The sequence below is a fragment of the Mycobacterium sp. FW102-FHT13B02 genome, assembly GCF_058790275.1.
Genome location: NZ_JBYTCM010000016.1, coordinates 57,672 through 115,342, shown reverse-complemented (window position 1 = coordinate 115,342; position 57,671 = coordinate 57,672). Strand labels below are relative to the sequence as shown.

General features: G+C 66.1%; 50 protein-coding genes and 1 pseudogene (2 of these 51 cut by a window edge). 19 read left to right on the top strand and 32 right to left on the bottom strand.

What is annotated here, in order from left to right; all coding sequences use genetic code 11:
• Positions 1-97 carry the 5' end (the start) of an Rv1363c family protein gene (locus AC3WTE_RS23400; RefSeq protein ID WP_492441358.1) on the bottom strand. 758 nt of this gene lie to the left of the window's left edge, so the window shows 97 of its 855 coding nt (coding positions 1-97); its start codon is at positions 95-97; its stop codon lies off the left edge, out of view.
• Between the two features lie 374 nt (positions 98-471).
• Here AC3WTE_RS23400 and AC3WTE_RS23395 point away from each other — a divergent pair, with 374 nt between their 5' ends.
• Entirely contained in the window at positions 472-939 is a 468-nt protein-coding gene (locus AC3WTE_RS23395) for a hypothetical protein (RefSeq protein ID WP_492441356.1), read from the top strand.
• 2 nt (positions 940-941) lie between these two features.
• Positions 942-1,376, top strand: coding sequence for an Rv2576c family protein (locus AC3WTE_RS23390; RefSeq protein ID WP_459368980.1), 435 nt, complete (start codon positions 942-944; stop codon positions 1,374-1,376).
• A 68-nt stretch (positions 1,377-1,444) separates the two neighbouring features.
• On the opposite strand, the gene AC3WTE_RS23385 is transcribed toward AC3WTE_RS23390, so the two are convergent.
• A complete protein-coding gene (locus AC3WTE_RS23385; RefSeq protein ID WP_492441354.1) occupies positions 1,445-1,846 on the bottom strand; it encodes a hypothetical protein in 402 nt (133 codons plus the stop codon).
• A gap of 151 nt (positions 1,847-1,997) precedes the next feature.
• On the opposite strand from AC3WTE_RS23385, the gene AC3WTE_RS23380 reads away from it, so the two are divergent.
• Both AC3WTE_RS23380 and AC3WTE_RS23375 read left to right on the top strand, forming a co-directional pair.
• Positions 1,998-2,669: an Rv1363c family protein gene (locus tag AC3WTE_RS23380; RefSeq protein ID WP_492441352.1), complete on the top strand. Its 672-nt coding sequence runs from the start codon at positions 1,998-2,000 to the stop codon at positions 2,667-2,669.
• 96 nt (positions 2,670-2,765) lie between these two features.
• On the top strand, positions 2,766-3,293 hold the full coding sequence (locus tag AC3WTE_RS23375; RefSeq protein ID WP_492441350.1) for an Rv2253/PknI dimerization domain-containing protein: 528 nt from the start codon (positions 2,766-2,768) through the stop codon (positions 3,291-3,293).
• A 49-nt stretch (positions 3,294-3,342) separates the two neighbouring features.
• Here AC3WTE_RS23375 and AC3WTE_RS23370 read toward each other — a convergent pair whose 3' ends face one another.
• The 16 genes from AC3WTE_RS23370 to AC3WTE_RS23295 form a co-directional block, all read right to left on the bottom strand.
• A complete protein-coding gene (locus AC3WTE_RS23370) occupies positions 3,343-5,085 on the bottom strand; it encodes an MCE family protein (protein WP_492441348.1) in 1,743 nt (580 codons plus the stop codon).
• A complete protein-coding gene (locus tag AC3WTE_RS23365) occupies positions 5,085-6,443 on the bottom strand; it encodes an MCE family protein (RefSeq protein ID WP_492441346.1) in 1,359 nt (452 codons plus the stop codon). Before AC3WTE_RS23365 ends, AC3WTE_RS23370 begins: the two co-directional genes overlap by 1 nt.
• Positions 6,440-7,969: an MCE family protein gene (locus tag AC3WTE_RS23360; RefSeq protein WP_492441344.1), complete on the bottom strand. Its 1,530-nt coding sequence runs from the start codon at positions 7,967-7,969 to the stop codon at positions 6,440-6,442. Before AC3WTE_RS23360 ends, AC3WTE_RS23365 begins: the two co-directional genes overlap by 4 nt.
• The gene (locus AC3WTE_RS23355; protein ID WP_492441343.1) at positions 7,969-9,051 is read right to left on the bottom strand and encodes an MCE family protein; all 1,083 of its coding nucleotides are present in this window, start codon (positions 9,049-9,051) and stop codon (positions 7,969-7,971) included. Before AC3WTE_RS23355 ends, AC3WTE_RS23360 begins: the two co-directional genes overlap by 1 nt.
• Entirely contained in the window at positions 9,051-10,076 is a 1,026-nt protein-coding gene (locus AC3WTE_RS23350) for an MCE family protein (protein WP_492441341.1), read from the bottom strand. The genes AC3WTE_RS23355 and AC3WTE_RS23350 overlap by 1 nt, the downstream gene beginning before the upstream one ends.
• The gene (locus AC3WTE_RS23345) at positions 10,073-11,350 is read right to left on the bottom strand and encodes an MCE family protein (RefSeq protein ID WP_492441339.1); all 1,278 of its coding nucleotides are present in this window, start codon (positions 11,348-11,350) and stop codon (positions 10,073-10,075) included. The genes AC3WTE_RS23350 and AC3WTE_RS23345 overlap by 4 nt, the downstream gene beginning before the upstream one ends.
• 7 nt (positions 11,351-11,357) lie before the next feature.
• Positions 11,358-12,212 (bottom strand): MlaE family ABC transporter permease, encoded by an 855-nt coding sequence (locus AC3WTE_RS23340; RefSeq protein WP_492441337.1) that lies wholly within the window; start codon positions 12,210-12,212, stop codon positions 11,358-11,360.
• An 11-nt stretch (positions 12,213-12,223) separates the two neighbouring features.
• The gene (locus AC3WTE_RS23335; protein ID WP_492441335.1) at positions 12,224-13,033 is read right to left on the bottom strand and encodes an MlaE family ABC transporter permease; all 810 of its coding nucleotides are present in this window, start codon (positions 13,031-13,033) and stop codon (positions 12,224-12,226) included.
• Positions 13,023-13,250: a hypothetical protein gene (locus AC3WTE_RS23330; RefSeq protein ID WP_492441333.1), complete on the bottom strand. Its 228-nt coding sequence runs from the start codon at positions 13,248-13,250 to the stop codon at positions 13,023-13,025. The genes AC3WTE_RS23335 and AC3WTE_RS23330 overlap by 11 nt, the downstream gene beginning before the upstream one ends.
• Positions 13,251-13,258: 8 nt before the next feature.
• On the bottom strand, positions 13,259-14,755 hold the full coding sequence (locus AC3WTE_RS23325; protein ID WP_492441331.1) for an aldehyde dehydrogenase family protein: 1,497 nt from the start codon (positions 14,753-14,755) through the stop codon (positions 13,259-13,261).
• Positions 14,756-15,038: 283 nt separating this feature from the next.
• Positions 15,039-15,632 (bottom strand): 2-C-methyl-D-erythritol 4-phosphate cytidylyltransferase, encoded by a 594-nt coding sequence (locus AC3WTE_RS23320; RefSeq protein ID WP_459368967.1) that lies wholly within the window; start codon positions 15,630-15,632, stop codon positions 15,039-15,041.
• 9 nt (positions 15,633-15,641) lie between these two features.
• Positions 15,642-16,448 (bottom strand): ABC transporter permease, encoded by an 807-nt coding sequence (locus tag AC3WTE_RS23315; RefSeq protein ID WP_492441329.1) that lies wholly within the window; start codon positions 16,446-16,448, stop codon positions 15,642-15,644.
• Entirely contained in the window at positions 16,445-17,599 is a 1,155-nt protein-coding gene (locus AC3WTE_RS23310; RefSeq protein WP_492441327.1) for an ABC transporter substrate-binding protein, read from the bottom strand. The genes AC3WTE_RS23315 and AC3WTE_RS23310 overlap by 4 nt, the downstream gene beginning before the upstream one ends.
• A complete protein-coding gene (locus tag AC3WTE_RS23305; protein ID WP_492441325.1) occupies positions 17,596-18,315 on the bottom strand; it encodes an ABC transporter ATP-binding protein in 720 nt (239 codons plus the stop codon). Before AC3WTE_RS23305 ends, AC3WTE_RS23310 begins: the two co-directional genes overlap by 4 nt.
• Positions 18,291-19,313 carry an acyl-CoA dehydrogenase family protein gene (locus AC3WTE_RS23300; protein WP_492441323.1) on the bottom strand — a complete coding sequence of 341 codons (1,023 nt, stop codon included), beginning with the start codon at positions 19,311-19,313 and terminating at the stop codon, positions 18,291-18,293. The genes AC3WTE_RS23305 and AC3WTE_RS23300 overlap by 25 nt, the downstream gene beginning before the upstream one ends.
• Positions 19,310-19,831 carry a DUF4242 domain-containing protein gene (locus AC3WTE_RS23295; RefSeq protein ID WP_492441321.1) on the bottom strand — a complete coding sequence of 174 codons (522 nt, stop codon included), beginning with the start codon at positions 19,829-19,831 and terminating at the stop codon, positions 19,310-19,312. The genes AC3WTE_RS23300 and AC3WTE_RS23295 overlap by 4 nt, the downstream gene beginning before the upstream one ends.
• A 92-nt stretch (positions 19,832-19,923) precedes the next feature.
• Here AC3WTE_RS23295 and AC3WTE_RS23290 point away from each other — a divergent pair, with 92 nt between their 5' ends.
• On the top strand, positions 19,924-20,535 hold the full coding sequence (locus AC3WTE_RS23290) for a TetR/AcrR family transcriptional regulator (RefSeq protein WP_492441319.1): 612 nt from the start codon (positions 19,924-19,926) through the stop codon (positions 20,533-20,535).
• Here AC3WTE_RS23290 and AC3WTE_RS23285 read toward each other — a convergent pair.
• On the bottom strand, positions 20,528-23,380 hold the full coding sequence (locus tag AC3WTE_RS23285) for an MMPL/RND family transporter (RefSeq protein ID WP_492441317.1): 2,853 nt from the start codon (positions 23,378-23,380) through the stop codon (positions 20,528-20,530). The two genes, AC3WTE_RS23290 and AC3WTE_RS23285, sit on opposite strands and share 8 nt — an antisense overlap.
• A 195-nt stretch (positions 23,381-23,575) precedes the next feature.
• On the opposite strand from AC3WTE_RS23285, the gene AC3WTE_RS23280 reads away from it, so the two are divergent.
• Positions 23,576-24,202 (top strand): hypothetical protein, encoded by a 627-nt coding sequence (locus AC3WTE_RS23280; protein WP_492441315.1) that lies wholly within the window; start codon positions 23,576-23,578, stop codon positions 24,200-24,202.
• Between the two features lie 82 nt (positions 24,203-24,284).
• Positions 24,285-25,586, top strand: coding sequence for an acyl-CoA dehydrogenase family protein (locus AC3WTE_RS23275; RefSeq protein WP_492441313.1), 1,302 nt, complete (start codon positions 24,285-24,287; stop codon positions 25,584-25,586).
• A 124-nt stretch (positions 25,587-25,710) separates the two neighbouring features.
• On the opposite strand, the gene AC3WTE_RS23270 is transcribed toward AC3WTE_RS23275, so the two are convergent.
• Genes AC3WTE_RS23270 through AC3WTE_RS23255 form a run of 4 tightly spaced genes read right to left on the bottom strand, consistent with a single transcriptional unit; the run spans position 25,711 to position 30,118 of the window.
• A complete protein-coding gene (locus AC3WTE_RS23270; protein WP_492441311.1) occupies positions 25,711-26,739 on the bottom strand; it encodes an amidohydrolase family protein in 1,029 nt (342 codons plus the stop codon).
• Positions 26,740-26,757: 18 nt separating this feature from the next.
• On the bottom strand, positions 26,758-27,741 hold the full coding sequence (locus tag AC3WTE_RS23265; RefSeq protein ID WP_492441309.1) for a VOC family protein: 984 nt from the start codon (positions 27,739-27,741) through the stop codon (positions 26,758-26,760).
• The gene (locus tag AC3WTE_RS23260; protein ID WP_492441307.1) at positions 27,738-28,607 is read right to left on the bottom strand and encodes an alpha/beta fold hydrolase; all 870 of its coding nucleotides are present in this window, start codon (positions 28,605-28,607) and stop codon (positions 27,738-27,740) included. The genes AC3WTE_RS23265 and AC3WTE_RS23260 overlap by 4 nt, the downstream gene beginning before the upstream one ends.
• Positions 28,604-30,118: a bifunctional 3-(3-hydroxy-phenyl)propionate/3-hydroxycinnamic acid hydroxylase gene (locus AC3WTE_RS23255; RefSeq protein ID WP_492441306.1), complete on the bottom strand. Its 1,515-nt coding sequence runs from the start codon at positions 30,116-30,118 to the stop codon at positions 28,604-28,606. The genes AC3WTE_RS23260 and AC3WTE_RS23255 overlap by 4 nt, the downstream gene beginning before the upstream one ends.
• A gap of 76 nt (positions 30,119-30,194) precedes the next feature.
• Between AC3WTE_RS23255 and AC3WTE_RS23250 the strand changes: the two genes are divergently transcribed.
• The 4 genes from AC3WTE_RS23250 to dmpG are packed head-to-tail and all read left to right on the top strand — an operon-like array spanning position 30,195 to position 33,593.
• Positions 30,195-30,821, top strand: coding sequence for a TetR/AcrR family transcriptional regulator (locus tag AC3WTE_RS23250; RefSeq protein WP_492441304.1), 627 nt, complete (start codon positions 30,195-30,197; stop codon positions 30,819-30,821).
• Positions 30,821-31,609: a 2-keto-4-pentenoate hydratase gene (locus AC3WTE_RS23245; protein ID WP_492441302.1), complete on the top strand. Its 789-nt coding sequence runs from the start codon at positions 30,821-30,823 to the stop codon at positions 31,607-31,609. The genes AC3WTE_RS23250 and AC3WTE_RS23245 overlap by 1 nt, the downstream gene beginning before the upstream one ends.
• A 14-nt stretch (positions 31,610-31,623) precedes the next feature.
• A complete protein-coding gene (locus AC3WTE_RS23240; protein ID WP_492441301.1) occupies positions 31,624-32,580 on the top strand; it encodes an acetaldehyde dehydrogenase (acetylating) in 957 nt (318 codons plus the stop codon).
• The gene (gene dmpG / locus AC3WTE_RS23235; protein WP_492441299.1) at positions 32,577-33,593 is read left to right on the top strand and encodes a 4-hydroxy-2-oxovalerate aldolase; all 1,017 of its coding nucleotides are present in this window, start codon (positions 32,577-32,579) and stop codon (positions 33,591-33,593) included. Before AC3WTE_RS23240 ends, dmpG begins: the two co-directional genes overlap by 4 nt.
• On the opposite strand, the gene AC3WTE_RS23230 is transcribed toward dmpG, so the two are convergent.
• From AC3WTE_RS23230 to AC3WTE_RS23220, 3 genes are read right to left on the bottom strand one after another with little or no spacing between them, the layout of a single operon-like run.
• Entirely contained in the window at positions 33,590-34,738 is a 1,149-nt protein-coding gene (locus AC3WTE_RS23230) for a thiolase family protein (RefSeq protein WP_492441297.1), read from the bottom strand. The two genes, dmpG and AC3WTE_RS23230, sit on opposite strands and share 4 nt — an antisense overlap.
• Positions 34,731-35,966, bottom strand: a complete 1,236-nt coding sequence (locus AC3WTE_RS23225) for a CaiB/BaiF CoA transferase family protein (protein WP_492441295.1) — start codon at positions 35,964-35,966, stop codon at positions 34,731-34,733. Before AC3WTE_RS23225 ends, AC3WTE_RS23230 begins: the two co-directional genes overlap by 8 nt.
• A 47-nt stretch (positions 35,967-36,013) precedes the next feature.
• A complete protein-coding gene (locus AC3WTE_RS23220; RefSeq protein ID WP_492441293.1) occupies positions 36,014-36,313 on the bottom strand; it encodes a hypothetical protein in 300 nt (99 codons plus the stop codon).
• A gap of 138 nt (positions 36,314-36,451) precedes the next feature.
• Here AC3WTE_RS23220 and AC3WTE_RS23215 point away from each other — a divergent pair, with 138 nt between their 5' ends.
• Entirely contained in the window at positions 36,452-37,180 is a 729-nt protein-coding gene (locus AC3WTE_RS23215) for a response regulator (protein ID WP_492441291.1), read from the top strand.
• The gene (locus tag AC3WTE_RS23210; protein WP_492441289.1) at positions 37,180-38,304 is read left to right on the top strand and encodes a HAMP domain-containing sensor histidine kinase; all 1,125 of its coding nucleotides are present in this window, start codon (positions 37,180-37,182) and stop codon (positions 38,302-38,304) included. The genes AC3WTE_RS23215 and AC3WTE_RS23210 overlap by 1 nt, the downstream gene beginning before the upstream one ends.
• Positions 38,305-38,306: 2 nt before the next feature.
• On the opposite strand, the gene AC3WTE_RS23205 is transcribed toward AC3WTE_RS23210, so the two are convergent.
• A complete protein-coding gene (locus tag AC3WTE_RS23205) occupies positions 38,307-39,554 on the bottom strand; it encodes a threonine/serine exporter family protein (protein WP_492441287.1) in 1,248 nt (415 codons plus the stop codon).
• Positions 39,555-39,777: 223 nt separating this feature from the next.
• Positions 39,778-40,437 carry a hypothetical protein gene (locus AC3WTE_RS23200; protein ID WP_492441286.1) on the bottom strand — a complete coding sequence of 220 codons (660 nt, stop codon included), beginning with the start codon at positions 40,435-40,437 and terminating at the stop codon, positions 39,778-39,780.
• A 145-nt stretch (positions 40,438-40,582) separates the two neighbouring features.
• Between AC3WTE_RS23200 and AC3WTE_RS23195 the strand changes: the two genes are divergently transcribed.
• On the top strand, positions 40,583-42,436 hold the full coding sequence (locus AC3WTE_RS23195; protein ID WP_492441284.1) for a hypothetical protein: 1,854 nt from the start codon (positions 40,583-40,585) through the stop codon (positions 42,434-42,436).
• 174 nt (positions 42,437-42,610) lie between these two features.
• Here the strand turns inward: AC3WTE_RS23195 and AC3WTE_RS23190 are convergent, their stop codons facing one another.
• Together AC3WTE_RS23190 and eccE are read right to left on the bottom strand one after the other, a co-directional pair.
• Positions 42,611-43,261 (bottom strand): DUF5336 domain-containing protein, encoded by a 651-nt coding sequence (locus tag AC3WTE_RS23190; protein WP_492441282.1) that lies wholly within the window; start codon positions 43,259-43,261, stop codon positions 42,611-42,613.
• A gap of 123 nt (positions 43,262-43,384) precedes the next feature.
• Positions 43,385-45,082, bottom strand: a complete 1,698-nt coding sequence (eccE, locus tag AC3WTE_RS23185) for a type VII secretion protein EccE (RefSeq protein WP_492441281.1) — start codon at positions 45,080-45,082, stop codon at positions 43,385-43,387.
• A gap of 118 nt (positions 45,083-45,200) precedes the next feature.
• Here eccE and eccB point away from each other — a divergent pair, with 118 nt between their 5' ends.
• The gene (gene eccB / locus AC3WTE_RS23180) at positions 45,201-46,709 is read left to right on the top strand and encodes a type VII secretion protein EccB (RefSeq protein ID WP_492441279.1); all 1,509 of its coding nucleotides are present in this window, start codon (positions 45,201-45,203) and stop codon (positions 46,707-46,709) included.
• A gap of 3 nt (positions 46,710-46,712) precedes the next feature.
• Here the strand turns inward: eccB and eccD (AC3WTE_RS23175) are convergent, their stop codons facing one another.
• Positions 46,713-48,176: a type VII secretion integral membrane protein EccD gene (gene eccD / locus AC3WTE_RS23175; RefSeq protein WP_492441277.1), complete on the bottom strand. Its 1,464-nt coding sequence runs from the start codon at positions 48,174-48,176 to the stop codon at positions 46,713-46,715.
• 142 nt (positions 48,177-48,318) lie between these two features.
• Here eccD (AC3WTE_RS23175) and eccCa point away from each other — a divergent pair, with 142 nt between their 5' ends.
• The 4 genes and pseudogenes from eccCa to AC3WTE_RS23155 all read left to right on the top strand — a co-directional run.
• On the top strand, positions 48,319-52,332 hold the full coding sequence (gene eccCa / locus AC3WTE_RS23170; protein WP_492441392.1) for a type VII secretion protein EccCa: 4,014 nt from the start codon (positions 48,319-48,321) through the stop codon (positions 52,330-52,332).
• Positions 52,329-53,822: a type VII secretion integral membrane protein EccD gene (eccD, locus tag AC3WTE_RS23165; protein ID WP_492441275.1), complete on the top strand. Its 1,494-nt coding sequence runs from the start codon at positions 52,329-52,331 to the stop codon at positions 53,820-53,822. Before eccCa ends, eccD (AC3WTE_RS23165) begins: the two co-directional genes overlap by 4 nt.
• The gene (mycP, locus tag AC3WTE_RS23160; protein ID WP_492441273.1) at positions 53,822-55,177 is read left to right on the top strand and encodes a type VII secretion-associated serine protease mycosin; all 1,356 of its coding nucleotides are present in this window, start codon (positions 53,822-53,824) and stop codon (positions 55,175-55,177) included. The genes eccD (AC3WTE_RS23165) and mycP overlap by 1 nt, the downstream gene beginning before the upstream one ends.
• A 121-nt stretch (positions 55,178-55,298) precedes the next feature.
• Positions 55,299-56,588: pseudogene (locus AC3WTE_RS23155) on the top strand (MinD/ParA family ATP-binding protein); the annotation flags it as partial.
• A gap of 133 nt (positions 56,589-56,721) precedes the next feature.
• Here the strand turns inward: AC3WTE_RS23155 and AC3WTE_RS23150 are convergent.
• On the bottom strand, positions 56,722-57,671 hold the 3' portion of the coding sequence (locus tag AC3WTE_RS23150) for a WXG100 family type VII secretion target (protein ID WP_492441271.1). The gene runs 19 nt beyond the window's last position; only the last 950 of its 969 coding nucleotides appear in the window; the start codon falls outside the window, past its right edge — the gene reads right to left on this strand; it ends in the stop codon at positions 56,722-56,724.

The window sequence follows — 57,671 nt, the reverse complement described above, 5'->3', positions numbered from 1 at the left end:
CCTCGGCTGCGAGCGACAGCGTGTCGGGCGAATCCGGTTTGCCAATGCGCGGGTTGTCCATATCGATCAATACTGACGCCTCATCGAGGGACGGCATCGAACCTCCTATCCGCACAGCAAGGCAACGAGCGAGAATGTCATTATCAAAATTGCTATACCAATAAGACTGTACACCCTGACGAAACGCAGCTATAGCAGTATTTTCCTGCGGAAATGCGATTTACGCGGCGTGTTGTCAAGCCGAGCACACCGCCTGCCGTCAGCAAGCCTATCGTCGCGCGCTAGGCGGTGTCCCGATCTTTGCCCGTCCGCGCCGCGCAGCATCCAACCCGAGCGCCGGTTTCGCGATGCCAATCCGGCGGAGATGTTATTCTCCGCCACGGAGAATAACAGTCTCGCCGATGCCCGGTTCGGCGTTCACCCGCCTCGGGTCCACGATCGACCGGCTCCGCAAAGCGGTGGAGGAATGTGATGAAGTTGCTCGCGATCGGCGCTGCTGCGCTGTCTGCGGCGTCGATCGCGCTGGCGCCGCCCGCGTCGGCGACCATGTGGCTGGGCAACTACAACTTGAACATGCCGGACCGTCGCGACTTCCACACGTGGATCTGGTCGGCGTTGGTACCGTGTTACAACCCGGATGGCAGCCAGATCAGCCTCGACAGGTGCATCCATGTGCTCACCATCCCGCAGCCGGTCGCGAAGGCGGACAGCTCCGCAGTGGACGCGCAGCTGGTCAACGGCCAATACACGCTGACCATCAACGAGGACATCGGATTGCGTTGCGGTGACGTCTATTACGGGCCGACCGTCCCCACACACGATGTATACGTCTGGGATGCGAACACCCTCACCGGGACCATGACCTCATCGTTCGACGTCGGCTGCGACGGCGCGCCCGGCGGTACGCTGACCTATCCATTCAGCCTGAGCAGGACGTGACGATGCGTACTTCGGTGCCCCTTGCCGCAGCAGTGCTGTTCTCGATGTCGCTGTCGACTGCACCCGCTTTCGCGGACGACGACGCGCCACCACCACCGCCACCCGCGGCACATCACGTCCGCTACATCGTGAGCGCGGCCGCCCCCATCTTCAGCAATATCTATTACCGCGATACCGATCCGCCGACATGGTCGGACTACAGCCACAATCCGTACGAGTTCAGCCCGCGCGCCGATGTCACGGTCGGCCCCGATCAACCGTGGATCTTCGACACCGCGCTGAATGACCCCAATCTCTGGGCGACCGTCATGGTGCAGTCCGGCGAATCCCCGAACTTCAAGACCCCGGCGTTCAACTGCCGCCTCGAGGTCGACGGCGTCGTGGTCAAACAGAACAGCGGCCCGCACGGCGCTCTCTGTTCGATCCGAAACTGGTAGACCGCCGCGAAAATGCCGGGGCCCCAGCAGAATTCACCCGGGGCCCCGGCGTTGCACGGGTCGTCGACTCAGGTGTCGCCGCGCAACCAGCGGCTGACGCCGTTCATCGGAACGCAGGTCAGGAACAGACCGTCCGGAGCCTGCGCAACCATGTTCTGCTCGGTGATGCAGTCCGAGTTCTCGTCGCGGATACCGGCCATCGGAGGCGAGCGGAACCAGCGCGGTTCATAGCGCCGGGGCGAACCGCAGAACATCAGCCGGCCCCAGTCGGTGGTGGCGAACACGTAATAGGTGGTGTTGTCGCACGGTGCGCCCAACACCCGGTGCGGGATGATGCCCGGCACGCAGAATGCGTCGTTGCAGGTCTGCGGGTCCCCATACGCGGTCGGCACGGCGTCTCGAAATCCGGGCGCAGCGATGAACATCCCAGCCGCCAGGACCGAAGCGGCGACCTTCACCCTCACGCGCACGCCATCAACTCTCGCACACGCGGAAACGAAATTCTCTATTTTAGAGAAGATAATTACGATGCAGGCGGGGCCACCGCGACCAGCCGATCGACTCGGCTAGCGTGGGCCACGCCACTCGACACAGGCAGCCCAACGCAAGGAAGTCTCCACCATGACGCCACCGGCCGTCGACAGTTCCGCGGATGCCGCGGCGGCCGACGACGTGACAGCGGCCGAAGCCGAAGCCGCACTCGCGGAGGAACGCGCCCGCCAGGCCCGTGCCCGGGCTACCGAGCTCCGTCGGCAGGCCGCCGAGTCGCGGTCCGCAGCGGCGCCCGCAGCCGCGATCACACCGCGCCGCCTGCCGCGTTGGCGCCCGGTCGCGGTCTTCCTCGCCGGGCTCGCCTTCTGCATCGCGCTCGGCATCAGTGGAGCCCTGACCTGGCACCACCAGGCGGCCCAGACGCGCCTGCAGCAGCAACACCGCGCGGCGGCCGCAGCCCGCCAGGGCGTCATCGACGTCATGTCACTGAACTTCGTGAATGCCGAAGACGACGTGTCGCGCATCCTCGACAACAGCACCGGCAAGTTCCGGCAGGATTTCCAGGGCCAGCAGTACATCCTGGTCAGGCAGCTCATCGACGCCAAGGTGGTCACGCATGTCGACGTGACCGGAGTCGGGGTCCAATCGGCAACCGACGACTCGGCCGTGGTGCTCGTCGCGGCGACATCCCAGGCCGCCAACATCAAGGATCCGCATCCGGCGCCGAAGCGATTCCGAGTGGTGGTCACCCTCGCAAAGGATCAAGGCCGCCTGAAGATTTCGCAGCTCGACTACGCCTAGGCGCCCGCCGGGGAATACTGCAGATGGCGTCTGCCCCCCCGGAGGTACTGATATTCTCCCAGAGCGAGAATGTTCCTATCACGCGAGGAGCGCAACATGCCGGGCATCACGTCGAGCCTGAAGGTGACGGTGAGCGCGCTCCTCGCCACCACGACAGCGCTTTCGGGTGCGGCCCCGGCACTCGCCGACGAAGACCCCAGCCTCTGGGGCATCAACGGCACGTACGCAACCTCGTCCAACGGGGTATTCGCCAAACTCAACGAACGCTATGAGCCGCAACCCAGCAATCGGTCGACCTGGGTCGTCTCGACCACGTGCGTGGGTCCGTGGGACTGCACCGGCACCGTCAAGAGCAGCGACGGCTGGTCCGCGCCGATCTACACGACCGACGGCCTCTTCTACGTCAAACGGTCGGTGCCCAATTGGCGGTTCTGCGACGACGGCACACCCATCCAGGGCTTCCAGGAATACAAGCTCTATCCCGTCGGCCCGGACGCCCACGTTGCCGACGTGTCGGACGAGTTCACCGGCGAAGATCACACCACCGGCCCCAGCGGGTCCTGCGGCCGCAACCAGTGGCCGGTCGTCCGCATGCCGTTCTACATGAAGAAAATCTCCGGCTAGCGGGTCCCGCGATTCATCGCGACCGCCGAGTCCGCGCCGCGGGTCGGCGTCATGACGCCATCATCTGCTGCCACGATGCCGCCGGCTTGACCAGATCGGACTGCGCATACAGCTTGCCGTCACTGCCGAGGTACTGACCACTGCGCGGGTCGTAGCGAGCGATCATTACCGACGGACCGGAGGCCGAGCCCTTGAACGCGCTCGGCGCGGCCTGGGGCGCCGAAGCACCCTGCGGCACAGGACTATTGGCGTCGACATCAGGCGGTCCGGGCGCCGCGGTGGGCACGTTCGTCGCGCGCGGCTGCAGGTCCGGACGGTCCGGGACCATCGGCCCCTGCGGCAAACCACCGTCCGCAGGCGCCGGAGCGGGCGCGTCCACATGCAGCGGTGGGTACGGCATCAGCGGCCCCGGCGGCATACCGGGGTAGCTCGCCGGTGGCGGGGCGGGCCCCGGCGGCGCCAGCGGCCGGTCCGCCACACCTGCCGGCAGCGGCGAGCCCTCGATCGGGCCGTAGATGTTGTCGTCGGGCCGCGCCCGTGAATCCGGACGCACGCCTTGGGCGATCAGGTTGGGATCGAGCGGGTACGGCCCGAGCGCGTGCTGACGCTGGGCCAGGGGCTGGAAACCGTTGGGGTCGTTGCACAATTCCACCGTGGGTGCTCGTTTTCCCGGGTTATCCATACACGGGTAGTTTCGCGCACCGCGCACGGCGATCGGTGAGTCCTGGGGCAACTTGCAGTACAGGTTGTCAGGTGTATCGGCGGGGCTCAGGTCAGACGGAGACCGCCAAGCCGAAGGCGGCAGGAAGCCGACCGTGCAGGATGGCGGATCACCGAGGCCGAGCGAGAAATCACCATTGGGCAAGCCGGTCGGACTGTTGACCGGAGCATAGGTTTCGACCTGCGCGACGAACGGCGGCAACAACACCAGCAGCTGTTCGAGCGAGGCGTGCCAGGTGACACCGATCTGGCCAATCGTGCTCAGGTTCGCCAGCAGGATCGGGAGCGTCGGTTTGATCTGCTGCAACAACATCGACGTCTCCTGCGCGAAGCCGGGTCCGGTGTGCAGGATCGAACGGAACTGCGAATCGTCCTTGGCCATCGTGCCCGTGATCCCGGCCAGATTGGCTGCCCAGGAGCGGATGCCGTCGGTGTTCTGCGCCTGAGCGTCGAGGAACGGCCCCGCGTCGTCGACCAGCCGGCGCATCTGGTCGGAGACTCCGTTCGCATCTTTGGTCAGCTTCGACGCCGAGTCCAGCAGTGACCCGAAGTCGTAGCCCGTGCCGTTGAACGCCGTGTAGGACTCGTCGAGCAGCTTGGCCAATTTGTCGCCGGGAATCGTGTCGACCATGGCGCCGAGTTTGTCCAGCATGGGACCCACCGGCTGCGGGATGGAGGTGTCCGCAAGCGGAATCGTGGCGCCGTCCTCCAGATACGGCCCAGAGTTTTTCTTGGGCAACAGCTCCACGTACTGCTCACCGACTGCCGACATACTGCGGACCTGCGCCTGCAGAGTGGCCGGAATCTTTGGTGTGGTGTCCAGTGACAATGTTGCCTCGGCACCGGTCGGCGTCAGTTTCACGTCCGTGACGCGACCGATCTGAGATCCGCGATAGGTGACATTGCTGAAGCGGTACAGCCCGCCGGTGGCCGGCAGCTGCAGCTTCACCGTCAGCCGGTCGATCCCCAGCAGCGTGGGCATCTGCATGTAGGCGAACAGCATCACCGCCACGCCGACGACCGATGCGATGGCGAACAGGATCAGCTGTATCCGGACGAATCGGGTGAGCATCAGTTGCCTCCGTTCGGCGCGGCCGCAGCCGCCGGGGGCGGCGCGCCGTACGGACCGGCGAACACCTGGCCGGGCGCCGGCGGCGGCTGGACCGGCTCGGCGGCCGTGCCGCCCTGCGGGACCAACGGCAGGATCGGGCCCGGGTCAGGGGCCACGGCAGGCGGCGGCGCCCACGGCGGCTGCGGTGAATTGGGCACGAAGCTGCCCGGCGGCGGGTTGACCCCGGTCTTGAGCGGGTCGTAGGTGTAGTTGAGATACGCCGGATCACCCGGCGCCGGAACAATTTCGGTGCCTTCTTGCCCCCACCGGGTGCCCAACATGGTGGTGTGCTTGAGACGCGGAATGGTGAGGTCGATGATGGCGAACAGATTGTAGTAGTCGCCGCGGATCGCCCGGTCGATGAAGCTACCGGTGAACGGGAAGTGCGGCAGGTACTCGAGCACCGTGTCGACGTCGGGCCCCAAAGCGGTGAACGCCGCCAGCGCCGGCGTGATGTTCTTCAGGTTGGTCACCAGATCGGCCTTCGAGTCGCTGACCAACTGAGTGGCTACGTCGCTGAACTTGCCGAGCTTCGTCAGCGCGGTGGTCAGCTGCGGCCGCTGTCTGATCAGCACGTCCAAAGCCGGCGGAATCTTGTTCAGTGCCGAGGTGAGGACATCGCGTTGACCGGCGAACGTCGACGCCAACCGATTGAGCGCCTGGATCGAGTTGACGATGTCGTCCCGCTGGTCATCGAGGGTGCCGACGAAATCGTTCAAACGCGTCAGCAGATCCCGGAACTGGGCCTCACGACCGTTCAGCGCGCTACTGAAGTTGTGGATCACATCCCCGATCTGGCCCAGACCGCCGCCGTTGACCACCGCGGCCAATGACGACAACGTGCGCTCGGTGGTCGGGTAGGTCGACGCGTCGCTCAACGGGATGGTCGCGCCGGGAGCCAGTGCGCCGCTTGGGTTCTGGCCCAGCGGTGGGTCCAGTGCGAGGTGCATCGAGCCGAGCAGGCTGGTCTGGCCGACCCGTGCCACCGCGTTGGCCGGGATCGTCACGCCCGGCTTCACCGAGAACTCGATGTCCGCGTGCCAGTTCTTGGTCGTCATGCTCCGCACGCTGCCCACTACGACGTCATTCATCATGACCGGCGAATTGGGTTCCAGCGTAGCCACGTTCGCGATTTGCACGTGGTAGACCGTGGAGCCGGCCCCACGGCCCACCGCGCCGGGCAGTGGCAGCGAATTCACGCCCTGAAACGCGCAGCCGGTCGCGGTCACCATGACTGCGACGCCGGCGGCCAGGGTGGCCTTGACCGTCCGCGCTCCCGCGGAACGGTTTTGTGTACCAGCACCTTTCCCGGTAATCATGGGTGGGGCGTCCCTTCTGCCGGTGCGGGCGGCGGCGGGGCGCCGGACATACCTGGCCCGAGCGGAGTGTCGGTACCGAGTCCGCCCACCGGCGCGGGCGGACCGACCGGCGCCACCGGGGCCTCGGCCGGCAACAGCGGCGGCGCGCCCTGCGCAGCAGGTCCCGGCACCGGGCCGGCCGGGTTCAGCATCGACCACACCGACGGCGGCATGTTCGGTCCCGGGTTCGGTATCGCATTGGGCAGCATCTGATCGGCTCCTGGTGGCGGAGTCCCCGGCGGTCTACCGGTGAACGGCGGCACGGCCGGGCCCGGGTTGTAGGCCGACAACGCAGGGTCGATTTCAGGCGGTGTCGGGGACCCACCGCCGCCGCCGGGCGCCAGGCGTGCTTCGGAATACACGATGTCCTCGGGAGGGGCCGCCGGCATCAGGAACGGGTCGATACCGAACGGCAGGTGGTTGAAATTGACCAGTCGCAGAGCCGGACCCAGATACTGGGCACAGAGCTTCGCGGTCTCCGGCGCCGTGGTGTTCTCGATGGCACCGATGGCACCGCAGATGAATTCGACCGGCGACGAGAAGTTGTTCAGCACGAATTGGCCGACCGCACTGCCCGTCACCGGGTTGTAGATGTTGTACGCGTTGACGAATTCGTTGGGTGCGATGTGCAGGATGTTCTTCAGCTGCATCTGGTTGTCCACCAGGTTCTGGGTGACGTTGGTCAGTCGGCGCACCTGCTCCGCTGTCTGATCCCGAGTGCCGGCGACGAAGTTCTGCACCTCCACGATCGACGTCGACAGATCCTTCAGTGCCGCATCGAGATCCGACTTGCCGCCATCGACCACTCCGGTGAGCGTCACCAGCCGGTTCTGGAAGGAGACGATCTGCTGATTGCTGTCGCGCAGCGCCGTGACGAAGGTCTGCAGGCTCTTGATGATCTCGACCATGTTTCCGCTGCCGCCCGCCAAAACCCGAGCCGCACCGGCCATCTCGGTGATGGTGTCGTGCAGCTTCTGGCCGTTGCCGTCCAACGCATTTGCCGCGCTGTCGATGATCCGTGACACCGACGTACCGGATACGTCGCTCTTGGGCCCCAGATCGGTGGCGAGCCGGGTCAGCTGAGTTTTGACCTCATCCCATTCGACGGGAACGGCGGTGCGCTCCAACGGGATGACCGCGCCCGCGGCCAGTTTCGGGCCGCTGTGCTTGTAGGCCGGGGTCAGCTGGACGTACCGCGCCGCAACCAGGTTCTGCGCCACGATGACGGCCTTGGCGTCCGCGGGGATCGAGACGTCCCGGTCGATGTCGAGCGTGAGCCGGGTCTGGGTGCCCTCGGGCTTGATGGTCGCGATGGTGCCGACCTTCACCCCGGCCACCCGGACATCGTCGCCCGGGTAGATGCCGGTGGCCTCACTGAACAATGCGCTGATGGTCCTCGGTGCGAAGAACAACTGGCGCACCAGGAATCCGCCGCCGATCACCAGCAGTGCGGCGACGGCGACCACGATCATCCGGTTGCGCGTCATCACCGTGACCCCCCGGGAATTCCGTTGTACGGGAGCGGGAGTTCGGCGCGCGGTCCGGCGTTGTCCGGCGGTTGGCCGGCATGCGCGCCACGACGGAAGCCGAAGGCGTAGTCGAAGAACGGTTGCAGGATCTGCATCGGGTTCAAGTTCGGCACGTAAGCGTTGTAGTACGGGCCGTTGGCCAGCGTCTCGCCCTGCGACAGCATGAATTTGCGCATGTCGGGCAGGATCTTGGTGATGTTGTCGCGGTTCTTCTCCAAGATTTCGGTCACGCGGTTCAGTCGCTCGAGCGTCGGCGCCAGCTCTTTCTGATTGTCGTGGACCAGACCGGACAGCTGCTTGGACACCGCAGAGGTGTTGGCCAGCAGACTGACGATCGCCTCACGCCGGTCGTTGAGTACGCCGAGCAGATCATTGGCGTCGAGGATCAGGGTGTTCAACTGCGCGCTGCGCTGGGACAGCACACTCGTGACGTCTGCGGCACTCTTGAGCAGGCCGGCCAGACTCTCGTTGCGGCTGTTGAGCGATCGGGACACCCGGCTCAGCCCGTCGAAAGTGGGACCGAGCCTGGGCGCGATCTGGTCGAGCGTCGACGACAAGGTGTCCAGCGACTGGTTCAGCGTCGCGGTATCGGTGCCTGCGGTATTGGACGTCAGGTCGCCAACGGCATCGGTCAGCGAGTAGGGCGACGACGTGCGGGTGGTGGGGATGACGTCGTTCGGCCGCATGGTGCCGGTGCCGGCCGATTCCAGGGTCAGTACGCGCTCACCGAGCAGCGACCCGGTGCGGATGTGTGCGGTGGTCTGTGAACCCAAGGGGTACTTGCCCTTTGCGGTAAAGGTCACCACGGCATTTCCGTCCCGCAGCGCGATGTCCGAAACCGTGCCGACCTTGATGCCCGACATGGTGACCTGATTGCCCTTCGCGATCCCGCCCGCCTCGGTGAACTCGGCCTGGTAGCGCACAGAAGTGGCCCATTGGCTGATCCGTTCGGGCTGCAATCCGATGGCAATGATCAGCACGATCAGTACGACGCCGAAGATTCCTGCCTTGATCAGCCGCGCGCCCCGGTATTTCAGCATCAGGGCTCACCGCACCTTCCACCCTCTTGCTGAATCATCGGGAACACCGCGGTGCGGCCCTGCAGGTCCGAGGCACGAATCTGCAGACCGCAGATGTAGTACATGATCCAGCTTCCATACGATCCGAGGCGGGCCAGCTTGTGGTAGTACTCCACGTCCTTCTGGATGCCACGGTCCAGCACTGTCTTGTGGTCGTCGAGCAGCGGCGCCAGCCTGTTGAGTTCGTCGACCGTCTGCTTCAGCGGCTGCCGCGCCTGGGTCAGCAGACTGGTGATCGAGGCGGTGCCCTGATCCAGTTGCGTGATGGCGGTGCCGATCGGGTCACGATCTTGGGACAGCCCGCTGATCAGCTGCTGCAGCCGGTCGATGGCGCCGGAGAACTGATTGCCGTCCTTGGACAACGTGCCAACCACCTGATTCAGGTTGTCGATCAGTTGCGAGACGGTCTGTGCGTTGTCCGCCACCGCATTCGAGAACGACGACGTCTTGCCGAGCAACGAGTCCAGGTTGTCGCCCTGGCCCTGGAATATCTGCACCAGTGACGACGTCAGTGCGTTCACATCCTGCGGGTTCAGCCCCCGGACCACGGGCCGTAATCCGTTGAGCAGCAGATCCAGATCCAATGCGCCCGATGTGCGGTCCTCGCCGAGGGTCGAACCCGCGGGCAGAATCCGGGACTCTCCCGGTCCGTTCGTCAGTTCCAGGAAGCGGTCACCGACCAGGTTCAGGTAGCGCACCGCAGCCTTGGTTCCCGTGGTCAGGGCGACGTCTTTGTCGGCGTCGAAGGTGACCAGCACCTTGTGATCATCTTGCAGTTCAACATCGTTGACGGTGCCCACCCGGACGCCGGCGACCCGCACCGAATCTCCGCCCTTGAGCCGCGACGCGTCGGCGAACACCGCCTTGTACTGCGAGGTGGAACCGCTGCGGTACTGACCGAAGGCCATGAACAAGAAGATCGTCATCAGGACCATGACGGCGGCGAAGGCCAAGAACTTGATCAGCGTGGAATTGGAACGTTTCATCCGGGCATTCCCGCCTGGGTGGTGTTGCGCGGCGGACCGTCGATCGGGCCGAACAGGATCTGCTTCAAGCCGTCGGAGTTGAGCACGACGCCCGGGTTGCCGTAGGCCCACGGATTGGCCGCGGTATCGGTGACCAGATATTTGGATCGGTTACCAAATCCGATGGAGGGCAATCCCATACAGTGTGGGCCGCCCTTGGCCGCCACCTTCGGCAGGTTGGATGGGTAGCGGTACCGGTCGATGCCCATGACGAACGACACGTTGACCACCACGCCGGGATTGAGCTGCGGTGGCTGGTGCGACATGAAGTTGATGCCGCCCAGCGCACATTTGAGGCCGGGCGCGTACTCGTTGAGCAGGTCTGTGGTGGGGGCCAACAGGTGCAGCACATTGCTGAGCTGCTCTCGGTTACCGCCAAGCACATCGTTGCCGGTGTCGGCCAGCCCCGCCATGCTGGCCAGGAAGGTCTCCAGGCTCTGCTGCTCGTCGGTCAAGGTGGCGCTCATCTTGATGGCGTTCTTGACCGTATCGAGCAGGTCGGGCGCGGCATCGGCATATGCGCCCGATACCGGGGCCATCGCTTTGATGTCGTGTCCGAAGTTTTCGAGGCTGGGGTTCAGTTTGGCCAGCAACGCATCGAAGTCGACCGTGGTCTGGCCGAACTGTTCACCGCGGCCGGCCACCGCGGTCGACATGGCCGCCAGGGTTTGGTTCAGCTTGGCCGGGTCGAGCTTGTCGAGCACCTCGGTGAGCTGTTGGAAGACCGTGTTGATCTCGACAGTGACGTGGTCACCACGCAACTCCTGTCCGGCCCGTAATGGTGTCGCCGACGGCTCGGCCGGCGCTTGTAGCTCAACATATTTCGCGCCGAACACCGTGGAGGACGAGATGTCCGCTCGGACGTTCTCGGGAATCAAATGCATCTGCGACGGGTCCATCGCGAGGTGCAGTGCGGCGGTACCGTCCGCACGCTGCTCGATCGATTCGACCTTGCCGACCTCGATTCCCCGCATCTTGACCTTGGCGTCGAGGTTCATCACCAAACCGGCACGCTGCGAGATGAGCGTCACCGGAACCGATTCGGTGAAACTGTCGGAGAACAGGGCAATTGCCACCGCGATCACAGCACCGATTGCCGCGATGGTCGCCAAGCCCGCCAGCGGTCGCGCATAGCTTCGCGCGCCGAAGTGACCGCCGCCTTTGGCCGCCACGGGGGCCGCCGTGCTGGTGGTCTCTGATCGATGGATAGGGCCCGGCCCCAGGTTCTTGGTCATGTCCGCTCTAGCCCGACAGGTGGAAGTTGCCGTTGGAGCCGTAGATCGACAGTGACACCAGCAGTGTCACCGAAACCACCACGACCAGGGACGTACGCACCGCATTGCCCACTGCCACACCGACTCCCGACGGACCACCGGTGGCGAAGTAGCCGAAATAGGTGTGGATGAACAGGATGGTCAACGCCATCAGAATGGCCTGCAGAAATGACCACAGCAGATCCACCGGGTTCAGGAAGGTATAGAAGTAGTGGTCGTACAGGCCCGCGGACTGACCGAACAGCACCACCGTGACGAACCTCGACGCGATGAACGACAGGATCACCGCGATGGAGTACAGCGGGGTGATCGCGATCATGCCGGCCAGGATTCGGGTGGACACCAAATACGAGATCGGGCGGATCGCCATGGATTCCAGCGCGTCGATCTCTTCGTTGATCCGCATGGCGCCCAGCTGTGCGGTGACACCGGCGCCGAAGGTGGCGGCCAGGCCGATACCCGCGACGATCGGGGCGGCGATCCGCACGTTGATGAATGCCGACAGGAAGCCCGTCAGCGCCTCGATACCGATGTTGCCCAGCGAGCTGTACCCCTGCACCGCCAACGTGCCGCCGGTGGCCAGCGTCAGGAAGCCCACGATCGCGACCGTGCCACCGATCATCGCCAATGTGCCCGCGCCCATGGAGATCTCGGCGATCAGCCGGATGACCTCCTTGCGGTAGTGCGTTCCGGCGAACGGCACTCCGGCCAACGCCTTGCCGTAGAACAGCGTGTGATCGCCGATCCGCCCCAGTAGGCCGATCGGCCGGCCGAGCTCGCGCGCCATCCGCGGATATGTCTGCCGCAGCGTTTTCAGTGCCATCGCCGGATTCCCTACCGCGCCGTCATCCGGATACCGATGGCGGTGACCACCACGTTGATCACGAACAACGCCATGAACGCGTACACCACCGTCTCGTTGACCGCGTTGCCGACGGCCTTGGCGCCACCGCCAGAGATGGTCAACCCGCGATAACAAGCCACCAGCCCGGCGATCAGCCCGAACAACGCAGCCTTGATGCACGAGATGATCACCTCGGGCACACCCGTCAGCAGCGTGATGCCGGCAGCGAAAGCGCCCGGATTCACGTCCTGGACGAACACCGAGAAGATGTAGCCGCCCAGGATGCCGATGATGACCACCAGGGAATTCAGCAGCAGCGCCACCAGTCCCGACGCCAGCATCCGCGGCGTCACCAATCGGGCCACCGGGTTGATGCCCAGCACCTCCATCGCATCGATCTCTTCGCGGATGGTCCGCGATCCCAGATCCGCACACATGGCCGTCGCGCCCGCACCCGCGACGATCAGCACCGTCACCATCGGCCCCACCTGCGTCACCGCACCGAATGCCGCACCGGCCCCGGACAAATCCGCCGCGCCCAGCTCGCGAAGCAGGATGTTCAGTGTGAAGGACACCAGCACCGTGAACGGGATGGCCACCAGCAAGGTCGGCGCCAACGACACCCGCGCCACGAACCACGACTGCTCGAGAAACTCCCGCATCTGGAAGGGCCGCTGAAACAGGTACCGCACCGCGTCCGCCGACATCGCGAACAAACCGCCGATGGCCTGCATCGGCCCGGATGCACTGCGCGCGAACGAAATACCCGGCGACCACCGGTCCGGCCCCTTACCTGCCATCCGCGCCCGGTCCTTCCAGAATCGTCACGGCCGACACGGCAGTCGGACGGTCCAGATCTTCATAGCTGATCAACGCGATTCCGGTGAAGAAATCGCGAACGTCGGCACGCCCTGCCCCGACCGCAGAGATGATGGCGTCCTCGTCGCGACCGGCGATGCGGCGCAGCGACGTGCCCCAGCACGGCTGGCACCTACCGATGGCGATGGCGGTGGGCATGAAACGCGTCAGCCGACGACCGTGGCGAACGTCTTGCGTTCGAGGAATTCTTCGAGCCCGGCCGTACCCATCTCCCGGCCGATACCCGACTGCTTGTAACCGCCGAACGGGCTGTCGGGGCTGAAGTAGTTGCCGCCGTTGATCGAAAAGGTCCCGGTCCGGATTCGCCGGGCCAGCGCCACAGCGCGCTCCTGACTGCCGAAGACCGCGCCGGACAACCCATAAATGGAGTTGTTGGCTATTTCGACCGCGTGGTCATCGTCGTCATAGGCGATCACTGCCAGCACGGGCCCGAAGACCTCTTCCTGGGCGATTTCGCTCTCGGGGTCGACGTCTGTCAGCAGGGTCGGGGTATAGAAGTAGCCGGGCCCCTTCTTTTCGCCGCCGGTGACCAGGGTGGCGCCGTCGGCAACGGCCCGTTGCACCATCGCGTCGACCTTGTCGCGCTGCTTCTCACTGATGAGCGGCCCCATGTAGGTATTCGGGTCTCGGGGATCGCCCCAGCGCACATGCGAGAAGTTGGTCTTGACCAACTCGACTATCTCGTCGTGATGCTTGCGCGGCACCAGCAGCCGGCTGGTGAGTGCGCAGCCCTGGCCGGCGTGGGTGACCATGCTGAACGCAGAAAACATTGCGGCCATGCTGAAGTCGGCGTCGTCGAGCACGATCGCGGCGGATTTCCCACCCAGTTCGAGGAACACCCGCTTGAGGGTCGTGCTGGCCGTGGCCATGATGGCCCGGCCAGTCGCGGTCGAGCCGGTGAAGGTGACGGCGTCGACGGCGCTGCTGGTGGTCAGCGCGACACCAACCTCGGGGTCGGACGAACTGATGACGTTGACGACGCCGGCCGGGATGTCGGTGTGGTTGGCGACGAGCTCGCCCAACGCCAGGGTGATCAAAGGAGTGTCGGGGGCGGCCTTGAGCACCACGGTGCAGCCGGCAGCCAATGCCGGCGCGAGCTTGGCCAGTGCCAGCTGGTTCGGATAGTTGTAGGCGATGATCGCCGCGATTACGCCCGCGGCTTCCTTCTCCACCCAGCGATGGTGCTGGGCACCACGAATCTCGATGTTGCCCAGATCCTCGGTCATCGGGAAGGTCTTGAGCAGGTCGGCGTAGTAGCGCACGATCGCGATGGGTTGGTCGAGTTGCGCGCCATGGGTCAGCGCGACGGTGGCGCCGACCTCCTGGATAGTCAGTGCCGCCAGCTCGTCCCGGTGCTCGTTGAGTGCTTTGTGGAGTTGATCCAAGCAGCGGATTCGCAGCTCGACGTCGGTGGCCCAGTCGGTCTTGTCGAACGCCCGGCGGGCGGCCGCGATGGCCGCTTCGGCATCGGCCACAGTGGCCTGCGGCGCATGCCCGAAGACCTCTTCGGTGGCCGGATTGATCGTGGGATAGGTGCCTGCACCGGCGACCAATTCGCCGTTGATCAGCATCCGGCGGTCCACGCCCGTTTCGGCCGCTCGAGCACCCGCGATATTTCCGGCATCAACCGTGGCCTGAGCCATCCGCCCTCCTGGAGCTGCAACGATGGTATGGAAACTTCATTCTCATCTTTGGCGAATCATACATTCACAACGAGAGAATACAACGAAGGCTAGACGCGCTAGGTAGATAACTTGTCGACCGGGACGCGGCAATGGCCGCGGCTGAGCCGAGGCCGCGGACACTCCTCGTGCATGGGGGGGTTCACCGACAGGCGGCCCACGCGAGGCACCGGCACTGCGTCGAGTGCGTGGCCTGACGAGGAGACACGCCGACGGCCCCGCCACCTCACCCTCGCGTAGGACCTCAGCCGGCGGCGACCATCGCCTCCAGGAGTCCCCGGTCGTGTGCCAGGTCGACGACGAACGCATTGGGGTCGCCGTCGACGGTGCCGACCGTCAGATCGGTGGACATCAGCGCCGCCAGGTCGTCCGACCGCGGGAGCCGATTCAGCGCCGCCGCGGAGAAACCCCGCGGGTACTGCGCGGTGACGAGTTCCGAGCGGTCTACATTGCCCAACACGATGTCGTGCCCCGCAATGCTTTTCACGCTGTCGGTCATCGGCAGGATCGGCAGGACGACGTCATGGTCCGCCAGCGCCGCGGCGACCCGCGCCGCCAGCTCAGCGGGCGCCAGCGGGTAGCGCACGTCGTGCACCAACACGCAATCACCGGCGCCGAGTGGCCTCGCACCGGTGCGCACCGGCACGTCACTCAGGCCATGGGCCGCAAGGCATTTCGTGGCCGCCGCCGCCAACTCTTCGGCGGTCACCACAGACACCGGCGCCACGGCGCGTACCGCCAGCACAGCTCGCACCAGCGCCGGCTCCCCCGCGATCGGCGTGGTGAAGTCGGCCGGCGCCAGGCCGGCCGGCACGGTCACGATCGCCGAGAGAGTCACCGCGCCACCTTATCCCCGGCTGGGCGGCGCCCCTGGCCGGTCCGGAGAAATGAGCCGGCGCGCGATCGCATCGAGCAGGAACCCCAGCGCACCGATCACCACGATCACCGCCACCACCTGGTCGTAGGCCAGCTGGTCCCGGGCATTGAGCACCTGGTACCCCAGACCCGAACGCACGCCGAGCATTTCCGCCGGGACCAGCACCACCCACGCGATTCCCAGTGCCACGCGCACACCGGTCTGCAGCTGGCCGCGGATCGCCGGCAGCACCACAGCCCTAACCAGTTCCCACCGGGTGGCGTGGAACGACCGCGCCACATCCAGGTAGCCCGGGTCGACGGCGCGTACCCCGGCCGCCGTATTGATCAGCACCGGCCACACGGCAGCCACCGCGATCAGGAAGATCACCGGCTCGTTGCCGATGCCGAACACCGCCACAGCGATGGGCGCCCAGGACAGCGGAGAAATCATCCGGACGAACTGGACGAGCGGCGCGGTGGCCCGCTCGGCAGCGGCACTGAGGCCGAGCAGCAAGCCCGCCGGAATCCCGACCACGACCGCAACCGCCAGACCGATCACCAACCGCCACAGACTGATCCCGATGTCGGGCAACAGCACGCCCCGGGAGAACAGCTCCACCACTGCCGGGCCGACGCGCTGCGGCGCAGCCTGACGCAGCAGCGAGTGTGGTGCCGACAAGACGGTGGTCGACAGCCACCAGAGGCCGACCGCGACGGCGACGGCGGCGAGGGGCGGAGCCCAACGGCGCACCGTCACCGGCGCATCGGTCGCCACACGGACGGGTGTTGTGGTCATGCCGGCTCCAGTTGCTCAGTTCGGGTGTAGTCACCGCTGAGGCCGAAGGCGGCCGGACCGCCGTAGGCCTGAAGGGAATTGCGGACAAAGGTGTCGTCGACGAGGTCGCCGTGCACGGTGGCCGGGTCGAGCCGGTCCAGAAAACTCCGGTCGCCGTCGACGACGGTGTCATGCATGGCCGTCACGAGTTCAGTGGTGAAGCTCGGGAACGGGAACGGCTGAAAGCCCAGCCGTTGCGGCTGCCAGTCCGGGTGACGCAGTGGGTACGGCGGCGTGGGGTAAGTCAATGCAAGTGCGACCGCCGGCACCGGCTGGGGCAGGTATCGCCCACCGCCGAGTTTCGCGGCCGCCGCCTTCCGGTCATTCGACAGCGCGTGTTGCGCCGTCACCACCGCATCGGTGAGCTGTTGGACAGCCGCCGGACGGCTGGCGATGACGTCGTCACGGGTCACCAAGGCGCAGCAGGCATGGTCGCGCCACACATCGCCGAGGAAGGTGTGGATGTGCCCGATCTTCTTGGTCTGCGCCATCGCGTTGAACGGGTCCGCCACCACGTAGCCGCCGATGGTGCCGGTGGCCAGCGCCGGCACCATGTCCGACGGACTCATCACAACAAGTTCAACGGTGCGCTCGGCCTTCGATGCCGACCGCCGGATCACCGGTTGCAAACCGTTGGCCCGCAGCATCTTCTGCAGGACGATGTTGTGGATCGACCACCAGAACGGGATGGCCTGCTGTGAGCCGGCGAGGTCCGACAGGTCGCGGATGTGCGGCGCGACGGTCAGCGCCGAGCCGTTGGTGTGGTTCCAGCCCAGCACTCGGACACCGCCGCCGAGCGCGTACCGCAGCTGCACCGCCATCGGCATCAGCAGGTGCACCACATCCAGCTGCCGGTTCAAAAATGCTTCAGCAAGCGCCGACCAACTCCGGAACAACACCGGCTTGCCGACGCCGGCCGGATACAGACCGGCGGAGTGGGCCAGCAACAACGGCGCCGCATCGGTGATCGGCAGGTACCCCACCCGCAACGGCCCGGCCGCCGCCGAATCCGTTGTAGCACTGTGCGCCAGGTCGGCCAGCCCGAATGCGCCACCCGCAGCCGCCACCCCGGCCAGCAGGGCCTGGCGCCGCGAGATGACCAGCCGGCTCATGCCACCCACAGTTCGGAAACCCGGTAATGGCTGAGGATTTCGTCATGCAGACCCGATCGCTCGGCCTTACCCAGGTGCCACTGGCGCCGGATGCGACCACCGTCCGCCAGCAAGACGACGCGCTGCGCGAGGGTCAGCGCTTCGTCGACGTCGTGGGTGACCAGCAGTACGGTCACATCCAACTCGGTTGTGACCGTGGCCAACCACTGCTGCAAGTCGGCGCGCGTCGCGGGGTCCAGCGCGCTGAACGGTTCATCGAGCAAGAGCAGCTGAGGCCGGGTCGCTACCGCGCGCAGGATGGCCACGCGTTGGGCCTGCCCGCCCGACAGCTGGTCGGGATAGCGGTGCGCGAGCACATCGATGCCGAAGCGCCGCATCAGTTCAGCGGCATAGTCGGCATCGAATCCGTTGCGCCGGTGCGCGAATCGCCGTGCATAGGAGACGTTGTCGTGCACGGTGAGCCACGGCATCAGCAATGGCTCCTGAAAGACCACACCGATGTGCGGACGCGTGCCGTCGGCGGGCCAGCTGACAGTGCCCGCGCTCAGCGATTCCAGGCCGGCCAGTACCCGCAGCAGCGTCGACTTCCCGCTGCCACTGCGCCCCAGCACCGCGATGAACTCCCCCGATTCGACGGCCAGGTCGATGCCGTCGAGTACGACACTGTCACCGAATCTCTTGACACCCGCGGCTATCCGTACTGCTTCAGTTCCCACCTCAGTTGTCCTTCCGATGGTGATTGCACGGGCAGAAAGGCTGCTTCACGGAACCGCCGGTTGGCCGCAGTCCCTGCGCGATAACCCTGCCCACCGGCCAGGGCCGACTCCAGCCGCGTCGCCGCCACGGCGACGTTGGCCGCGTCCAGCCGCAGCCGGATCACTTCGGCCACATTCAGATCGTGTGGCGCCGAGGCGAATTCGTGAAGCCGCCGCCGGTTGAGCTCGGCTCGTGCCGCCAGGTCGGCAAGGTCCGCATCGAACTGGGTAGCGAGCGCGTCGGTCGCCCGTCCGGCCGCGGTCAGCGCCGCGCCGGTGGTCCCGACGCAAAACGCGGTCTGCAACAACAGGAACGTCGGCTTGATCCCGCGAACGAACGCGGCGAGGTCGGCACTGATGATGCGTTCGGCGCCGATCTCGACCTCCTGCAGGCTCAGTGATGTCGAGCCGGTGGCACCCAAGGCCATGAGCGTGGGCGCCGGATCGACCACCACCCCGACCGCGGCCACGTCGACCGCGACAACATACAGCCGGCCGGCGGCGGTACGCGCCGGCAGCACGATCAGCGCGTCATCAAAGACGTTGGAAGCCCACCGGATCGGTCCACTGAGCCGCAGACCACGCCGCGTCTCCCCGGCATGGATCGGAAGCTGCCCTAGCCCCGCCACGTGCTTGAGTCCGGCGGCCATGGCGGTCACGCCGGGACGGTGTGCGGTGAGCAACGCCTCCGACAGGTCCGGCCGGTCGCCGAGGTAGTGAATCGCCATCTGGTGGGCCCATGCCGAGAATCCGGCCGCCAGACTCACCGATGCCACCTGTTCGATCACGCGCACGGTGTCGGGAAGGTCCGGCAGCCCGAACAATCCGGCAGCTCCGAGCGCGCGCAGGTCTTCTCGGACGTCGGTGTGTCCCGCGTCCAGGTCGGCGGCTCGGGCGTCCACCCCGGCGACGACCCGTGCCAGCGTGGTCGCGACGTCGTCGGACACCAGTGTCGTCATTGCCCGCTGCCTTCCAGTCCGTATAGCCGATCGATCGGGGTCTGCACGGCCACGCGTGCCCGCCGCACGGCGTCCTCGTCCGGGGCGTCGTAGAAACACAGGCACTTGTCCATGTCGACCCGGACATAGGTCCGCAGGAAGCTGACCTCCGGCACCTCTGCGTATTTCGGCGCATTGGTCTTCTTGCGGCTGAGATAGCTCTCCATGTCCAGGTCGGCCGGCAGGTCCCACTCGACCAGGTATCCCGCCGTCGGGCGGACAGCCTTCAGCTGCTCCAGTTCCGCGCCGACCAGCCGCACTTCGTGCGGACCGGTGAGCTCGGCGGCCCCGAGCGACGTCGCCTCGACGGACAGCGGGTTATCGAGCTCGGCCACCAGGAACAGCCGGTGCTGTCCGGTCACCTGCGCCTCGATCAGTTCGCCGCCGGCGCGGTGCACTTCAGCGTCGAGCGTCTTGATGGCCTGGTCGACCTCGGCCCGGCCGGGCAGTCCTGCGATTTCGTAGAGGTACAGCGTCACGGTGTGGTCCTGTTCGTCGGCGTCGATGACACCACGACGCTCGCATGAACAGACCAGTCTGTCTATCGAGAGTCCTCGGCTATGGTGCACCTATGAGCGCGACCCGCACCCGCCGCCCGGACCGGCCGGCGCCCCGCACCGATACCGCCGGGCCGGCCGAGCGCCTGCTCGTCACCGCATCGAATCTGTTTGCCGCACAAGGAATTCGAGCTGTAGGCATCGACACCATCCTGCGGGAGGCCGGGGTCGCCAAGGCCAGCCTGTACAGCTCGTACGGATCGAAGGACGCGTTGGTGATCGCGTACCTGAATGAATTGGATCAGGCTGATCGCAAGCGCTGGGAAACGAAGACTTGCGGACTCGATGAGCCGGTGGCGAAGCTGTTGGCGTTCTTCGATCTGGCGGCCGCCGCGGCCCGCAAGCGCCAGTTCCGCGGCTGTCTCTACGCCAACGCCGCCACCGAATACCCGGGCGACACCCTCGAACCGGTGCGGGCACACCGGTCGTGGATGCGCCGGCTGCTGAGCGAACTGCTCCGGGACGCCGAGGTATCCGACGCCGCCGCGACTGCCCAGCGCATCCAGCTGATCTACGACGGTGCTCTCACGGCGTCGAAGCTCGAACGCTCGACTGCGCCGATCACCCTGGCCCGCCAGATGGTCGTCGAGCTGATCAGTTCCGGGCGCGGGCAGGCAGTTACTTAGGCGCCGCGGCGGGCTGAATTCCGATGGCCGCCAGCCGTCGCTCGGACGCCTCGTGGCGCACGCGCTTCGGCCACCAGAACCACTTGCCCAGCAACGCCGCGATGGCCGGTGTCATGAAGGACCGGACGATCAGCGTGTCGAACAGCAGACCGAGCGCGATGGTGGTGCCAACCTGCGCCATGACCTTCAGGTCGCTGAAGGCGAACGACGCCATGGTGAACGCGAATACCAATCCCGCCGAGGTGACCACTGATCCGGTGCCTGCCATGGACCGGATGATGCCGGTCTTCACGCCGCCCGCCAGCTCTTCCTTGAATCGCGACACCAGTAGCAGGTTGTAGTCGGAACCGACCGCCAGCAGCAGAATGACCGACATCGGCAGCACCATCCAGTGCAGCTCGAGACCGATGATGTGCTGCCACAACAGAACTGACATACCGAATGACGCGCCCAGCGACAACAGCACGGTACCGACGATCACGCCCGCGGCCACCATGCTTCGCGTGATGAGCAGCATGATGATGAAGATCATTGATACCGCAGCGATTCCGGCGATCATCAGGTCGTACTGCGCACCGTCGTGCATGTCCTTGTAGGTGGCGGCGGTGCCGGCCAGATAGATCTTGGAACCCTCCAGCGGGGTGCCCTTGATGGCCTCCTTGGCGGCCTGCTTGATCGGGTCGACGTGGGCGATGCCTTCGGGCGTAGCCGGGTCGCCTTCGTGCTGAATGATGAAGCGCACCGACTTGCCGTCCGGCGAGATGAAGTTCTTCATGCCGCGCTTGAAGTCCTTGTTGTCGAAGGCTTCCGGCGGCAGGTAGAAGCTGTCGTCATTCAGCGAGTTGTCGAACGCCTCGCCCATCGCCGCGGCGTTGTCCGACGACGCGGCGCGCTGATCCACCTGACCCTTCTGGGTCTGGTACATGGTCAGCATGTACTGCTTCATGTTCTTCATGACCTCGATCTGAGGCGGCATCACTGTCACCATCTCGGCGGTCAGCTTGTCCAGCTTCAGCAGCTCCGGCACCAGGGATTGGATGTCGTCGGTCATGACGTCGATGCCGTCGAGCGTGTCGAAGACGGAACGCATCGAAAAACACACCGGGATGTCGTAGCAGTGCGGTTCCCAGTAGAGGTAGTTGCGGATCGGCCGCAGGAAATCGTCGAAATCGGAGATGTGGTCTCGCAAGTCGGCGACGTCGAGCGACATATTGATGGTCTTTTGCGACATGTCGTGCGTGGTGGCGGCCATCTGCGTGGTGATGGCCTGCATCTTGGTCATCGTGTCGATGCTCACCTGCATGTCGTTGGCCTGCTGCAGCATGTTGGCCATCGAGTCCTGCTGGTACTTCTCCGTCATCTTCGAGGTGACGGCCTGCATGCCCATGATGAACGGAATCGTCGTGTGCTTGATCGGTTTTCCGTCGGGCCGCGTGATGGTCTGCACGCGCGCGACGCCCTGGGTGTGGACGATGGCTTTGGCGATCTTGTCGATCACCAGGAAGTCGGCGGAATTGCGGAGGTCGTGGTCACTCTGCACCATCAGCAACTCCGGATTCATCCGGGACGCACTGAAATGCCGTTCCGCGGCGGCATATCCGACGTTGGCGCTGAGGTCCGCCGGCACGTAGCGACGGGAGTCGTAGTTCGTCTTGTAGCCGGGCAGCGTCACCAGTCCGACGAGGGCGAGCGCCAACGTGGCGACCAGCACAGGCCCGGGCCAGCGCACCACGAGGACACCGATGCGCCGCCAGCCGCGGGATTTGATGGCGCGCTTCGGTTCGAAGCGGCCGAACCGGCTGCCGATCTTGATGACGGCCGGGCCGAGCGTCATCGCCGCGACGACAGCAACGAGCGTGCCGATCGCGCAGGGCACACCCAGGGTCTGGAAGTACGGCAGCCGCGTGAAACTCAGGCAGAGCATGGCGCCAGCGATCGTCAGACCCGATCCCAGGACCACGTGTGCCGTCCCGCGGAACATCGTGTCGTAGGCGGTCTGCCGCTCCTCGTTGTCGCCGCGCGCCTCCTGGTACCGGCCGATCGCGAAGATGGCGTAGTCCGTGCCGGCCGCGATGACCATCAGCGTCAGCAGGTTCACCGCGAACGTCGACAGGCCGATGATGTTCGCATTGGCCAGGAACGCGACGACACCGCGTGCGGCGCCGAGTTCGAGGAACACCATCAACAAGATGAGGATCATCGTCACGATGGACCGGTAGACGAGCAGCAGCATCACGGCGATCACGAGCAGGGTGATGGCGGTGACCTTGGCGATGCTCTTGTCGCCGGCGTGGTGCTGGTCGGATATCAGCGGGCCGCCGCCGGTGACGAACACGTGGAGGCCGGCAGGCGGCTTCGAGTCGGTGACGATCTGCCGGACCGATGCGACGGAATCGTTGGACTTCGTCTCCCCTTGATTGCCGCGCAGGTAGATCTGGACGTACGCCGCCTTGCCGTCGGCGCTCTGTGAGCCGACGGCGGTCAGCGGGTCACTCCAGAAGTCCGCGACGTGCTCGACGTGCGCGGTGTCAGCGGTCAGTTTGGCGACAAGGCCGTCGTAGTAGTGGTGCGCCTCGGCGCCGAGGGGTTGGTCGCCCTCCAGGACCACCATGGCGTTGCTGTCGGAGTCGAATTCCTGGAAGTTGGCGCCGATCTGCTTCATCGCGATCATGGCCGGGCCGTCTTTGGCGCTGAGGCCGACGGTGTGCTCCTCGCCGACCTTCTCCAGTGGCGGGACCAGCGTGTTGGTGGCGATGTTGAGGACGAACCAGCCGATCACGATGGGTACCGCGAGCACCCAGATCAGGTGACCGATCCGGGATCGCTCGGTGTTGGTGGCACTCACTCGGGGCACCCTTCCATCAGGCCCGGCAGGTCCATGGAAATGGAGCGCGGCGGCGTTACACAATCACTGTCGGGCGAAATATACCTAGCACAGCAAACCTTTATCCAGAGTGATGGCGCAAAAGGTGCCTCTACCTCCCGTGAAATGAGACAAATCGGGGCCTTTTCGCCCGATTTCGGCCGTACCGTTGACGGGATGGAAAATTCTCCGGCCGATACGTTCGGCAAGCGCTACGGCGAAGTACTGCTGGTCTCCCAGACGCCGACGGGACCGCAGGTCACGGTGTTCAACACCTTCCCGCTGAACGACTGCCCGCAGGAGGCCTGGTCCGCGCTCAACCCACAGGCCCTCGCCGCGGAGAACGGCGTCGCGGCGGCCTTGCTCAACGGCCCCCGCTACTGGCTGATGAGCGAGATCGTGAAAACCCGAGCGGACGTCGGTGAGAAGAGGACGTTCGGCGGTATCGAGATGCTGCAGCAGGCGACAGTGGAACTGTCGTCGATGAACCCGACGCCCTACACCGTGAACAAGGTCAGCCGCCGCACGGTCTTCGTGTTCGGCGCCGGGCGGCCCGTCTTCGAATTGCTCGCCCCACTGGGACAGCGCTGGGTCATGCAGTCGTGGAGCCAAGCCACCGACCCGACGCTGTCGCTGGCCGACCTGCCCGAACTCGCTGACCGACTGCAACTGCCCGACGGGTGGAGCTACCGGACATCGACGCCCACCACTGCGCTGCGCATCGACACCACCACCGAGGACGCTCACGTCACCCAGGACAACCTGGGCAACACCTACTCATTGGCCGTCGCTTGGCCGCGCTAGGCATTCCAAAACCGGCGCAGGTGCGTTACAAACGACAGACGGGTGTGTCCTGTCGCGGTGGGACTGAACTGAAGGAGTCCGAATGGCGTGGGATTTCGAAACCGATCCGGAGTTCCAGGAGCTCCTCGACTGGGCCGACGCCTTCGTGCGCGACGAAGTCGAGCCGCTCGACCTCATCTGGCCGCACCTGCAGTACACCGCGCTCGACGAGACCCGGCGCCGGGTCGTTGACCCCCTCAAGGAACAGGTCCGCCGAAAAGGCTTGTGGGCCACACACCTTGGCCCCGACCTCGGTGGGCAGGGCTACGGGCAGCTGAAACTGGCGCTGCTCAACGAGATTCTGGGCCGGTCGCAGTGGGCGCCGATCATCTTCGGCTGTCAGGCCCCCGACACCGGCAACGCCGAGATCATCGCGCACTACGGCACCCCGGAGCAGAAGGAGCAGTACCTGCGGCCGCTGCTCGCCGGCGAGGTCTTCTCCTGCTACTCGATGACCGAGCCGCAAGGCGGCGCCGACCCGACTCAGTTCACGACGTCCGCCGTGCGCGACGGCGACGACTGGGTGATCAACGGCTACAAGTTCTTCTCGTCCAACGCCTCGACGTCGACGTTCCTGATCGTCATGGTGGTGACCAACCCCGACGTCAGTCCCTATCAAGGGATGTCGATGTTCCTCGTGCCCACGAACACGCCGGGCGTCAACATCATCCGCAACTCCGCGATCTACGGGGAATCCGACGGTCACGGGTCGCACGCCCTGATTCATTACGACAATGTGCGCGTGCCGAATTCGGCCGTGCTCGGCGGTGAGGGCCAGGCGTTTGTGATTGCGCAGACCCGCCTCGGCGGGGGCCGGATCCACCACGCGATGCGCACCATCGGACTGGCGCAGAAGGCCCTCGACATGATGTGCGAGCGGGCGCTGTCGCGGCATACCGCCGGTAGCCTGCTCGCCGACAAGCAGGCGGTGCAGGGCTACATCGCCGACTCGTGGGCGCAGCTGCAGCAGTTCCGGCTGTTGGTGCTGCACACCGCCTGGAAGATCGACAAGTACAACGACTACAAGTTGGTCCGCAAGGACATCGCCGCGGTCAAGGTGGTCATGCCGACGGTGCTGCACGACATCGCTTGGCGCGCAATGCAGGTACACGGCGCCCTCGGTGTGACGAACGAGGTGCCGTTCCTGGGCATGGTCGCCGGCGCCGCGGTGATGGGGCTGGCCGACGGCCCGACCGAGGTACACAAGGTCACGGTGGCCAAGCAGGTGCTACGCGACTACACGGGCACCGACGAGCTGTGGCCGACCGAGTGGCTGCCGGGCAAACGCGAAGCCGCACAGGCGAAATACGCCGAGTACCTGGAGTTGGAACTGGGCAATCTCTAGAGCGCTGCGAGTTACCCCGCGAGCCTGACCGCACGGCGATTCTGGGCTCGATTTCCCGCCACCAGGTCAGCCTCGCGGGTGAGCCAGCCGGGCTCGGCGTGTCGGACGCTCCCCAGCCATACCCCTACCTCGTCATCAACCGCGCCACACCCCGCATCACCGTCCGGCTGGCGGTGTGGCGAACCTGCTCGATCAGCGACGGCGCTGCCGGTGGCGCCGCAGCACCCAGGCGTGGGAAGAGCGCCAGTGCGTTGGTGCGGTCGATCGCCTGGCGCCCGGAGTTGTCCAGTCCCGCATAGGACTCCAGTCCGCCCGCGAACAGCTGGCCGGCCCCGACCGGCGCGAACGGGAAGTCCGAACCGAACGTCACGTGACCCGGCTTGGCGAAGGCCAGCAGTGACGGCAGCGCGGCCGCACTCGACGACAACGCGGTATCGAAGTAAAAGCTCGCGAAATCGTCGAGGTGGTCAGCCGGGCTACCGCCGACATCACTGGTGATGGCCAGGGCCAGCCGGTGCGACGCGTACGGCACGAAGCCGCCGGCATGGCTCAGGATGAACCGGATGTTCGGATAGCGCCGACGAATACCGTTACGCACCAGCAAGTACGCGGCTCGCGTGGTGTCGAGCAGGAAGTCGGCCGCGAACGGCAACACGCCGTCGACCGTAGGGCCCGGTAGTTCCGCGGGATGGATGAACACCACCGCCGACCGCGCGTCGAGCTCGGCGAACAATCCGTCCTGACCCGGCGCGCCCAGATAGGTACCCGCACTGTTGGCCAGCAGGACCACACCGTCAGCATCCAACTCATCGAGTGCGCGCACCGATTCGGTGACTGCGGCGTCCAGATGGGGCATCGGCAGAACGGCGAAGAACCCGAACCGAATTGGCCCCGCGGCAACCAGTTCGGCACTGTAGTCATTCACGTCACGCGCCAGCGCGGCCGCGTCAGCCGCGGCCGGAAAGACCGTCGTACCCGGCGCCGACACCGAGAGAATGGCGGTGGCGACGCCGAGTTTGCTCATCGCCCCTAACGACACTTCCGGACTCCAATCCGGCAGCGCCCTGCCACCGGCACCGTCGACACCGGCCTGTCGCAATACCTTTCGGTAATCCGGCGGGATCATGTGGTGGTGCGTGTCGATGCGGTTCACGCTGCTCCCTCCGATAGTTCAGTCGCGGATGCCCGCGCCGGCCAGTGCGGGGACGACGTCTTCGCGGTGCAGCAATGACCGGGCCGCTGTCGTGAACTGCTCCAGCTTGTCGGCGCTGCGCTGCATCTCGTGGCCCCAGATGCTGATGCCTTGGTGCGTCGTCGGCCGCCAGGTCGTTTCGTCGACCACCAGCGGATTCCAGCCAAGCTCCCATTCAAAACCCGAGGGCGTCACGGCATAGAACGACAGCTCACGGTCGTTGGTGTGCTGACCGACGCCCAGGGCCATGTCGAACCCCAGGGCCCGTACCCGTTGATAGCTGTCCGTCAGATCATCGAGCTCGGCAACCTGAATGTTGAGGTGCTGCACACGGGTCCGAATCGGGTTGACCGGCAATCGGTTCACCGCGGCGATGGCCACTGAATGGTGGCGCCTATTGACGCGCAGGAACCGGATCTTGACCTTCACGCCGCTCATGGTCTCATCGATGAAGTCGCTGAGCCGAGCGTCGAGCAAGGTGTTGTAGTAGCCGCGCACCTGGTGCGGCCTGGTGCTGGTGACGGCGACATGGCCCAGACCGAATTCTCCGGTGACGAAGCCTTTTCCGGCGACGGACAGCTGGCCGTCGACGTGCGCCCGAGTGTACAGCTCCTGCGCCAACCCGTTGGGGCCGGGAATCCGCACCAGTCGTTCGACGCCGCGCAGCGCGGCTTCCTCGTCGGTGCCGACGGCGATCGGTACACCGCACCGGTGCACACGGCTGAGGATCTCGTCGAAGGTGTCGTGGTCGTCGATTTGCCAACCCAGCGTGGTGACATCCTCGGCAGGGCCGCGCCGCAGCAGGAACCGGCACTGTTGTTCGTCGAGCCGGAACCGGAGGGCATCGGTGTCGAGGTCATCGAGGTGCATGCCGATCGCATCGCGGCCGAACCGCCGCCAGTCGGCGAACCGCTCGGTCTCCACCACCAGGTAGCCGAGGGACACATGACCGAAGACACTCATGGTCGGAATACCGTGCTGTCCGAGAGGAATTCGTCGACGAGTTGGTTGAACAGGTCGGCACGTTCCCACTGCATCCAATGTCCGGTGCGGCTGGTCATGACCAGTTCGGCGTTGGGCATGATGTTCTGCAACAGCGGTCCGCCCGAGGGCCGGTTCACCTTGTCGTCGCGCCCCCACAAGATCAGGGTCGGAGTCTGCAGCGATGCCAGCCGCGAGTCGCGCGTGAGGTCCATGCGCCACAGCGTCCGCAGGGCGAACGGTCCCGACGGCCGGCTCAACGGCGGATCAGCCACCACCTCTGGGTCGATCGATGCCGCGTACCTCAGGTCGATCAGCTCGTCGGGCACCGAATCGCCTTCGTAGACCAGGTAGTTGCGGATGAATGCGGCCAGCTTCTCGCGGCTGGGACCGGTGCCGCTGTAGTAGCCCAGGAGGCTGTTCAGGCCGGCGGTCGGCAGGCCGCGGGTGGTTCCGATGCCGCCGGGGCCCATCAGCACCAACTTGCCGACCCGGCCGGGGGTGTCCAGGGCCAGGCGCAGTGCCGCTGCGCCGCCGTACGAGTTGCCGATCAGATGTGCTGTGCTGATGCTCAATTCGTCGAGCAGCCCGCGCATCGCGCCGGCCAGGCAGCCGAAGGGATCGGACTTGTCGATGCCTTTCGACGAGCGTCCGTAGCCCGGCATGTCGGGGACGAGGACGCGGTGGTGCTGGGCGAGGGCGTCGATGTTGCGGGAGTAGTTGGAGACGCCGGAGGCGCCCGGGCCGCCGCCGTGCAGCAGCATCACCGCGGGGCCGGAACCGGCTTCGGCGACGAAGATTTTCCGGCCGCCGACGGTGACGTTGTGTTCCGTGAGGGTGGTTGTCATGCGGGTGCTCCTGTCAGGGTGGTGAGGTTCAGTCCGGCTGGCGGCGCCGGCATCGGTTGTCCGGATGAGGTTGCGGCGTAGACGAATCCGTCGGGGCGCAGCACGACGGCGTCGGCCTTGCGCTCGTGCAGCCACCGGACGAGGCTGGGTTCGCTGACCCGCAGGCTCGATACACCTGCGCGAGCCCAGGCCGCGGCCCCGAACGGAGCGGCGCCGGTGTGCAGCAGCGTCCAGTCGCCGCCGAGCAGATCGTCGAGGGGCACACCGTCCACGATCGGCTGCGGGACCTGCCAGCCCGCCGCGGGATGCGCCGCGACAAAGAAGCCGTCGGCATAGTGCGCGTCAGGAATCCACCAGAACTTCTGGCCCGCGGTGTTGGCGCCGGGAATCCTGGTCACCGCGCGCAACACATGATTGCGGATGGTGGCCAGCCAGGGCCGCCGTTCGGTGATCACCCGCCCGACGAGTACCGCGCGCCGCGTCACCTCGGTGACGTGCGGCTTGCGCTCTGCCTCATAGGAATCCAGCAGGTAGTCCGGCGCCTGACCGCGCACCACCGCGGCCAGCTTCCAGCACAGGTTGGCCGCATCACGCACACCGGCGGACATGCCCTGACCGATCCACGGCGGCATCGCATGCGCGGCATCACCGGCGAGGAAGACTCGGCCGACGCGCCAGCGGTCCGCTACTCGCACGTGATGGCTGTAGACGACAGCGCGCAGGATCTCGACATGGTCGGGCGTAACACCCTGCTCTCGCAACACCTTCCACACTGCTTCGTCACTGACGAGGTCCTTCTCGTCCTCCCCTCCCCTGGCGGGGTATTCCCACCGGTGATGTCCCAGTGGGGTCGGACAGTCCACGGTCGGACGTGTCGGGGTGCAGTGAAACCGCAAGCGATCGTGCGCATCCCATTCCTTGATCACCTTGGTGTCGATGACGACCCAGCGCTCGCCGTAGGTACGTCCGGTGTATCCGATACCGAGCACTCCGCGCGTCCCCGACGATCCCCCGTCCGAGGCGATGACGTAGCGGGCCGTTACCCGCTTGAACGCGTCGGTACGCAGATCGGCGAGCAACAGTTCCGCGTCGTCGGCGCGGTTGGCCACCCGCAGGCATTCATGTTCCAGCAGCACCTCGACGTTGCCGAAGCGCGCGACCCCTTCGCGGAGCACCGAGTCGACGGCCGGCTGGTACAGGAACTGCTGCGACGGATGTCCACACCCGCGTCCGTAGATCACCGTTTCGATGAACGGCCGCCCCTCGGAGTCGACGAACGCGACCGGACGGTCGGGCAGCATGTCGCGCTGGAGCCGTTCGGCGAGCCCGACCGACTGCCACACCCGCAGCACCTCCTCGTCGGTCGAGATCGCCCGGGCCCGGCTGTAGATATCCGGGTCGCGCTCGACCACCAGGACCTTCAGGCCCAGCTGCCCCAGCAGATTGGCCGCGGTGGCACCGGTGGGGCCATACCCGATGACGGCGACGTCGTAGGTGTCTTCACTGCTCATTGCGGCCTCCGCTTGTTCTGTAGTGATCGCTACGGTAATGTAGTGATCGCTACAGAGTCAATAGTCGGGAGCGAAAATGACCGAGGCACCGAAGGTCCGCCGCAAGCGCGCCGACGGCGAACAGTCGCGCGAGCGAATCCTGGACGCCGCCAACGACATTGCCTCTGAACGTGGTTACGAGGGCACCAGCATTGGACTGGTCAGCAAGAAGTGCGGACTCCCCGCCAGCTCCATCTACTGGCACTTCAAGGACAAGGACGACCTGCTGGCCGCGGTCATCGACCGCAGCTTCGCGACCTGGTTGAAGGCCTGGAAGCTCCCGTCCGACGGCGAGCCGCGCGAACGCGTCATCGGCCTGGCCACACAGCTCGCGAAGGGCCTGCTCGACCATCCCGACTTCCTGCGCCTCGGACTCATGCTCGCGCTGGAGCGCCGGCCAGTGGAACCGCGAGCCCGTGCGCGGTTCCTGCAGGCGCGGGCGCAGGCCTCCGAGTCGCTCACGGAAGCACTCAGCGAGCTGGCGCCGGGGCTCACGGACGGCCAAGTGCGGCTGTTGGTGAACTACTCCATTGCCGGCGCCGACGGCCTGTTCATCGCCAGGGAACTGGGTGGCGATTCGGTGGACCTGCTCGAGCTGTTCGAAATGCACGCCAACGCCATGTACGACACGGCACAGCGGATGCTCGCGGAAAATGCACTCTGATGTCGCTCACGACCGAAGAGCTGCACGCCGCTGCCGATCTGCTGCACGCCGCACACCTCAACCGAGCCCCGATTGCGCCGCTGACCGCGCGTTACCCCGCGCTGAGCGTCGACAATGCCTATGCCATCCAGAAGATCAACCTCGACCGGCGGCTTCACCTCGGGCACGCCGTCGTCGGACACAAGATCGGCCTGACCTCCGAACCGATGCAGACCCTGCTCGGTGTCGATGAACCCGACTTCGGCTACATCCTCGATGACATGGTGGTTCCTGACGGTGGCGCGGTCGCGGCCGACCGATTCTGCGCACCACGCGTCGAACCCGAGATCGCCTTCCTGTTGCACACGGCGCTGCGCGGACCGGCTGTCACGGCCGACGACATACGCGCGGCCACCGCAGCGGTGGCTGTAGCACTGGAGATCGTCGACAGCCGCGTCGCCGATTGGCAGATCACCCTGCCCGACACCGTCGCCGACAACGCCAGTTCGGGCGCGGTGGTGCTCGGCGAATGGGTGCCCTTCTCCGCTGCGCTCGACCTGCCGAATGCGCGGGCGTCGCTGCGGCTCAACGACACCGAGATCGACACCGGACTCGGATCGGCGGTGCTGGGCGATCCCGCCGCTGCCGTCGCATGGCTCGCCAATGCCCTCGCTCCTTATGACATCGAAATCGCCCCGGGCCAGTTCGTAATGTCGGGTTCGTTCACCTCCGCGGCATTCATCCACCGCGGCGACCGGGCTGAGGCCACCATCACGGGCCTTGGCACCGTGTCCCTGCACCTCGACTAGAGAGCCGGAAACCTATGCAGCACAAATCACCCTGGCCGGTTGCCATCATCGGGTCCGGCAACATCGGCACCGACCTGATGATCAAGATCCTGCGCAGCGACGGCCCACTGCAACTCGCGGCCATGGTCGGCATCGACCCCGGTTCCGACGGCCTGGCCCGGGCCGCACGCCTGGGGGTGCCCACCACCGCGGAGGGAGTCGACGGACTCCTGCAAATGCCGAACTTCAGTGATATCAAGCTCGTCTTCGACGCGACGTCCGCCGGGGCCCACCAGGCCAACTGGGCACGGCTGCAGCCGACGGGCGTGCGCATGCTCGACCTCACGCCCGCGGCGGTCGGCCCCTACTGCGTCCCGGTGGTCAACCTCGACGAGCATCTCCACGCGCAAAACCTGAACATGGTCACCTGCGGTGGGCAGGCCACCGTGCCGATCGTCGCCGCGGTCTCGGAATGCGGCATCGTGTCGTACGCCGAGATCGTCTCCTCCATCTCGGCGAAATCGGCGGGGCCCGGCACCCGGGCCAATATCGACGAATTCATCGAAACGACTTGTGCAGCACTGCAATCGGTCGGCGGTGCACAACGCAGTAAGGCCGTGATGATCCTCAACCCCGCAGACCCGCCCCTGCTGATGCGCAACACGGTCTACTGCCTGGTCGACGGCGACGTCGACCAGGCCGCCATCGAGCACCACATCGACGCCATGGTGGCCCGCGTCAACGCCTACGTCCCGGGCTACCGCCTCAAACAGCGCGTCCAGTTCGAGACCTTCACGGCCGACCACCCGCTGTTCATCCCCGAGACCGGCAAGTTCACCGGCACCCGTGTCACCGCCATGCTCGAAGTCGCCGGCGCCGCCCACTATCTGCCCGCGTACGCCGGCAACCTCGACATCATGACCTCTGCGGCGAAGGCCGCCGCCGAGACCATCGCCCATCGCACGCGTGAAACAGCCGGAGCCACAACATGAGCCACGACCTGTATGTCAGTGACGTCACGCTGCGTGACGGTATGCACGCAGTGCGCCACCAGTACACCATCGCGCACGCCGTCGCCATCGCCCGCGCCCTCGATGCAGCCGGCGTCGCCTCCATCGAAATCGCCCATGGCGACGGCCTTTCCGGCTCCAGCTGCATCTACGGATTCGGCGCCCACACCGACATCGAATGGATCGAGGCCGTGGCCGCGGTGGTGCGTCATGCCCGGGTCGCCACCCTCGTGTTGCCCGGCATCGGTACGGTCCGCGACCTCAGGGCCGCCCACCGCGCCGGTGCCACTGTCGTGCGGGTGGCGACCCACTGCACCGAGGCCGACATCTCCGCCCACCACATCGCGGCCGCCCGCGAACTCGGCATGGACACTGTCGGGTTTCTGATGATGAGCCACATGACCGACCCGCAATCGCTCGCGGAGCAAGCCAAACTCATGGAAGGCTACGGCGCCACCTGCGTCTACGTCGTCGACTCCGGTGGCGCGATGACCATGCGCGACATCGCCGACCGGGTCGACGCGCTGCGCCGAACCCTCGACGCCGCCACCGAAATCGGCATCCACGCCCACCACAATCTGTCACTGGGCGTGGCCAATTCGATCGTCGCCGTCGAACACGGCGCCAATCGGGTCGACGCCTCGTTGACCGGGATGGGGGCGGGAGCCGGCAATGCGCCCCTGGAAGTCTTTGTCGCCGCCTCGGACAAGCTCGGTTGGGAGCACGGTTGCGACCTGCATGCGTTGCAAGACGCCGCCGACGATCTGGTCCGGCCGTTACAGGAACGCCCGGTCAGGGTCGACCGGGAAACCCTGACGCTCGGCTACGCGGGCGTCTACTCGAGCTTCCTGCGGCACGCGGAAATCACCGCCGAGCGCTTCGACGTGGACGCCCGAACGCTGTTGGAAGAGGCCGGACGGCGTGGGCTCGTCGGCGGTCAAGAGGACATGCTGGTCGATATCGCACTGGACCTGACTGCGGCCCGTACCGCCTAAGCGACCAGCTCCACCAGTGTCGCGTTGGCGGTGCCGCCACCTTCGCACATGGTCTGCAAGCCATAGCGAATTCCATTGTCCCGCATATGATTGATCATCCGGGTCATCAGCACCGCGCCGGACGCGCCGAGGGGGTGCCCCAGCGCGATCGCGCCGCCCAGCGGGTTCAGTGCGGCCTCGTCGGCGCCGGTGTCTGCGAGCCAGGCCAGCGGCACCGGGGCGAAGGCTTCGTTCACCTCGAACACGCCGATATCGGCGATACTCACGCCCGTCTTGCGCAGCACCTTCTCGGTGGCGGGAATCGGGCCGGTCAGCATCAACACCGGGTCGGCGCCGGTCACCGCGCCGCCGACGTACCGCACCAGCGGGGTGAGTCCGAGCTGCACCGCATTCTCCAGCGTCATCACCAAAAGCGCTGCCGCACCGTCAGAAATCTGCGAGGAGTTGCCGGCGTGGATCACGCCGTCGTCCTGGAACGCCGGTTTGAGTCCGGCGAGTTTCTCGACGGTCGTCCCGCGCCGGATCCCCTCGTCCTCGTGCACGATGCCACCGTCCGCGGTGAAGACGGGAACAATCTGCGTAACGAAGGCGCCCGAATCCTGTGCGGCAGCGGCAAGCTCGTGCGACCGCGCGGAGTATTCGTCCAACCGCGCCCGTGACAGGCCCCACTTCTGCGCGATCATCTCGGCCGAGACACCCTGGTTGAAACTGAAACCGTCATACCGGGCAAGCGCTTTCGGCCCGTACGGCTGCCCCGTCTGGCGGGCCGCTCCCAAAGGCACCCGGCTCATCACTTCGACGCCGCCGGCGACCACGATGTCCTGCTGGCCCGACATCACGGCCTGCACCGCGAAATCCAATGCCTGCTGCGAGGATCCGCAGGCCCGGTTCACCGTCGTCCCCGGAATCGAGTCGGGCCAGCCGGCCGCCAGCACCGACCAGCGGGCGATGTTGCTGGACTGGTCACCCACCTGCGAGACGCAACCCCACACCACGTCGTCGACGAGCTCCGGCGCCACGCCGGACCGTTCCATCAGATCATTGAGCACAACGGCAGACAGATCGGCCGCATGCTGGCCGGCCAATCCCCCGTTGCGCTTGCCGACGGCGGTCCGCACAGCCTCCACAATGACGACTTCACGCATGGTCGCTCCCTGCTCCGTAGACATCTCCGATGGCACCGTCGGCGCGTAGGCCGGCAATATCCTCGGCGCTGTAACCCAATTCGCCGAGTATCGCATCCGTGTGCTCCCCCAGTCCCGGGATTGCGCCCATGCTCAGCTCGAGGCCGCTGATCACCGGTGGCGGCAACAACGCCTCGATCGCGCCGCCCGGCGTGCTGACCTGACGCCACCGGTCGCGGGAAGTGAGGTGCGGATGGGCGATGACTTCGCTGGGCAGGTTGTACCGGGAATTTCCGATGCCGGCGGCGTCGGCCACCTGCTGAATGTCGTCGAGATCGCGTTCTGCGCACCAGGATTCGATGACGGCATGGAGTTCATCGCGGTGTGCGCAGCGGTGCGAGTTGCTCGCGAATCGGGGATCCTCGGCGAGGTCGGGCCGGTCGATGATCTCCCGGGCCAGCCGCTGCCACTCCCTGTCATTCGTGGTGCCGAGCACCACCTTCTGCCCGTCCCGGGTCGCGAACGCGCCGTACGGCGCGACGGCCGGCGACGCCATGCCGAGCGGCTGCTGGTTCACGCCGGAATGCTGGGTGTAGGTCAGCGGGTAACCCATGATGTCGGTCATGGTGTCGAACAGGCTGACCGCGACCGACGGTGCCGCACCCGTCGACACCCCGCGGGCCCGGCCCAGCAGCAGCGCCAGGATCGACAGCGCCGAGTACAGGCCTGTGGAGATATCGGCGACAGGCGGGCCTGGTTTGGCCGGCATGCCCGGAAAGCCGGTGGCCGCACACGACCCTGATTCCGCTTGCACCAGAAGGTCGTACGCCCGCTTTTGAGCGAGGGGGCCGGGGGCGCCATAACCAGAGATCTCGACGGGGATCACCTGGGGATGCCGCTTTCCGAGTTCCTCCGGCGACAGCCCCAATCGCGCGGTGGCGCCGGGCGCCAGGTTGGAGACGAATGCGTCAGCACCATCGAGCAACTGGTGCAGGACCGCAATACCTTTGTTGGACTTGAGGTTCAGGGTGATGGATTGCTTGCCCCGGTTGGCCCAGACGAAGTGTGCCGCCTGTCCGAGCACCACGTCGTCGTAGTAGCGGGCGAAGTCGCCACCCTGGGGATTTTCGACCTTGATCACGCGGGCGCCGAAATCGGCGAGCACGCGCGTGCACATCGGCGCGGACACAGCCTGCTCCATCGCGACGACGGTGATCCCGGCCAGCGGCAGCGACGACGCTTCGGTCACACCCTCACATAACCATGCCGCCGCCGGCCGGCACGCTGCGGCCCCACTCAGGAGTCCGACGCACAGGTGACGTCGACGTACACGTTGTTGACCATGCGAGTGTCCGCGCGCTGGGTCGGGTCCGCGGGATTCGGCAGCCCGTGCACGTCGGTCACCGTGCACGCGGACAGCGGTGCGCTCGGGGCGCCGTCGACCTGCACGTTGTAGCCCTCGCTGCGCAACGTCGACACCACGTCGGCGCCGTTGTTGCCGGACACGCTGGTGGCCTGGGCCGGGCCGGCGGTCATGAGGGTGGCAGCGGCCAGGGCTGCGGCGCCGGTCGAGAAGAATGCGATCTTGCTGAGCATTTCGATGTCCCTTCGTGGTGGGTTTCTGACGGCTTCCAGCCTCGAATCGGCCGACAAGGGTTCCCCTGAGGAACGATGAAGATTCGTTAAAGAACGCGGCGCTGACCAGGTCATCCCGTCGACCAGGCCTTCGCGCGGGTGCACTATGAGCAGGTGAACGGCACTGATCCCACGCTGCGCGCGCTGGTCGTCGACGACGAGACAGCGCTGGCCGACGTCGTGGCCAGCTACCTCAAACGCGAACAGTTCGAGGTGCGCGTCGCGGCTGACGGCCCGTCCGCCCTGGCCGTGGCGCGCGAACTCGATCCCGATGTCGTCATCCTCGACATCGGCCTGCCTGGGCTCGACGGCATCGAGGTGTGCCGACAGCTGCGCGTGTTCTCCGACGCGTACATCGTGATGCTGACCGCGCGTGATGCCGAGATCGACACCATCGTCGGGCTGTCGGTCGGCGCGGACGACTACGTCACCAAACCCTTCAGCCCCCGCGAGCTCGTGGCCCGTATCCGCGCGATGCTGCGCCGGCCGCGGCGGGCGGCCGATCCCGACCCGGTGACGGGGACACCACCGCGCGTGTTCGGCGATCTGCACATCGACACCGACAGCCGCCAGACGCTGCTCGGCGGTGCGCCGATCATGCTGACCCGCACGGAGTTCGACGTGCTGGCGGCGCTGTCCTCGCGTCCGCGGCAGGTGTGGACGCGGCATCAATTGCTTGAGGCCGTGTGGGGCGAATCATGGTTCGGCAATGACAACGTCGTCGACGTTCACGTCGGCCATCTGCGCCGCAAGTTGGGTGACAACTCGGCCGAGCCGCGCTATGTCACCACGGTGCGCGGCGTCGGATACCGAATGGGAGAAGGCTGATGGCCCAGAACCATCCGCGCAGCAAGCACGGAATTCGCAGCCGCCTGCTTGTCACCAACGCGGTCGTCGTGGTCGCGGCCATCGTCACCACGACCACCGTCGCGCTGATCATCGGTCCGCCGATGTTCCGGAAGGTGATGCAGGATGTGCTGATCCCGGGGCGCACCGGCCCGCACCCGTATGAGCAGGTGTTCCGGCAGGCGACCGCCGTCTCGGTCGGGATGTCACTGGCGGTGGCTGCCACGACGGCGCTGGCGCTGAGCTGGTATCTGAGCCGACGGATGCACCGGTCGACCGCCGAGCTCGCCGCCGCGGCCACCGCCGTGGCCGACGGCAACTACGACATCCGGGTCTCGCCGCCGCACCTGGGCACTGAATTCGACGCCATCGCAGACGCTTTCAACACCATGGCCGAGCAGCTGGGTTCTGTGGAGACGACCCGGCGTCAGCTGCTGGCCGACCTGGCACACGAGCTCCGCACGCCCGTCTCCGTCATCGACGCCTATCTGGAGTCGATCGAAGACGGCATCCACCCACTCGACGCGACCACGATCGGTGTGCTGCGCGACCAGACCGGTCGGCTGGCGAGGCTGAGTTCCGACGTGCGGGCGCTGTCCGACGCCGAACGCGATATGGCGCTCATCGATACCCGGTCCGTCGCGCCCGCGACGGTCATCGCCGCTGCCGTCGACGCCTTCGCCGCGCCGTACCGCGCCAAAGGGGTTGCGCTGACGTCAGATATCACCGCAGGACTACCCGACCTGTGGGCCGACCCCCAGCGACTCGACCAGGTGCTGGCCAATCTGCTGACCAACGCGCTGCGACACACTGACGCCGGTGGCACAGTGCGGGTGACAGCGACCCATGCCGCTGGGTCAGTGCAGATCCAGGTGTCCGATGATGGCGACGGTATCGCCGCCGAGCATCTCCCCCGGCTGTTCGAGCGGTTCTACCGCGCCGACTCGGCGCGCGACCGGGCGCACGGCGGATCAGGTATCGGACTCGCGATCGCCAAGGCGCTGGTGGACGCCCACCACGGCCGCATCACCGCTGCCAGCGCAGGCGTCGGCAGCGGCGCGACCTTCACGGTGGAATTACCCAGCCGCGCACCGGCACAACCTTGAGATCACTTAGCGCTCGGGGCACCGAGGTAGACGGCTTTGGGCACACACAGGCCCAGCGTCATCGCCGCGACGGTCAGCACCACCTGATTGGTATCGGACACGATCGCCGTCAGTAGCTCGGTCGACGGTGTGGTGCTGAACTGGATGAATCCGCTCAAGGCACGAAAGGCGAACACGCCCGGTACCAGCGCCACCACCGAGGCAAATCCGATCGCCGCGAACGGAATACGCAGTCTCGTCGCAACCGGAGACAGGACGATGCCCACCAGCAGGCACGCGACGAAGGCCGCGGCCGCCAGACCCACACCGTGGCCGGCAGCCCACCAGTGCAGCGCATGGGCAGCCATCCCGACACCTATGGGCCACACGATCATCCGCCACGGCACTGTCCAGTAGACGGCGTAGGAGGCGGCAGCTACCCCGGCCGCAATCAGATCGAGGTACCAGGGCGCAGAGCCGGTCGGCGCACTGACGGCCAGCGTCTGCCCCGTCGCCGCCAGGCCCACCAACAAACCGCCGGCGATACTCATCAGCAGCAGTACTGCGAACCCGAGTCGCGCCAATCCCAGTGTGATTCGCAAACCGAGCAGATCCAGGGCACCGTTGAGGATGTGTGGCCCCGGCACCAGAACCATTGCCGGGCACAGCACCACCAGGGCGGCAGTGGCGGCACCGAGATCGAGATGTCCGGCCAATCCCGCGATGGCTCCGGCGACCGCGGCCGCCCCGCATGCCTGTGCCAGCGGCCCGATTCGGCGAACCGCGAACCAGCGCCGCAACATACCGCCGAGGGCCGAGCTGATGGCGATGAGTAGAACTGCCAGCGGATTGGTGGCGCCGAAGATCAGGCTCAGCGCGCACGAGCCCGTCACGCACGCCGCTGCGAAAACTGCGTTGCCGTACACCGGTAGCGCACTGGCCTCCCGCACCGCTGCTTCGACCTCGGAGACCGTGAGCGGTCCATCCTCTGCCCGGTCGATCACGGCCATGAGGGCGGCGACGCGACGCATGTTGATCGATGTGGGGTTGACCGGCACCAGACGCAAGACGCCCCGGGACCCCGCTGCGGTGAGCGTCAGTGCCGACCATGCCGGGTCGACGGCGGCGTCGATCCCCAAGCCGTGATCAAGGCGCCGGACCGCGGTGGCAGTCATCTCGGTGGACTGCCCGTTGTCGATCAGCATCGCGGCCGCCGACAACACCGCGTCGTAGGCGCGCAATCGGTTGGTCGTGGGGTCGGCACCGGCCATGTGAGAATTCTCAGTCCGGGGCCACGGCGACCAAGACGAGCAGAGCTCCGCCAACGGCAGCTAGACCATAGAGTCGTTGCACCCCGGCGGTTTTCAGTGCGACCAAACGATCGTCGACCACCGTTGTCATGGGCCCCTCCGCGAGCGCGGATCAGCGGAAGCTAACACACAACCACCTGTCACGCCGGGCTTCGCAATGTCGTCAGCGCATTTACAGCGACAGCTAACGCGGGTAGTCGGGGTTCGGCGGGTAGCCCTGGCCGGGGTACCCGGGCGGCGGGTAACCCTGGTATCCCTGCGGCGGATAGCCCGGCTGCGGGTAGCCGGGGTACCCCTGCTGCGGCGGCATGGGATACGTCGGCCCTGGTCCGCCGGTCTGACCGCCACCGGTCCGCCGGCGCCGCACCACCACGACGATGAACACCACCAGACACGCAGCCGAGAGCACGCCGAACACGATGATGGGCCACGACCAGCCGCTCGGCGGTGCACTCACCCGGATGTGGTTCGCACCGGGACACCGCACGGTCACCGGCCCGCGGTCGCGCGGCAACTCCCCCACCGCCCGGTAATCCTTGCCCCGGGAGAACAGGAGGCGCCGTTTTCCGCCGAATCTCTTCTCGGGTTGCGCACCGGTGAAGGGCGCCAACGCCTGCGTCGTTCCGTCAGACGTCGTTGCGGTGCAACGAATGTGCGATTGCGATGGTTCGAGATACACGACGTAGCTGCCATTGGTGGGTGCCACCATGTCACCTGGCCGGATCAACACGCCCGGTTCGCTCTTGGAACCGAGGAAGATCACGACCAGCAGTGCCAACATCCCGAAACCGAACAGCGTCCCGATCACTCTGCCGACCGGGCTACGTCCCCCTACGCTCCCCATGCCCCGATTCTCACATGGACGCGGGCTGTTGTTCGGCAGTAGTCGATCAGCCGACCCGCCTGCGTGCAGCTAATTGTAGCGGCTAAACAGATCCTTGACCTAGCAAACATACTGTGGGTATTTTATTCGTGGGGTTCAATCGTTGGTGACCATGATGCATGGGGGCGGGGTTGGCGCGCTTTCTGTAAATGATGTTGTGGTAACCGACATTAACGATCGCAGGAGCGGGGACCAGATCATGACAGCTGCACACGCCAAAAAGTCAACAGCAAACTCACAGAAAATGGCCACGGTCCTGGTGGCTAGTGCCACGGCGGTAAGCGCGAGCTTCTTCGTCGCAAGTCCGCAGGCCAAGACCGTGGCTGCTCAGCTGCCAGAAATCACGAGGCAGGTGAAGCTGACGGCCAGTTCGGACCCGATCTCACTGATCGAAGGTCTGCTGGCGCTGCCCACGTCTGTCGCACAACAGCTCCTCGGCAACGGGCAGTGGATCAACAATTTGGCCTACCTCATGGCGCAGCCACTGGTGGCTGCCGACAATGCGCTCTACGGGCTCGACACCGCGGCGGCGCCGGTGGTCATGAACACTGTCACGACGTTGCTGTCGCCGCTTGCCACGACACCGGTGGCGCCAGCGCTTGAGGCCGCGCTGCAGGAGTACTTCAAGAATGCGGCCTTCCCTCCCACGGCCTTCTCCGGCGGGGGCCTCACGGGCTTCAACTTCTACGACTTGATACTCGCTTCGCTCTATGACTTCGGCGCCCCGGCCACCGCCCTGTTCCCGGCGGCCGTGACGTTGTTGGAGAAACTGGGGATACCTCTGCCCTTGCCCGGCAACCTGACGCCGAATGCCGCGACCACTGCCGCGCTGACGCCGGCCATCACCCCGGCAGCCGCCACTCCGCAGGATTTGATCGGGGGTTTGGGCGGCATATTGGGCAGCGCACTCAGCACGGTGTGGAATGACGGGGCCTACTTGGCGAGCATTCCACTGCAAATCGGGATTCAGACAGCTGCGACACTGTTGTTCTACGGTCCCGCAGCCGTATTCAATCCACCTCTGCTCTTCAACCTGCTCACCAGCTATATTCCGAACTACATACAATGGTTCACCGCAGCCGGTATCAACGGATTCGTCAGTACCACAACGCAATTCCTGTCCGGACTCGCCGGCGGCCTGCGCGGTCTCCTGCCCGCGGCCGCGGCGGCGCCGCTGGCTGCGGCGATTGCGCCGAAGTTACAGACGAAGTCGACGGCGGCGGTGACGCCTTCTGCCAGTCCGTCCGTCCCCGCACCTCAGGATGTGATCGGCGGCCTGGGCAATGTGGTGCCGTCTGCGGTATCGATGGTGGCGAACGACGTGGCATACGCGATAAACCTGCCGTTGGCCGTTGCGGTGCCGGTCGCCCTCCCGCTCGTGCTGCGCCTACCGTATTCGCTGAACCCGCAATTCATTGCGGGCTTACTGACCACGAATCTGCCGTTCGCTCTGGAAAACGGCCTCGCCGGCACGGTCAATGGAATCGTCTCGCAGGCGGGACAATTCATCTCCAGCCTGGGCGGCCTCGTCCCGGCCGCAGCAGCACCGCTGGCTGCTACGAGCGTACCCAAGGTGCAGACCAACCTGATCAAGGTCGGCAATCAGACTGCGGCGACGCCAGGCCCCCGCACCGCGACCGGCTCCACGTCGGACAAGTCCGGTTCGGACAAGAAGTCGGACAAGGCAGGCTCGGAGAAGACGGGATCGGGCACGGGCGGCAAGCACGGCAAGCCCGCTGATTTCGACCAGGTTGGCCGAAGCACGACCGGAAGCAGCCAGACGGGTGCCGGCACAGGCAAGACCGGGACTGGAGAGAATAAGAGCGGCAACGCTTCTCCCGGCAGTGGCGCTTCGAAGCATTCGTCGGACAAGTCGGCGTCGAGCACTCGCACAACAGGCGACAGCCACGGCAGCACCGGGACGCACGGTGGTAGCGGGAGCCACGGCGGCGGCAAGTAGCCCCGATAAGCAAATCTGTCTCGCCCCGGGGGTGGCTTCATCGGTGGTAGGTGTACCACCGATGAAGCCGCCCCCGCGCCTGCATGCGGGTCTCGCGACGAGCTTTCGGGAGGCAGTTGGACAAGCTGTGTCGGAACCTACCCCGGGTGTCACCGCGAGGGCGCCGTCGACGGCTCAGGCGTTCGGATCAGCGGCGTGCCGCTCGCGGTATCCGGAATGGTCCGCAGCGTAGTGGCGCACTCCAGCTGCGGGTCCAGCTGCTGCGGTTGCTCCGGAGTCCGTGAGTCCTGTTTGCGCGGCTGCTGGGTCAGCAGCGTGCTGACGTTGTTCGGCGAACGCGATGTACCCCTGATAGTGGGAGTGCATCGCCTCGAGGGTCGGCAGTGCCTGTGCCGACGCCGCTGCCTGACCAGAGTCGTCCCAGTGGCGACGAGGCGTTGCTTGCCGGGTCGCCGCGATATATGCCTGGTACGCAGCGTAATAGGCTTGGATTGCGTCGCTGGGCGCCGCGGTCGCGGCGGTAGGAGTTATACGGCCGCGGTCGAGTGCGAGGGCCGCCAGGGCGGCAGCCGTCTGCAACCCCCCGAGCACCACAATGACGATCGGGGCCCAACCGGGCCGATCGGTTTCGATGAGAGTCGCCGTCCCGTCAAGGAACCCGGTCACAGCCAACGTCACCACGACCCAGTGCCGCGGCGCGCCGGAAGGTAACGCGGTGAGCGCGCCAACGACCGCCGCCAGCACACTGAATCGAACGGCCCACCCAGCGTGCGCGGGCGGAACCATGCTGACGCTGTAGACCGCCACACCCATCAGAGCGGTCACGAGTGCTAGGTAGCCGACGGCACTATCGGCATCGGCGCGGCCGGACCGATTCGCTGGGCGGCTGTGGGACGATGAATACTGGCCTCGCGCAGGCGTCGGTGGCGGGTGACCGTAGGCCACGATTTACTCCTTTGCGTCGAATGATGCTCTGAGATAACGCATCTCGTCATCGGTGGCAACCATCTTGACCACGGCGTATCCGGCACGGGTGCGCACCCCGACGACATCGTCGGCGCTATCGAGCAGTTCTAGGGCGACATCGGCATTCGGCGACGCCGCTGTATGCCGGGGTTTGAGGACCATCGCGGTCACACTGGCCCGCACCGGCTGTTCGGCCACGCCATCGAACATCTCCACCGAGTAGTTGCGCTCGGCGCCGGCCTTCAACGCTGGCCGGCCCAAATCAGTCACTCGCAGCATGCCCGGGTCTGCGACCTCGGCGACCATGGGGTGCCAGGCACCGGGCCGGCGCGTGTGAACGCGGACCCGTGCACCGAGGGCCAATGATCGCAGTACGACTTGCTGCCCTAGATGCAGCGTTCCGCAGACCTCCACGCGTGCGATCTGCGACCCGAACAGAGGCAGCGCGACGGCGCGTCCCCGGTCATCAGCTCCGATCAGCTGTCCGCATCCAGAGACCGGCACGGTCAACCCTGCCAGCGCCTCGGTGCCGCCGGTGGCCCAGGTGCCTATGGTGCGATAGGGCTGTGGCACAGGCAAACTCGCCAACAGTGCCGGGTACTGCCGGCCCGGCAGTGCCAAGTGCCCGCGCAGTGGCCGATCTGCGCGGCGGTGTCCATCAACACGCGCCAGGGCGCGCACCTGCACCTGTGCGCCGGCGTTGCGCAACGAAATGCACAGCGTCGTCGAATAACTGGGAATCGTCCACTGCATACCGAGCCCAGCGGACGTCAGCATCGTTGGTTCAATTGCGTAGGTGCGTAGCGTGAATTCGCCCTCGTGACAATCCTGCCACGTCTCGGCGATGCTGGTCAGTGTGACGCCGTCACAAAGCGCACTGGTGGCATGAGCCATCTGTGTCGCGGTCGCGATCTCGGGGCGTAATCCTGCTCCCGCCAATCGATTTGCTACGCGGCGGGTAGCGGCTGTCGCGGTGCGGACGATTCCGTCGTGCCCACCGCCGCGGTGGGCTATTGCATCGACGCATGCCTGCGGATCGAAACGCAATGTCACCCAGAGGTTGCGGTGTGCTATCGCCGGCAGCGGCCCTACCATCGCGTCGTAAATCGCGGCGACGGGACCACGTCCCTGCGAGCGTGCGCCCTGGCTGATGATGTCGATGGAGTCCACTTCGATGTCGAACTGATTGAGGCAGTCGGCCAGCAACTGAATCGGCACGGAGTCACCGGACACGGTGGCCCCTGGTTCGAGCACCGTGAGCGCTTGCGGATTGCCATGGATGCGGATGAGCGACACCAATACCGTTCCATCCCAACGAAACCCGATCGAGCTCCCATCGGGCATCGTGGCATCGAACGGTGCCGGGATCGCCGCGGTCCCCCGCTGCCGCCGGCGCCGTTCGCTCTTGAACGCCAGCCACCGCGCCGCCCGCCGTGGCAGCGTCGAGCCGCGGAAGCGGACCACCAGCGGCATTGCCAGTGCGATACCGCCCAGAACGCCGTACCAGCCCCGGGTGCCAGACAACAACGCGACCAGCAGTCCAGCGGCAACCAATCCTTCGATGAGCAAAAGATCAGGCAGCGGGAGAACGCGCTGCGGCAGGATGCCGGTGGTCGGGGCGAACCGATCGGCGGCCCGGGGCCACACCGGGTTGTGCACTGCGGCAGCAGTCTGTGTCACGCGCTCGGCTCCTTGTCCGCTGGGCCGGTTCGATCTGTCGACTCCCAGCCACCCCCGGGGCGGTGTTGTAGCCTTGTCCTGCTTGGCAGTTCGTGAACCACGTTGACGGGGGCAAGCTATGCCAGCGCAAGTTACCACGCGTGCGCAGGTCAATGGATATCGATTTTTGATCCGGCGACTGGAGCACGCGCTGATACGTGCGGACTCGCGGATGATTCACGATCCGATGCGTGGACAGATGCGTTCGCTGATGGTTGGGCTGGTCATCGCGGTACTGGTCTGCGGCGCAGCCGGGGTGCTCGCATTCTTCAAACCGGCACCCAGTCTTGGGGATTCGCAGATCGTGATCAGCAAGTCGGAGGGTGAAATGTTCATCCGAATCGGTGACCATCTTCACCCGGTGTTAAACATCGCGTCAGCGCGGCTCATCGCCGGCCGCAGTGAGAACCCCAAGCCCGTCGACGACAAATTCCTCAATGCACTGCCGCTGGGCGCCCCGGTCGGGATTGTCGGTGCACCGGCAAGTCTGGCCGCCAGTGGCGACGCCGGCACGTCCGCCTGGTCCGTCTGCGACAGCGCCCAGACGTCTGCGCCCACCGACGTCACCGCGACACCCACGGTGGAGACCACTGTGGTGGCCGGTGATCCCCGACTCGGGGACGACATCAGCGCCGCCGAGCCTGCCCAGATGATCCTGACCCGAGCCGGTGGGCAGACGTTCCTGGTCTACGACGGCGTCCGCGCACCGATCGATCCCACTGACCCGGTGCTGGCCAACGCGCTGCGCCTAGACGGCCGAAGGCTGCGGCCGATGTCCGTCGGGCTGTTGAACGCGTTTCCCCTTGTGGACCCCATTGTGCCGGTGACGGTTGAGGGCGCCGGCGCGCCCACCGGTTACCTCCCGCAGCAATACCGAGTCGGTTCGATCGTCCGGACGGACGACTCGCGTGGAGAACAGCTCTACGCGGTGCTGCGCGATGGGCTGCAGCGTATTTCGGCGACCGTCGCGGATATCATCCGGTATGGCGATCCGACGTCGGGACCGACCGCGGCCAGCAGCATTTCGCCGGCACTGATCAGTGCCGCGCCGGCCGCGCACGCGTTGCGCGTCGACCATTACCCCTCCGCCTCGCCGCAGCTGGTCGCTGCCGATCCGGACCGGGTGGTGTGTATGTCCTGGCAGAGGACCCGGTCCGCCGCCGAATCCACCTCCCGACTATTGGTCGGCCGGCGGCTGCCGATCCCGCCTGGCACACAGCCGGTGCGGCTGGCCAGCGCCGACGGCAACGGGCCCGGTCTGGACGGCGTGTACCTGCAACCGGGCACCGGCGAATACGTCCAGGCCACCGGGGCCGCACCGGACAGCCGCTCAGCGGGCCCGCTGTTCTATATCTCGGACACCGGGCAGCGATTCCACATCCGCGACCCGAAAACGGCGGCAGCACTTGGTGTACAAGGTTATCCGGCCAGCCCCGATAGCCCCGACGACAAACCCAAGCCGGCACCCTGGCCGGTACTGCGTCTGCTACCGCCGGGGCCGGAACTTGCACAGGACGCGGCGCTGATCGCGCACGACACGTTGGGGGCGGACCCGCAGGGGCAGAAGCTCGCGTTGCCGAAAAGCTGAACCCTAGAGATGCAGTTCGCGGAAATACGCGTAGGCACCCATGATCCAGAATGAGAGTGGGAACACCAACGCGATCGCCAGGTATTCGACGATCTCGACCAGACGCCGCTGTACGGGCGAGAAATCGAGCCGCGGCGCCACCAGTCCGCATCCCAGCACCAACGCCATGAGCATCACCAGGGACAGGGCGGCCGGAACCCGCCAGCCGCCCACCGCGGTGGCGTCGGCCACGATGGCCACCAGGATCACTAGCTGACCCGCCGCGATCAGCGTGGCGGATTGCACCAGGTCGTGGTGGCTGCGTCCCCGCAGGCACAGCACGATGGCCACTGTGACCGCGAAAGCCGTGCCCTGCCAGAAGAACCCGACAGCGGCATGGACAACGAGGTAACAGCCGGCCAGCGCGGCGGTCGCGGCCGCCACCAGGATGCCGGACAGGTACTCGTTGGCCCGCCGAACTTGGGCCGTCATGTCCTCTTCCGTGGGGATGGCCCGCTTACCGACAGCGTCAACGCCGTCAACTGTGGTGCCGCCGTGAGTATCGATGTCATCGAGCGGCTCGCCCGCCGTCGGCACTCGCGGGATGGGGAGTCGCGATAACACGATCGTCGCCCGCGGTGACAAATAGACCACGATTACCGCGGCGGTGGCCAGAGCCGCTCCGAGAGCCCGTGGACTCGCCTGCCACAGCAGCGCTACCAGCGCCGTCGGGCCACACAGCGCCGCGGCAGCGATCACCGCCGTGTACAGCGGCCGCGCACGGCGCGTGATGAGCAGCATCAGCAATGCGGCAAGCGCCGTCACGCCCATCGCCATCGGCAGCGAGGTCAGCCCGTGACCGCGCGGGACGACGTAGAGGGATCCGCCGAACACCAGTGGCAAGGAAATGGCCCCCAACCACCCCGACGACGTGGACTCGCGGTAGCCCAGGATGCAGGCCGCCGTGGCCAAACCGATCCCAGCGGCGAGGGCGACCATGCCTGAGGCCGGGCCAGGAGCCGAGCGCAACGCTCCCAGCGTCACGGCGGTCACCGCAGCCACCAGACTCGCGCCGAACCAGCCGGCGCGGGCCGCGTGGGCGTTGATCCATTGTCGTGCGTCCCTGGGCGCGGCCGCGATGGGCCAGTTGACATCGTCGAACAGCACAGGCTGGATCGGCACCCCCACCTGCGCCAGCACCAGGATGTCCCCGTCGTGGATGCCGGCTTCTGCCAGCGACCGGATCGGGTCAATCGGCGCGCCACCGATTTTGGCGAAGGTGAACCGGCTCCCGTCCCTCGCGACAGGCGGGACGCCGGCGGCGGGGTGCTCGGCGGCCAGGTCGATCACGGCGTTGACGATCGCGGCGATGGACAGGTACAACGGCAGGCCGACATCGAGCATGGTGGTGCCGACCAGCACAGTCACCCGGCTGAGTTCGGGTTCGGCGTCCGGTTCCGCATCCAGTTCCGGCAGCGGCAGTGTCATCGGATCGGGCCTCCCCATGGCCGTTCGTCTTGTACATGGTCGCGGCAGTCTTTTTGCGGGTCGATCACGGGCACCGACCTTTCGGCGAGAATACCGAGACCGTCTCGGGTAGCGTTGCCCCGGGATTCGGGGAGGGATGTCGTTGGCCACGACCGGGTTTGTTCGCCGGCTGCGGGTGGCGCCGCCGCGCATGCCGGGCGGTGAAGTGAATCTCCAAGCGCCACCGGAAGTTCCGCGGTTGATTCCCGGCAGCCTGTTGGTGAAACTGATGCCGTTCGTGATGATCGTCGCGGTCATCGGGATGATCGCGTTGATGGTCACAGTCGGGGGACGCGACCTCACCCGCAACCCGATGTTCCTGCTGTTCCCCATGATGATGGTCATGTCGATGGCCGGCATGTTTCTCGGTGGCGGGGGCCGCTCCGGAAAGGCCGCCGCCGAGCTGAACGAGGAACGCAAGGACTACTTCAGTTACCTGGCCAACCTGCGCGAAGACGTCGAGCAAACCGGGGCCGGTCAACGCGCCGCCCTGGAGTGGAGCCACCCTGATCCCCGTACCCTCATCGACGTCGCGGGCACGCGCCGGATGTGGGAGCGCCGCCCCACCGATCAGGATTTCTGCCATGTCCGGGTCGGCATCGGCACCCACCGGCTCGCGACCCGGCTACTGGCCCCCGAGACCGGCCCGCCCGAGGACCTCGAGCCGGTCTCGACGGTGGCGCTGCGCCGTTTCGTCAGGACCCATTCCGTCGTGCATGCGCTGCCGACCGCAGTGTCGCTGCGTGCTTTCCCCGTCATCACCTTCGACGGTGCACGCAAACCGGTGCAGCGCCTGGTGCGGTCAATGATCTTGGAACTGTGCGCTTTCCACGGGCCCGACCACTTGCAGGTCGCGGTGGTGACCGCGAATCCGGACGGCGAGACGTGGAGCTGGGTGAAGTGGCTGCCCCAGGCGCAGCATCCATCGGCCCGTGACGGGTGCGGCACCATGCGGATGCTATATCCGTCCTTGCCCCTGCTGGAGGAGTCGTTGGCGTCCGATCTGGGCGAACGCGGGCGGTTCAACCGCAACGCGCAGCCCACCCAGGGTGTCAAGCAGCTCGTCGTCGTCATTGACGACGGGTACATCACCGGCGACGAACGATTGTCTACCGACGCCGGTCTCGATGGTGTCACCGTGCTCGATCTGAACGGCCCGCGGAATCTGGCGGGCGCCCGGCGTGGTCTGCAGTTGGTGCTCGAAAGTGCCGACGATGTCGGAGCACGGACCGCGGCCGGGGTGGAACGCTTCGCCACACCCGATCAGCTGACCCTGGCTGAAGCCCACGCCACCGCCCGACGCTTCGGCCGGTACCGACCCGGCACCGCAGCGCACATCGTGAACCTGGAGTCCGAATCGCGGGCCACCGATCCCGGTCTGATGAGTCTGCTCAAGATCCCCGACGCGGCCGAGATCGAGCCCGACCTGGTCTGGCGCCAGCGCAGTCCGCGCGAACGCTTACGGGTGCCGATCGGCTACACGCCGTCAGGACAACCGCTGGAACTGGACATCAAAGAGGCCGCCGAGAACGGTATGGGTCCGCACGGGCTGTGCATCGGCGCGACCGGATCAGGTAAATCGGAGTTCCTGCGCACGCTGGTGTTGGCGATGATCACCTCGCATTCGCCCGAGGCACTCAACCTGGTGCTGGTCGATTTCAAAGGCGGCGCAACGTTCTTGGGGTTGGAGGGGGTGCCGCACATCTCGGCGATCATCACCAACCTGGAGAGCGAGTTGACCATGGTCGACCGCATGCGTGATGCGCTGGCCGGAGAGATGAACCGGCGGCAGGAGTTGCTGCGCTCAGCAGGGAACTTCGCCAACGTCACCGAGTACGAGCGGGCGCGGGCCAACGGGGCCGACCTCAATCCGCTCCCCGCACTGTTCATCGTGGTCGACGAATTCTCCGAACTGCTTTCGCAGAAACCAGATTTCGCTGAATTGTTCGTCATGATCGGTCGGCTCGGCCGGTCATTGCATATCCATTTGCTCTTGGCCAGCCAGCGACTGGAGGAGGGCAAGCTACGCGGGCTGGACTCGCACCTGTCCTACCGGATCGGGCTCAAGACGTTCTCGGCCGGCGAGTCGCGCAGCGTGCTGGGAGTCCCCGACGCCTACCACCTTCCCAGCGTCCCGGGGTCGGCTTTTCTCAAGTGCGACGCCGACGAACCGATCCGGTTCAACACCTGTTATGTGTCAGGCGAATACGTGCGGCCGCGGCTGTCCGAACGGACAGGACGCATATCGCTGGGTGCGTTGACCCCCAAGGTATTCACGGCCACCCCGGTGCACAGAGATGCTCCGGCGACGGCCGCGGCGGACGCGGCACCAGCCCCCGCCGCGGAGTCATCGGGCGCGGCCAAGGGCAGTCTCCTCGATGTCGTGGTAGGGCGCCTGCGCGGCCACGGTCGCCCGGCCCACGAAGTGTGGCTACCTCCCTTGCATGACAGTCCCGCGGTCAATGATCTTCTGCCCGACCCGGTGTGGACAGAACCGCGGAACGTCAACGGCCGGTTGTGGATTCCGGTAGGAGTGGTAGACCGGCCCTACGATCAACGGCGTGACGTGCTGACCGTGGACCTATCCGGCGCTCAGGGCAACCTTGTGGTGGTCGGTGGGCCGCAGTCGGGCAAATCGACCGCACTGCGCACGCTCATCATGTCGGCGGCGGTGACCCACACCCCTGAGCAGATTCAGTTCTTCTGCTTGGATTTCGGTGGCGGCACGCTGAGCAGCTTGGCGAAACTGCCGCACGTGGGCAGCGTAGCCGGACGGATGGATGCCGATCGCGTCCGGCGCACCGTCGCCGAGGTGACCGGACTGCTACGCAGTCGCGAACAGCGCTTCCGTGACCTGGGTATCGAATCGATGCGGGATTTCCGGCAGCGCAAGGCGGCCGGCGACCTCGCGTTGAGCGATCCGGTCAGCGGCGACCCGTTCGGCGACGTGGTGCTGGTGATCGACGGGTGGGCGAGCATCCGCAGCGATTTCGAGACACTCGAGCCCGCGCTGCAGTCGATCGCCATCACAGGGCTGTCCTACGGCATCCACCTCGCCGTCAGCGCCAGCCGGTGGATGGAGATTCGGCCCGCGGTCAAGGACATGCTCGGCACTCGGATCGAGCTGCGCATGGGCGATCCCGTGGATAGCGATGTGGGCCGCAAATTCGCCGAATTGGTCCCCGTCGGTCGCCCCGGCCGCGGCATCACGGCCGAGCGGCTGCACCTGTTGATCGGACTGCCCCGCCTGGATTCCCGCTCGAGTACCGAGGACCTGCCGGCCGCCGTAGCGGCCGCCTCGGAATTGGTGCGCGAATTTTACGGCCAGCGGCGGGCACCTCGCGTCCGCATGTTGCCACACGACCTTGACCGTGGCGCGGTGCAGCAGGCGGCTCAACCGACCGTCCAGCTGAGCCCGGCTCGGGTGGCGGTGGGGATCAACGAAGACGAACTGGCGCCGGTGATACTGGATTTCGACGAGCAACCACACCTGGTGGTGTTCGGCGACACCGAGTGCGGCAAGACCGGCCTGCTACGCAACATCGCCGCGGGCCTGATGGAGAACGCCCACCCAGATCAGGCCAAGATCATCCTTGTCGACTTCCGCCGAACCATGCTGGGGGTCGTCGAAAATGACCATCTCGCCGGTTACGCCACCGCCACGCCGTCACTGGCCGAGCTGATGACGGCGCTGGCAACCGAATTGCGGCGACGGCTCCCACCCGAGGACATCACCCAACAGCAACTCAAGGAACGTTCCTGGTGGTCCGGCCCGGATCTGTACGTGCTGATCGATGACTACGACCTGATTCCAGGCAGCTCGCTGAACCATCCGATGGGCCCGTTGATGGAGTTCCTGCCGCAGGCGCGGGACATCGGCCTGCGGCTGATCCTGACTCGTCGGATCGGTGGAGCCGGCCGAGCGATGATGAGCGACCCGGTGATCGTGCGGCTGCGAGATTTGTCCTGTAACGCACTGGTGATGAGCGGTACCAAGGAGGAAGGTCCGCTGTTCGGCGGCTACAAAGCGACGCTGATGCCGCCGGGGCGCGGAATGTTGTTGTCCCGCAGCGGCAAAAGCGGCGTCATTCAACTGTCACGGATGCCGGACCTATGACCGGCGTCGAGCAACGCAACGGGTTCGGCCGACCGTCCCCCGCCTCACCGGCACCGGCCCTGGTCCGAGTATCGGTACTGGGCGCTGACGACGGGGCCGGTACCCAGCTGGATGTCTCCCTGCCGGCAGATGCGCCAGTGGCCGTCGTGGTACCCGAGCTCGTCGCACTGATCCGGTCGCGCGGCGGCAGCCGCTCCGGGCCGCCGCAGGACCCGATCATCGGCGAAGCGCGGCACAGCTATTGGGTGCTCGGCCGCAGTGACGGGACACCGCTGCAGCCGGACGAAACCCTGCGTGCAAGCGGCATCGGCGACGGCGATCTGCTGCGACTCACAGCCCGCCGGGCGCTGACCGCCCCTGTGCTGTCCGATGACGTGGTGGACGCCGCCGCACGCCTGAACAAGGCGTCGTTCGCTGCCTGGAGTCCGGCTGCGGCCCGTGCGATGGCCGTCGGTGGCGTGTACGCGGCCGCGCTGGTATGGGTTTTTCTGCTGGTGCACTGGGAGTTTCGCGGTGAACGCGCCATTTTCACCGGGGTGGCGGCGGTCGTGGCGGGATCGTTGGTCGGCGGCGCGGCGCTGGCGCACCGGTCTCACGGTGATCGGATGGCCGGTGCCGCTCTCGGCTGGGCTGCCATTCCGATCCTGGCGGCCGTGGGATGGGCGCAGCTGTCCCGATTCGGCTCCTACGGGATCGCGGCGTTGTGCGCGGCGATACTGCCGTTGCTCTATCTCACTTACTGGCTGATCGGTACCGGTCATTGGGGCTTTCTGCTCACCGCCGTGTTCTGCGGGCTGAGTGGGCCGGCCGTGTTGGCGCATGTGCTGGCCGTGCCGATGACCGTAGCCGGGACCGTCCTCGCGGTGGCCGCCGCCGCGGCGTGCCCGGCGGTGCCGGGGCTGACTGAACGCCTCGGCCGCCGGCGCACAGCCGAGACAACGATCGAAACCTCCACTAGCAGTTGGAGCTTGGGTGATCCGTTCGCCTCTGCCACACCGTCGGAAGGGGCCGTACAGGCTCCGTCGACGGACGAGATATGGGCCCGGGTCCAGGCTCTGCGCCTGACCCGCGCCGCCTGGTACGGCGGGCTGGCCGCCGCTGCGGCGACTGCTGCCGCGCTCGTCGTGCGCAGTCAAACACCACCCACCTGGCCGGCACTGACGTTCGCGACCGTATGCACTGTTGTGCTCGCGCTGGCGATGCGGAGACCGCACACCGCCGTGGAGCGCGCGGCACTGGGCGTACCGGCGGGCATGCTGGTCGTAGCGACGGCCGCGTACGCGCAGCAGGGTTCAGTGGTGATGTCATCGGTGGCGCTCGGTGCGCTGTTGGCTATCGCGATCGGAGCCGCCGTGGTCGGCATCACAACCGGAGTACGGACCAGCCGGTTGACCGCCGTGCTGCCGTATCTCGAATACCTGACCAGCGCAGCCTTGATCCCGTTGGCGTTGTGGGTCATTGGCGCGTACGCACGGCTGGGCTTCGATTGATGCGCTGGGTCGCGGTGCTGGCGGTCTTGTTCGCGGTCGTGGTGTCCGACCCGGCGCTGGCCCGAGCCATCGACCCGCCCGTGGTGGCGCCGGGTCCCCTGCCGAGCGGAGCTGGTGGACCCCCCGAGGCGACCGAACAGAAATCGCCATGCGGGACCGCAACGGTATTACCGGGAACCGACTTTCAGATGAGACCGAGCGCGGACACGATGCTCGATTACTCGTCGGCCTGGCAGTTTTCCCGCGGTGCCGGACAAAAGGTCGCCGTGATCGATACCGGCGTCTCACGGCACCCGCGCCTGCCGGCGTTGCAAGCCGGCGGCGACTTCGTGTCCAATTCCGACGGCCTGGTGGACTGCGACGCACACGGCACGCTGGTCGCCGGCATCATCGCCGCATCGGCGGCACCCGGCGATAGTTTTGCCGGGGTGGCCCCGGATGCCACGATCCTGTCGATCCGCCAGAACAGCAGTGTCTACGCGATGCGCGGCTCCAATTCTCAACAAGATGACCCCAACGCAGTGGCGGCCGGATACGGCAGTACCCACACCCTGGCCAGTGCCATCGTGCGAGCGGTCGACATGGGAGCAACCGTCATCAATCTTTCCGAGGTGGCGTGTGCACCGGTCGAGGCCGGGATGGACGACGCCGATGTCGGCCGGGCGGTTCGATATGCGTTCGAACGCAATGTCGTCGTGGTCGCCGCGGCCGGCAACTACAGCGAGCAGGGTCTGTGCCGGGCCCAGAATGACGTCACCGATCCCAACCGACCGCTGACTGCGGGGTGGCGCTCAGTGCGCACCATTGCCAGTCCTCCGTGGTTTTCGGACTACCTGTTGTCGGTCGCATCCCTCGCCCCGTCCGGCCTGCCGTCCGACTTCAGCTTGAGAGGACCATGGATCGGGGTGGCCGCCCCCGGCGAGCGCATCACTTCGTTGGACCCGCAGGGATCTGGCCTGATCAACGCCTGGCTGGACCCGCAGAAGGGGCCTGTGCCGATCAATGGGACCAGCTTCGCCACACCATATGTGTCCGGTGTGGTGGCCCTGATCCGTTCTCGTTTCCCGGACCTCACCGCCGCACAGGTAATCGACCTCGTCAAGCGCACCGCCCACACCCCAGAGGCCGGACCCAACTCCGCAACCGGATACGGGATGGTCGATCCGGTCGCCGCACTGACCGCTAGCCTCCCGCCGGCCCGCGACCTTCCCGACCCGACGGCCGGGCACCCCATCAGCGGCCCGCCTCAATCTCCGACGGATGATCGCGCGATCACCATCGTGCTGACGGTGCTCGGGGTGTGCGCGGTGGGCGCGCTGATTGCGGTGACGGTGCTCAAGGACCGGACGCGATGACGTCGCCCTGCCAGGACGGCGTCGCCTCCGTACGATCGGAGCCGCCGGGGAACAACCTGACAAATTCGAGGGGTAGTGGATGTCCACGCGCAGGCCACCAGAAGATAAACGGGACGCACCAGCGCCACCCCCATGGCTCGTTCCCCCAGCACTGGGCAATGCTGGCGGCGGCGCCGTCGGCAACCCACTCGATCACCGCCCACGGCCAGACGTCGAAGCGGTCATCGACCACCTCGAATCGCCAGCCGGCCACACACCCGCATCGGCCGCCGGCCCTGAACCCCGCTTCGACGCAGGGGGCATCGATGTCGATGCGCCGGCGCAAGATCGGCAAGACCAGCCTCTGGCCGCCGGCTACCTGCCGCCTCCCGCGCCGCCGTGGCCGATCGGCGCTCCCCCACTACCGCCGCCGGGATGGGTGCCGCCACCACCGGCGGCCATGATGACATCGAATAACCCTGCACCGCAATCATATTGGGCGCCGGAAGCACTCGACGGGCACAACATGGTCGACCGAGGCAGCACCGCACCACAGCGAGGGTGGCGCCGGATGTTGCACGCGGTGAGCGGTGGCCGGATCAACCCCGGCGATTCCCGCAAAGACCGTGAGCAGGCCGCCCTGATGGCGACGATCCGCTACCCGCTGGGCGGCGACTTCCGGATCGCGGTGCTGTCCATCAAGGGCGGCGTCGGCAAGACCACCACCACCCTCGGGCTGGGCTCTGCACTCGCAATGGCCCGCAGTGACCGGGTGATCGCGGTCGATGCCAATCCCGATCGGGGCACTCTGGCCGAGCGGGTGCTCGACCAGTCGACCCAATCGACCGTGCGCGATCTACTGAGGGACAGCAATATTCACCGTTATGCCGACGTCAGGAATCACACCAGGATGGCCATCAGCCGGCTGGAGGTCTTGGCCAGCGAGCAAGACCCCGCCGTCGCCGAAGTCTTCGGGAACCGCGATTACCGGCGGACGATCGACATTTTGCGCCACTACTACAACGTCATACTGACTGACTGTGGCACAGGGATTATGCACTCAGCCATGGAGGGTGTTCTGGACTTGGCGCATGCCATCGTGCTGGTGACCGCACCGGCGATCGATGCCGTGCTGAGCGCTTCGGCCACCCTGGATTGGCTTCAGCAGCACGGCCACAGCGATCTCGTTCGCGAGGCGCACGTGGTGTTCAGTGCCGCTGCGCCCACGTCAGACCGGATGGTGATCGACAAGGCGCGCGCGCACTTCGAAGCCAGGTGCCGATCGATCCACTTCGTGCCCTTCGATCAGCACCTGGCCGAGGGCGCCGACATCGACTTCGCGATGCTCAAACCGGCCACGATGCGCGCCTACCTGGACCTCGCAGGGGCGGTTGCACAGAAGTTCCCCACGACCGCAGCCGGGACTGGGTGACCGCAGCTCAAGTACAATCGCATCCCATTGGCGCATAGCGGTTTTCGCTATTCCCGCGCCGTGGTGTCGGCCGACATTTCTCAAAAAGGAACGGGGATGTCCGGCAGGGCCTGGCGCAACTGCGCGCATGTCGTCAGTCGGGCCGGGCAGTCACTTGTGGGTCGGTTTCTTCGGTGGTCGCGCTCGAGCCGCCTTTCATGTACGACGACACGCCGCCCTTGATGCCGCTCTTGATCGCTGAGCCGAACAGTTTGGTTGGTGTCAGTTCATCGAGGTTGCCGGTGATCGCCATGGGCGCCACGGTGCCGGCCATACCGCCGGCGTAGCCGGCGACAGTCCCGAGCACCGTGGACTGGAATTGTGTTTCGGCCTTGCCGAACACCTTGCCGGCCAGGTTTTCCACGCCGGTCTTGGCGGCCTTGTTGGCCACCCCGTTGACGAATTGCAGCTCGGACACCTTGGCGACCTGGCCCCAGTTGATGTCTTTGCGGTGGCCTTCGAGCACCTGGGTTTCCTCAATCGCGAGCTCCTGGGGCACCATCCAAAGGTCCTTGTAAATGCCTTTTTTGATGAGTTCTTTGACCAGCGTCTTCGACAACGCGCTTTCCAGACCGGCGAAGATACGGTTGATGCATTGGCCGATGATCTCGCGGATCGAATAATTGGTGAACAGTTCGATGATCGGCACCTCGGCCAGACTGGCGCCCCAGGTTTCTGCAGCCGACGCGTAGGCCCACAGGATCTCGGTGGCCGCCATGGCCAGGGCGCTGAGGGTCTGCAGTTTCGAGTATTCGATCTGGGTCCCGCAACCATGGGCGAGATCACCGATCGCCGTCATTGCCTGTGCCAGTTTGTCGACCGAGTAGTCACCGTCGAACAGCATGGAGAATTGGTGGTCGGCAGCGGTCGCGGTCTCCCCGGACAGACACGACATCGTTTCCTGGCGAACGTTATTGAGGTCCGGGATGAGGTTGTGCATGCGCGTGGCCGCGCCGTGCCATCGATCTCCCAGGCCGAACATGGCGTCTTCGTCGCCCTGCGGCCACTCTGCGCCGACCAGGAAGGCGACCCACTGCAGTTCGG

Excerpts from the sequence above, each read along its gene's own strand:
- AC3WTE_RS23395 (WP_492441356.1), top strand. The coding sequence starts at position 472 with ATGAAGTTGCTCGCGATCGGCGCTGCTGCGCTGTCTGCGGCGTCGATC.
- AC3WTE_RS23390 (WP_459368980.1), top strand. The coding sequence starts at position 942 with ATGCGTACTTCGGTGCCCCTTGCCGCAGCAGTGCTGTTCTCGATGTCG.
- AC3WTE_RS23380 (WP_492441352.1), top strand. The coding sequence starts at position 1,998 with ATGACGCCACCGGCCGTCGACAGTTCCGCGGATGCCGCGGCGGCCGAC.
- AC3WTE_RS23375 (WP_492441350.1), top strand. The coding sequence starts at position 2,766 with ATGCCGGGCATCACGTCGAGCCTGAAGGTGACGGTGAGCGCGCTCCTC.
- AC3WTE_RS23370 (WP_492441348.1), bottom strand. The coding sequence starts at position 5,085 with ATGCTCACCCGATTCGTCCGGATACAGCTGATCCTGTTCGCCATCGCA.
- AC3WTE_RS23365 (WP_492441346.1), bottom strand. The coding sequence starts at position 6,443 with ATGATTACCGGGAAAGGTGCTGGTACACAAAACCGTTCCGCGGGAGCG.
- AC3WTE_RS23360 (WP_492441344.1), bottom strand. The coding sequence starts at position 7,969 with ATGACGCGCAACCGGATGATCGTGGTCGCCGTCGCCGCACTGCTGGTG.
- AC3WTE_RS23355 (WP_492441343.1), bottom strand. The coding sequence starts at position 9,051 with ATGCTGAAATACCGGGGCGCGCGGCTGATCAAGGCAGGAATCTTCGGC.
- AC3WTE_RS23350 (WP_492441341.1), bottom strand. The coding sequence starts at position 10,076 with ATGAAACGTTCCAATTCCACGCTGATCAAGTTCTTGGCCTTCGCCGCC.
- AC3WTE_RS23345 (WP_492441339.1), bottom strand. The coding sequence starts at position 11,350 with ATGACCAAGAACCTGGGGCCGGGCCCTATCCATCGATCAGAGACCACC.
- AC3WTE_RS23340 (WP_492441337.1), bottom strand. The coding sequence starts at position 12,212 with ATGGCACTGAAAACGCTGCGGCAGACATATCCGCGGATGGCGCGCGAG.
- AC3WTE_RS23335 (WP_492441335.1), bottom strand. The coding sequence starts at position 13,033 with ATGGCAGGTAAGGGGCCGGACCGGTGGTCGCCGGGTATTTCGTTCGCG.
- AC3WTE_RS23330 (WP_492441333.1), bottom strand. The coding sequence starts at position 13,250 with ATGCCCACCGCCATCGCCATCGGTAGGTGCCAGCCGTGCTGGGGCACG.
- AC3WTE_RS23325 (WP_492441331.1), bottom strand. The coding sequence starts at position 14,755 with ATGGCTCAGGCCACGGTTGATGCCGGAAATATCGCGGGTGCTCGAGCG.
- AC3WTE_RS23315 (WP_492441329.1), bottom strand. The coding sequence starts at position 16,448 with ATGACCACAACACCCGTCCGTGTGGCGACCGATGCGCCGGTGACGGTG.
- AC3WTE_RS23310 (WP_492441327.1), bottom strand. The coding sequence starts at position 17,599 with ATGAGCCGGCTGGTCATCTCGCGGCGCCAGGCCCTGCTGGCCGGGGTG.
- AC3WTE_RS23300 (WP_492441323.1), bottom strand. The coding sequence starts at position 19,313 with ATGACGACACTGGTGTCCGACGACGTCGCGACCACGCTGGCACGGGTC.
- AC3WTE_RS23290 (WP_492441319.1), top strand. The coding sequence starts at position 19,924 with ATGAGCGCGACCCGCACCCGCCGCCCGGACCGGCCGGCGCCCCGCACC.
- AC3WTE_RS23280 (WP_492441315.1), top strand. The coding sequence starts at position 23,576 with ATGGAAAATTCTCCGGCCGATACGTTCGGCAAGCGCTACGGCGAAGTA.
- AC3WTE_RS23275 (WP_492441313.1), top strand. The coding sequence starts at position 24,285 with ATGGCGTGGGATTTCGAAACCGATCCGGAGTTCCAGGAGCTCCTCGAC.
- AC3WTE_RS23265 (WP_492441309.1), bottom strand. The coding sequence starts at position 27,741 with ATGAGTGTCTTCGGTCATGTGTCCCTCGGCTACCTGGTGGTGGAGACC.
- AC3WTE_RS23260 (WP_492441307.1), bottom strand. The coding sequence starts at position 28,607 with ATGACAACCACCCTCACGGAACACAACGTCACCGTCGGCGGCCGGAAA.
- AC3WTE_RS23255 (WP_492441306.1), bottom strand. The coding sequence starts at position 30,118 with ATGAGCAGTGAAGACACCTACGACGTCGCCGTCATCGGGTATGGCCCC.
- AC3WTE_RS23250 (WP_492441304.1), top strand. The coding sequence starts at position 30,195 with ATGACCGAGGCACCGAAGGTCCGCCGCAAGCGCGCCGACGGCGAACAG.
- AC3WTE_RS23245 (WP_492441302.1), top strand. The coding sequence starts at position 30,821 with ATGTCGCTCACGACCGAAGAGCTGCACGCCGCTGCCGATCTGCTGCAC.
- AC3WTE_RS23240 (WP_492441301.1), top strand. The coding sequence starts at position 31,624 with ATGCAGCACAAATCACCCTGGCCGGTTGCCATCATCGGGTCCGGCAAC.
- dmpG (WP_492441299.1), top strand. The coding sequence starts at position 32,577 with ATGAGCCACGACCTGTATGTCAGTGACGTCACGCTGCGTGACGGTATG.
- AC3WTE_RS23230 (WP_492441297.1), bottom strand. The coding sequence starts at position 34,738 with ATGCGTGAAGTCGTCATTGTGGAGGCTGTGCGGACCGCCGTCGGCAAG.
- AC3WTE_RS23220 (WP_492441293.1), bottom strand. The coding sequence starts at position 36,313 with ATGCTCAGCAAGATCGCATTCTTCTCGACCGGCGCCGCAGCCCTGGCC.
- AC3WTE_RS23210 (WP_492441289.1), top strand. The coding sequence starts at position 37,180 with ATGGCCCAGAACCATCCGCGCAGCAAGCACGGAATTCGCAGCCGCCTG.
- AC3WTE_RS23205 (WP_492441287.1), bottom strand. The coding sequence starts at position 39,554 with ATGGCCGGTGCCGACCCCACGACCAACCGATTGCGCGCCTACGACGCG.
- AC3WTE_RS23200 (WP_492441286.1), bottom strand. The coding sequence starts at position 40,437 with ATGGGGAGCGTAGGGGGACGTAGCCCGGTCGGCAGAGTGATCGGGACG.
- eccB (WP_492441279.1), top strand. The coding sequence starts at position 45,201 with ATGCCAGCGCAAGTTACCACGCGTGCGCAGGTCAATGGATATCGATTT.
- eccD (WP_492441277.1), bottom strand. The coding sequence starts at position 48,176 with ATGACACTGCCGCTGCCGGAACTGGATGCGGAACCGGACGCCGAACCC.
- eccD (WP_492441275.1), top strand. The coding sequence starts at position 52,329 with ATGACCGGCGTCGAGCAACGCAACGGGTTCGGCCGACCGTCCCCCGCC.
- mycP (WP_492441273.1), top strand. The coding sequence starts at position 53,822 with ATGCGCTGGGTCGCGGTGCTGGCGGTCTTGTTCGCGGTCGTGGTGTCC.